The sequence below is a fragment of the Streptomyces sp. NPDC004647 genome (assembly GCF_040609575.1).
Taxonomy (GTDB): Bacteria; Actinomycetota; Actinomycetes; order Streptomycetales; family Streptomycetaceae; genus Streptomyces.
The window spans coordinates 1-57,671 of record NZ_JBEXKU010000007.1 but is presented as its reverse complement, the minus strand read 5'-3'; the positions used below and the strand labels follow the sequence as shown (position 1 = coordinate 57,671).

The 57,671-nt window shown below is 70.6% G+C and carries 46 protein-coding genes, 1 tRNA gene and 2 pseudogenes (1 of these 49 running past the window's edge); 27 read left to right on the top strand and 22 right to left on the bottom strand.

Annotated elements, in window-relative coordinates; genetic code table 11:
• Window positions 1–355 carry the 5' portion of a flavoprotein gene (locus ABZW18_RS04875; RefSeq protein WP_356182166.1) on the bottom strand. It extends 200 nt beyond the left edge of the window, so only the first 355 of its 555 coding nucleotides appear in the window; the start codon lies at window positions 353–355; its stop codon lies beyond the left edge, outside the window.
• 1,435 nt (window positions 356–1,790) lie between these two features.
• Between ABZW18_RS04875 and ABZW18_RS04870 the strand changes: the two genes are divergently transcribed.
• From ABZW18_RS04870 to ABZW18_RS04855, 4 genes are all read left to right on the top strand, one after another.
• Window positions 1,791–2,066 carry an ANTAR domain-containing protein gene (locus ABZW18_RS04870; RefSeq protein ID WP_356182163.1) on the top strand — a complete coding sequence of 92 codons (276 nt, stop codon included), beginning with the start codon at window positions 1,791–1,793 and terminating at the stop codon, window positions 2,064–2,066.
• A 496-nt stretch (window positions 2,067–2,562) separates the two neighbouring features.
• The gene (locus tag ABZW18_RS04865) at window positions 2,563–2,955 is read left to right on the top strand and encodes an STAS domain-containing protein (protein WP_356182160.1); all 393 of its coding nucleotides are present in this window, start codon (window positions 2,563–2,565) and stop codon (window positions 2,953–2,955) included.
• Between the two features lie 64 nt (window positions 2,956–3,019).
• The gene (locus ABZW18_RS04860; RefSeq protein WP_356182158.1) at window positions 3,020–3,757 is read left to right on the top strand and encodes an ANTAR domain-containing protein; all 738 of its coding nucleotides are present in this window, start codon (window positions 3,020–3,022) and stop codon (window positions 3,755–3,757) included.
• Window positions 3,758–3,762: 5 nt separating this feature from the next.
• The gene (locus tag ABZW18_RS04855) at window positions 3,763–4,512 is read left to right on the top strand and encodes a GAF and ANTAR domain-containing protein (RefSeq protein ID WP_356182155.1); all 750 of its coding nucleotides are present in this window, start codon (window positions 3,763–3,765) and stop codon (window positions 4,510–4,512) included.
• Window positions 4,513–4,800: 288 nt separating this feature from the next.
• Here the strand turns inward: ABZW18_RS04855 and ABZW18_RS04850 are convergent, their stop codons facing one another.
• Together ABZW18_RS04850 and ABZW18_RS04845 are read right to left on the bottom strand one after the other, a co-directional pair.
• Complete coding sequence (locus tag ABZW18_RS04850; protein WP_356182153.1) at window positions 4,801–5,634, bottom strand: ribonuclease BN; 834 nt, start codon at window positions 5,632–5,634, stop codon at window positions 4,801–4,803.
• Window positions 5,635–5,672: 38 nt separating this feature from the next.
• A complete protein-coding gene (locus ABZW18_RS04845) occupies window positions 5,673–6,185 on the bottom strand; it encodes a hypothetical protein (RefSeq protein WP_356182151.1) in 513 nt (170 codons plus the stop codon).
• Between the two features lie 553 nt (window positions 6,186–6,738).
• On the opposite strand from ABZW18_RS04845, the pseudogene ABZW18_RS04840 reads away from it, so the two are divergent.
• Window positions 6,739–7,183 (top strand): annotated as a pseudogene (locus ABZW18_RS04840) (transposase); the annotation flags it as partial.
• Here the strand turns inward: ABZW18_RS04840 and ABZW18_RS04835 are convergent.
• From ABZW18_RS04835 to ABZW18_RS04825, 3 genes and pseudogenes are all read right to left on the bottom strand, one after another.
• A pseudogene (locus ABZW18_RS04835) lies at window positions 7,171–7,499 on the bottom strand (EamA family transporter); the annotation flags it as partial. The pseudogenes ABZW18_RS04840 and ABZW18_RS04835 overlap by 13 nt on opposite strands.
• A 183-nt stretch (window positions 7,500–7,682) precedes the next feature.
• Complete coding sequence (locus ABZW18_RS04830) at window positions 7,683–9,350, bottom strand: penicillin-binding transpeptidase domain-containing protein (RefSeq protein ID WP_356182148.1); 1,668 nt, start codon at window positions 9,348–9,350, stop codon at window positions 7,683–7,685.
• Window positions 9,351–9,531: 181 nt separating this feature from the next.
• Window positions 9,532–11,301 carry a phospholipid carrier-dependent glycosyltransferase gene (locus ABZW18_RS04825; protein WP_356182145.1) on the bottom strand — a complete coding sequence of 590 codons (1,770 nt, stop codon included), beginning with the start codon at window positions 11,299–11,301 and terminating at the stop codon, window positions 9,532–9,534.
• 224 nt (window positions 11,302–11,525) lie between these two features.
• Between ABZW18_RS04825 and rsmI the strand changes: the two genes are divergently transcribed.
• The 9 genes from rsmI to ABZW18_RS04780 all read left to right on the top strand — a co-directional run bounded on the left by rsmI (window position 11,526) and on the right by ABZW18_RS04780 (window position 22,629).
• The gene (rsmI, locus tag ABZW18_RS04820) at window positions 11,526–12,404 is read left to right on the top strand and encodes a 16S rRNA (cytidine(1402)-2'-O)-methyltransferase (RefSeq protein WP_356182142.1); all 879 of its coding nucleotides are present in this window, start codon (window positions 11,526–11,528) and stop codon (window positions 12,402–12,404) included.
• A 256-nt stretch (window positions 12,405–12,660) separates the two neighbouring features.
• On the top strand, window positions 12,661–13,074 hold the full coding sequence (locus ABZW18_RS04815; protein ID WP_356182308.1) for a hypothetical protein: 414 nt from the start codon (window positions 12,661–12,663) through the stop codon (window positions 13,072–13,074).
• 77 nt (window positions 13,075–13,151) lie between these two features.
• Window positions 13,152–14,066, top strand: a complete 915-nt coding sequence (locus ABZW18_RS04810; protein ID WP_356182138.1) for a TatD family hydrolase — start codon at window positions 13,152–13,154, stop codon at window positions 14,064–14,066.
• A gap of 110 nt (window positions 14,067–14,176) precedes the next feature.
• Window positions 14,177–15,670, top strand: a complete 1,494-nt coding sequence (locus ABZW18_RS04805; RefSeq protein WP_356182135.1) for a ubiquitin-like domain-containing protein — start codon at window positions 14,177–14,179, stop codon at window positions 15,668–15,670.
• A 72-nt stretch (window positions 15,671–15,742) separates the two neighbouring features.
• Entirely contained in the window at window positions 15,743–16,624 is an 882-nt protein-coding gene (gene rsmA, locus ABZW18_RS04800; RefSeq protein ID WP_356182132.1) for a 16S rRNA (adenine(1518)-N(6)/adenine(1519)-N(6))-dimethyltransferase RsmA, read from the top strand.
• Window positions 16,621–17,643, top strand: a complete 1,023-nt coding sequence (locus ABZW18_RS04795) for a 4-(cytidine 5'-diphospho)-2-C-methyl-D-erythritol kinase (RefSeq protein WP_356182129.1) — start codon at window positions 16,621–16,623, stop codon at window positions 17,641–17,643. The genes rsmA and ABZW18_RS04795 overlap by 4 nt, the downstream gene beginning before the upstream one ends.
• A 227-nt stretch (window positions 17,644–17,870) precedes the next feature.
• Window positions 17,871–19,673 carry an ABC-F family ATP-binding cassette domain-containing protein gene (locus tag ABZW18_RS04790; protein ID WP_356182126.1) on the top strand — a complete coding sequence of 601 codons (1,803 nt, stop codon included), beginning with the start codon at window positions 17,871–17,873 and terminating at the stop codon, window positions 19,671–19,673.
• Window positions 19,674–19,898: 225 nt separating this feature from the next.
• On the top strand, window positions 19,899–21,662 hold the full coding sequence (locus tag ABZW18_RS04785) for a hypothetical protein (RefSeq protein WP_356182124.1): 1,764 nt from the start codon (window positions 19,899–19,901) through the stop codon (window positions 21,660–21,662).
• A 253-nt stretch (window positions 21,663–21,915) separates the two neighbouring features.
• Window positions 21,916–22,629: a LuxR C-terminal-related transcriptional regulator gene (locus ABZW18_RS04780; RefSeq protein WP_356182122.1), complete on the top strand. Its 714-nt coding sequence runs from the start codon at window positions 21,916–21,918 to the stop codon at window positions 22,627–22,629.
• Between the two features lie 34 nt (window positions 22,630–22,663).
• Here ABZW18_RS04780 and ABZW18_RS04775 read toward each other — a convergent pair whose 3' ends face one another.
• Complete coding sequence (locus tag ABZW18_RS04775; protein ID WP_356182119.1) at window positions 22,664–22,969, bottom strand: hypothetical protein; 306 nt, start codon at window positions 22,967–22,969, stop codon at window positions 22,664–22,666.
• Between the two features lie 26 nt (window positions 22,970–22,995).
• Complete coding sequence (locus ABZW18_RS04770) at window positions 22,996–24,666, bottom strand: sodium:solute symporter family protein (protein WP_356182117.1); 1,671 nt, start codon at window positions 24,664–24,666, stop codon at window positions 22,996–22,998.
• Window positions 24,667–24,909: 243 nt separating this feature from the next.
• Between ABZW18_RS04770 and galT the strand changes: the two genes are divergently transcribed.
• Genes galT through galK form a run of 3 tightly spaced genes read left to right on the top strand, consistent with a single transcriptional unit; the run spans window position 24,910 to window position 28,126 of the window.
• On the top strand, window positions 24,910–25,971 hold the full coding sequence (gene galT / locus ABZW18_RS04765; protein ID WP_356182114.1) for a galactose-1-phosphate uridylyltransferase: 1,062 nt from the start codon (window positions 24,910–24,912) through the stop codon (window positions 25,969–25,971).
• Window positions 25,968–26,981, top strand: coding sequence for a UDP-glucose 4-epimerase GalE (gene galE, locus ABZW18_RS04760; protein WP_356182111.1), 1,014 nt, complete (start codon window positions 25,968–25,970; stop codon window positions 26,979–26,981). Before galT ends, galE begins: the two co-directional genes overlap by 4 nt.
• Window positions 26,978–28,126, top strand: coding sequence for a galactokinase (galK, locus tag ABZW18_RS04755; protein WP_356182109.1), 1,149 nt, complete (start codon window positions 26,978–26,980; stop codon window positions 28,124–28,126). Before galE ends, galK begins: the two co-directional genes overlap by 4 nt.
• Before the next feature lie 63 nt (window positions 28,127–28,189).
• Here the strand turns inward: galK and ABZW18_RS04750 are convergent, their stop codons facing one another.
• Window positions 28,190–28,639, bottom strand: coding sequence for a GNAT family N-acetyltransferase (locus tag ABZW18_RS04750; protein ID WP_356182106.1), 450 nt, complete (start codon window positions 28,637–28,639; stop codon window positions 28,190–28,192).
• A 241-nt stretch (window positions 28,640–28,880) separates the two neighbouring features.
• On the opposite strand from ABZW18_RS04750, the gene ABZW18_RS04745 reads away from it, so the two are divergent.
• Window positions 28,881–29,639: a response regulator transcription factor gene (locus ABZW18_RS04745; RefSeq protein WP_356182103.1), complete on the top strand. Its 759-nt coding sequence runs from the start codon at window positions 28,881–28,883 to the stop codon at window positions 29,637–29,639.
• Between the two features lie 100 nt (window positions 29,640–29,739).
• On the opposite strand, the gene ABZW18_RS04740 is transcribed toward ABZW18_RS04745, so the two are convergent.
• Window positions 29,740–30,237 (bottom strand): MarR family transcriptional regulator, encoded by a 498-nt coding sequence (locus ABZW18_RS04740; RefSeq protein ID WP_356182101.1) that lies wholly within the window; start codon window positions 30,235–30,237, stop codon window positions 29,740–29,742.
• A gap of 133 nt (window positions 30,238–30,370) precedes the next feature.
• On the opposite strand from ABZW18_RS04740, the gene ABZW18_RS04735 reads away from it, so the two are divergent.
• Complete coding sequence (locus tag ABZW18_RS04735; protein ID WP_356182098.1) at window positions 30,371–31,186, top strand: trans-aconitate 2-methyltransferase; 816 nt, start codon at window positions 30,371–30,373, stop codon at window positions 31,184–31,186.
• Window positions 31,186–31,545 carry a VOC family protein gene (locus ABZW18_RS04730; protein WP_356182095.1) on the top strand — a complete coding sequence of 120 codons (360 nt, stop codon included), beginning with the start codon at window positions 31,186–31,188 and terminating at the stop codon, window positions 31,543–31,545. The genes ABZW18_RS04735 and ABZW18_RS04730 overlap by 1 nt, the downstream gene beginning before the upstream one ends.
• Before the next feature lie 237 nt (window positions 31,546–31,782).
• On the opposite strand, the gene ABZW18_RS04725 is transcribed toward ABZW18_RS04730, so the two are convergent.
• Together ABZW18_RS04725 and ABZW18_RS04720 are read right to left on the bottom strand one after the other, a co-directional pair.
• Window positions 31,783–32,469, bottom strand: coding sequence for a TetR/AcrR family transcriptional regulator (locus ABZW18_RS04725; protein WP_356182092.1), 687 nt, complete (start codon window positions 32,467–32,469; stop codon window positions 31,783–31,785).
• Window positions 32,466–33,461, bottom strand: coding sequence for an acyl-CoA desaturase (locus ABZW18_RS04720; protein ID WP_356182090.1), 996 nt, complete (start codon window positions 33,459–33,461; stop codon window positions 32,466–32,468). The genes ABZW18_RS04725 and ABZW18_RS04720 overlap by 4 nt, the downstream gene beginning before the upstream one ends.
• Before the next feature lie 192 nt (window positions 33,462–33,653).
• Here ABZW18_RS04720 and ppc point away from each other — a divergent pair, with 192 nt between their 5' ends.
• Complete coding sequence (ppc, locus tag ABZW18_RS04715) at window positions 33,654–36,386, top strand: phosphoenolpyruvate carboxylase (RefSeq protein WP_356182087.1); 2,733 nt, start codon at window positions 33,654–33,656, stop codon at window positions 36,384–36,386.
• A 105-nt stretch (window positions 36,387–36,491) separates the two neighbouring features.
• Here the strand turns inward: ppc and ABZW18_RS04710 are convergent, their stop codons facing one another.
• The 7 genes from ABZW18_RS04710 to ABZW18_RS04680 form a co-directional block, all read right to left on the bottom strand.
• On the bottom strand, window positions 36,492–37,160 hold the full coding sequence (locus tag ABZW18_RS04710) for a PT domain-containing protein (RefSeq protein ID WP_356182084.1): 669 nt from the start codon (window positions 37,158–37,160) through the stop codon (window positions 36,492–36,494).
• 272 nt (window positions 37,161–37,432) lie between these two features.
• Complete coding sequence (locus ABZW18_RS04705; RefSeq protein ID WP_356182081.1) at window positions 37,433–37,942, bottom strand: hypothetical protein; 510 nt, start codon at window positions 37,940–37,942, stop codon at window positions 37,433–37,435.
• A 90-nt stretch (window positions 37,943–38,032) separates the two neighbouring features.
• Complete coding sequence (pth, locus tag ABZW18_RS04700) at window positions 38,033–38,623, bottom strand: aminoacyl-tRNA hydrolase (protein WP_356182078.1); 591 nt, start codon at window positions 38,621–38,623, stop codon at window positions 38,033–38,035.
• A gap of 364 nt (window positions 38,624–38,987) precedes the next feature.
• Window positions 38,988–39,587, bottom strand: coding sequence for a 50S ribosomal protein L25/general stress protein Ctc (locus ABZW18_RS04695; protein WP_356182075.1), 600 nt, complete (start codon window positions 39,585–39,587; stop codon window positions 38,988–38,990).
• 250 nt (window positions 39,588–39,837) lie between these two features.
• Window positions 39,838–40,815 carry a ribose-phosphate diphosphokinase gene (locus ABZW18_RS04690; RefSeq protein WP_356182072.1) on the bottom strand — a complete coding sequence of 326 codons (978 nt, stop codon included), beginning with the start codon at window positions 40,813–40,815 and terminating at the stop codon, window positions 39,838–39,840.
• A 93-nt stretch (window positions 40,816–40,908) separates the two neighbouring features.
• Window positions 40,909–42,399 carry a bifunctional UDP-N-acetylglucosamine diphosphorylase/glucosamine-1-phosphate N-acetyltransferase GlmU gene (gene glmU, locus ABZW18_RS04685; protein WP_356182069.1) on the bottom strand — a complete coding sequence of 497 codons (1,491 nt, stop codon included), beginning with the start codon at window positions 42,397–42,399 and terminating at the stop codon, window positions 40,909–40,911.
• Window positions 42,400–42,517: 118 nt separating this feature from the next.
• Window positions 42,518–42,589: transfer RNA gene (locus tag ABZW18_RS04680), tRNA-Gln, on the bottom strand.
• A gap of 567 nt (window positions 42,590–43,156) precedes the next feature.
• On the opposite strand from ABZW18_RS04680, the gene ABZW18_RS04675 reads away from it, so the two are divergent.
• Window positions 43,157–44,593, top strand: a complete 1,437-nt coding sequence (locus ABZW18_RS04675; RefSeq protein WP_356182066.1) for a histidine kinase — start codon at window positions 43,157–43,159, stop codon at window positions 44,591–44,593.
• 288 nt (window positions 44,594–44,881) lie between these two features.
• Here ABZW18_RS04675 and ABZW18_RS04670 read toward each other — a convergent pair whose 3' ends face one another.
• Window positions 44,882–45,385, bottom strand: coding sequence for an SUKH-3 domain-containing protein (locus ABZW18_RS04670; protein ID WP_356182063.1), 504 nt, complete (start codon window positions 45,383–45,385; stop codon window positions 44,882–44,884).
• Between the two features lies 1 nt (window position 45,386).
• Window positions 45,387–45,914 (bottom strand): YwqJ-related putative deaminase, encoded by a 528-nt coding sequence (locus tag ABZW18_RS04665; protein ID WP_356182061.1) that lies wholly within the window; start codon window positions 45,912–45,914, stop codon window positions 45,387–45,389.
• Window positions 45,915–46,446: 532 nt separating this feature from the next.
• Here ABZW18_RS04665 and ABZW18_RS04660 point away from each other — a divergent pair.
• The 3 genes from ABZW18_RS04660 to ABZW18_RS04650 all read left to right on the top strand — a co-directional run bounded on the left by ABZW18_RS04660 (window position 46,447) and on the right by ABZW18_RS04650 (window position 52,028).
• Window positions 46,447–47,454, top strand: coding sequence for an SMI1/KNR4 family protein (locus ABZW18_RS04660; protein ID WP_356182058.1), 1,008 nt, complete (start codon window positions 46,447–46,449; stop codon window positions 47,452–47,454).
• 6 nt (window positions 47,455–47,460) lie between these two features.
• Window positions 47,461–50,931 (top strand): SUKH-4 family immunity protein, encoded by a 3,471-nt coding sequence (locus tag ABZW18_RS04655; protein WP_356182055.1) that lies wholly within the window; start codon window positions 47,461–47,463, stop codon window positions 50,929–50,931.
• A gap of 173 nt (window positions 50,932–51,104) precedes the next feature.
• Window positions 51,105–52,028 (top strand): cellulose-binding protein, encoded by a 924-nt coding sequence (locus ABZW18_RS04650; RefSeq protein WP_356182052.1) that lies wholly within the window; start codon window positions 51,105–51,107, stop codon window positions 52,026–52,028.
• A 169-nt stretch (window positions 52,029–52,197) separates the two neighbouring features.
• Here the strand turns inward: ABZW18_RS04650 and ABZW18_RS04645 are convergent, their stop codons facing one another.
• A complete protein-coding gene (locus ABZW18_RS04645; protein ID WP_356182305.1) occupies window positions 52,198–53,715 on the bottom strand; it encodes an MDR family MFS transporter in 1,518 nt (505 codons plus the stop codon).
• Window positions 53,716–54,176: 461 nt separating this feature from the next.
• On the opposite strand from ABZW18_RS04645, the gene ABZW18_RS04640 reads away from it, so the two are divergent.
• Together ABZW18_RS04640 and ABZW18_RS04635 are read left to right on the top strand one after the other, a co-directional pair.
• Window positions 54,177–55,001, top strand: coding sequence for an ABC transporter ATP-binding protein (locus ABZW18_RS04640; RefSeq protein ID WP_356182049.1), 825 nt, complete (start codon window positions 54,177–54,179; stop codon window positions 54,999–55,001).
• Window positions 54,998–57,583 (top strand): FtsX-like permease family protein, encoded by a 2,586-nt coding sequence (locus tag ABZW18_RS04635; protein WP_356182046.1) that lies wholly within the window; start codon window positions 54,998–55,000, stop codon window positions 57,581–57,583. The genes ABZW18_RS04640 and ABZW18_RS04635 overlap by 4 nt, the downstream gene beginning before the upstream one ends.
• Window positions 57,584–57,671: the final 88 nt, after the last annotated feature.

Here is a 57,671-nt window from a genome sequence, read left to right as displayed (position 1 = left end):
TCGTCACCAGCGGGATGCCCTTGCCGATGCCCTCGGCCACGAACCCCACGATGAACTTCTCGGTGATCCCGAGCGCCCATTGGTTGAGCGTGTTGAAGGTAGCTGGCGCCACGACGGCAACGTCCGCGCTCGGCCAGGCGTCGGGCTCCCTGGGGAGCTTGTACTCACTGCGTACCGGGTGCCCGGTCAGCCTCTCCAATGCGGGGAGCCGATCGTCCAGCCATCGGGCCGCAGTAGGAGTCAGCCCCAGACAGACATCCCAGCCCGCAGCATGTGCGCGCTCGATGACACCCTCGACGTCGAGCACGGGCGGAGCGGCACTGCCCAGCAGGTAGAGGACACGGTTCGCGGTCATACCCGCAGTCCACCTTGACCGGACCGCCGGCCGCAACCAGCCCCGAGCGCAGACATCAACAATCGTCGTTCTCTGCCTCGGGCGGGCGGGTAGCGTTTCCGTCAGCGAGTCACCGAACGGAGCCTTGCATGCCCTTCCCCGGAGACGAACACGCGGGCGACCGGATCGCGCACCACCGGAAGCGAGCGGGGCTGACTCAACGTGGGCTGGCGCAGAAGATCCCCTACTCATACAGCCCAGGGCCGACGGAATGAGGTGAAGGCGGTTCGGTCGGACCGGTATGCCTCGGGTGGCCCGGCGGTCGTGTTGATCTTCAAGTCGGGTCCCGCGATGCGAGTGCATGCAGCCGACGTATTGGCCGTGGAACGCGGCGGCCGGCGTACGGATCAGGAGGTGCGGTGATGGCGGCCAAGTCGGTAATGCGGTTCGCGGACTGGTCGTTGATCGCGGATACCTCCGGCAGCGGGCCGATCTTTGAGGCGGAGTGCACCACGTGCGGGGAGCAGTCGGGGGCGGCGGAGAGTAAGGACAGGCCGGAGGTGTGGTGTCTGCGGCACGCGGGCCGGACAGACCACACCGGCTTTTGTGCGATCGCAAGGGAGCTTCTTCCGGGCGGCGCTGCGGAGATGGACGTACTGCACCGGGCCGACGCAACATGCTCTTGCGGCACTGGCTCGATTCGGTCGCAGCGATCGACGGACCTGATGGCATCGAGGTCGACATCGGTGAGTCGATTTGTGACGAGGCAGGTCCGGCACCGATGCGCAAGGTGTGTTCCCGATGGGGCGCGGTAGCTTCTCGATGCTGCCGGGGCCGGGGCCGGGGCCGGGGCCGCACCGCGCACGTAGTCGTCGCACTTCCTGAAAAGGCGTCAAGTAGCTATCCAGTCACCATGATGCGGGCTGAAATGCGGAGCTATCCGCAACCTTTTGGCAGGACTATGCTGTTGCGTGAGGCCCCAGTCCCCGGCAGCGATGTCTTGTTGCGCTCCGGGAAGGGTCGCCGTGTTCGTCTTGCTTCTCATCCTCACCGTGGTCCTGCTCGGCCTGGGATTCCTCAGCCCCGTCTGGTGGGTAGCCGCAGCCGTTCTCATCTTCGGTTTCGCGCACTACGGCCGCGGTGGCGCCAGGGGCGGGACCCGTGGCGGCGATTCCGATTACCGGGATTACCGGGATTACCGGGATTACCGGGACCGTCAGGACCGCTGGGACCGCCGGTACAGGCGGCAGCGCCGGGGCGGCTGGAATCGCCGGGACCGTCGGTCCAGCGAACATCACGGGTGACCGATGGGGCTGGGCATCCAGGCGTGCCAACGGCTGTCGCCCAGGCCGGATCCGCTGACTGCGCTGCGAGGTACACCATGCGTCAGTCGATCACGATTCATGAGAGCAGCGGGCTTTGACGACTATGGGCTTGGTAGGCAGACGCCGCTCTGGTGGCGGAAATTCTTGCACTGCGTGCCGAGAACAAGCAGTTGGGTCAGGCGCTGGTCAGCCACGCGGTGATCGACCAGGCGTGCGGGATGGTGATTGCCTCGGCGCCGTGTTCCGGTGAGGGGGCCTGGAATCTGCTGATGGACGTATCGCAGCACTGCAACGTCAAACTCAGGGACGTAGCTGCGGCCCTGGTCGCCACCACGGAGGGCAAGAAGCTCCCGCAGGAGATGCAACGGGAGTGGTGTCGTGCGTTGCGCCGCCTTCGTGCGGCGTAGTGGCGGTGACTGCTCGCGCGTCCACGGGTGGCACCGGTCAGCGTGTGAGCCGGCAGGTGCGTCAGCGAGTTGGGTGGCCACGCCGATGTGAGGAGCCGGAGGTCCTGGCGCTTTCGGGGTACCGCCGGTCCCGGGGGAGGGGCCCTTGGGGCCGTACGCCGAGGAGGTGCCGCAGGGTCGGTGGAAGGCGGTGACCGAGGAACGGCTGTCGGGGGGTGGGCGCGGGGGCTATGCTGCGATGGACGTCCCAGACCCCGGCGTGACTCATGCTGTTGTCGTGTTCGTGCCTGCTGGGAGTGGACGATTCGTCTGGATCGCCGCAGGCCCACCTTCGAGGCGAAGCCGGTCGGGTTCACGGCCCTGGAGACAGGGTTGCCATCCGCCGCTTTTGCCTGACCTGTAAAGGCATCCGACCACGGGGAATACGTGCCAGGCGTAGCCGAAATTCCAGGCCCCGCCCAGTGCTGCACCAGGTGGTCATAAGAACTGAGGCACTATGCCTGTTCAGTCAAGCTTGAACCTCTACCGGCACGACCGAGTAAACCACGCGACGATCTCCCTGGCGGGTGAACTCGACCTGGAGACGGCACCCTCCGTGCGCGTGATGATCGAGGACTGTCTGCGGGACGGAATCCGCACGGTCGACATCGACCTGACCCTCCTCACCTTCTGCGATGTCAGCGGCCTCAATGCCTTCCTGGCCGCCGCTCGGCTCACCGCCACGGCCGGGGGGGCGCTGTGCCTGCGCCGCCCGAGTCCGATGCTGACCCGCCTCCTTGATCTGACCGCCACCGGTTTCCTCCTCTCCGACCGGCCCCTGGTACCCGCGCCGCGTGTCGCCGTCACGGACGACCTGGCCGCCGCGCGTCCCACGTCGCTGGCCTCGTGACCGGGCCGGGAAGCACGACCAAGGGCCCGCCCGACGTCGGCGGTACGGGGCGAGGTGGTGGCGGGTGATCAGTGACCGCATGGTCGGGGTTCTGCGCCTGCTGCAGTTCGACGACCGCTCCGGCCAGGTCGCTGATGTCACCGCGGCCGGCGCCGCCGCGCTGGGCGTGGACGGCCTCGCGGTCTCCCTGGTCACCGAGGGCGACTTCACCGAGCTCCTGTGGTGCTCGGACGCCGCAACGCGCCGCTTCGAGGACCTTCAACTCACCCTTGGGGAGGGCCCTGGGCCCGACGCGGCTCGCACCGGCGCGATGGTGTGGGTTCCCGACCTGGCCGGCGTTCGCCTTGCGCGCTGGCCCGCGCTGGCCATGGAGGCCCCCGGCCTGCCGGCCCGGGCGGTCTTCTGCTTCCCGATGGGGATCGGCGCGATCCGCACCGGTGTCCTGACTGCCGTACGCCGCACCCCGGGCCCGCTGACCGCACAGCAGGCCGACGACGCGCTGATCCTGGCCGACGCCCTCACCGCCCGGTGCCTGGGCAGCGGCGACTCACGCCTGGACGGGCCCTCCCCCGCCGGCTCCCCGCGCACCCTGCAGCACGCCGTGATCCACCAGGCGACGGGCATGGTCAGCGTCCAACTCTCCCTGCCCCTGCCCCAAGCCCTGCTGCGGCTGCGCGCGCATGCTTACAGCAGTGGACGCTCCATCACCGACATCTCCCAGGACGTGGTGGACCGGCGGCTTCGCCTGGACCACAACGGCAACGGCAACGGCACGCCCCCGACCGTCGTAGACAAGGACTGATCGACATGCCCCGCGAACAACGGCTCACCGAGGTCTTCGTGGAAGTCGCCGACTCCCTGACCGACGACTTCGACCTCATCGACTTCCTCCAGCAGCTCTCGGTGCGCTGCATGGAACTGCTGGACGTGGCGGCGGTCGGCATCCTGCTGGCCGACCAGCACGACATCCTGCAGACCATCGCCGCCTCCGACGAACACACCCGACTGCTCGAACTCTTCGCCCTGCAGCACGACCAAGGCCCCTGCGTGGAGTGCTACAAGAGCGGTCGGGCCCGCACCAACATCAACCTCACCGATCCGAAGGTGACAGAGAGCTGGCCGCAGTTCGTCACCCGCGCCCACGCGACCGGTTTCGTGGCCACCAACGCGCTCCCGCTGCGGCTACGCGGCCGCGTGATCGGCGCGCTCGCCCTGTTCCAGACCGACCCCGACCCCCTCAGCGATCAGGACATCACCCTGGCCCAGGCCCTGGCCGACGTCGCGACCATTGCCATCCTGCAGCAGCGCACCCTGGATCACAGCCACATCGAGCGTGCCCAACTCCAGTACGCCCTCACCAGCCGCATCGTCCTGGAACAGGTCAAGGGCATGCTCGCGGAACGCTGGCACATCTCACTCGACGACGCGTTCACCGCCTTCCGCTCCTACGCCCGCGCCCACCAACGTCAGCTCGCACAGCTCGCCCGCGAGATCGCCGACGGCGACTTCGACACCACCCTGATCCCCCACCCGGCCACCCCATCCCCCCGGCGCTGACCGGCACGTCATGTCCCCAGAGAAGCGCGCTCCGGAGCTGGGTCGACCATCCGCGTTCGACTGGTGACGGGCGGTCGCGCGCGACGTAGCTGCCAGTCCACTCCCGCGGTCGATACCGTTGCCGCGCGAGGGCGCGACGTGTCGGGCACATGTCGGGCACGACGGTCGAACTGCCGGCGGGGCGGTTGCGAGGTCTGCTGCGCCGGTCAGCCCCGCTTGGGGCGGCCTCGATGAGGGCGCACGGTTTCTGCGGCCGTGCACGTCCCCAGCGACCTGGAGGCGCGGATCTCACCTTCGCCGCCTCAGTGCCTGCACCACACGTGGGAGCTCTTCGTGCAGCAGACGACCGGCCAGCGCACCGCCGAATACGACGATGCCCACGCCGACCAGCCAGGACTGGAGGACCAGGACGGTTCCGAAGGGACCGTAGGTGACCGTGTTGGAAGCGATCAGCGGCGAGAAGACGAGCCGGGAGAAGACCCGGAGACCGAGCAGCCCGATCACGGTAACCACCGCGCCGGGCAACAGGGCGCGCCAGCCGACCCGCCCGCCGAGCAGCATCCGCTGCGACCACCAGAGGAATAGGACGGCGCTCAGCAATGCGGCAAACGCGCCGACCACGGATCCTCGCCACAGCCCGGTGGTGGCGGACACGAAGAGGTACGCGGTGAGTACGCCGAGCCATACCATGTGTCGCCATCCGGCATGCCAGCGGGCTGGCGGCAAACCCCAGATCTTTTCGTAGCCGGTCTGCACCGCTGACCCGAACGTCAGGCCGAAGACGGCCAGGGTGGCGATGCCGAAAGCAGTCGTGGTGCGCAGAGCCTGGCCGGGCCGGGCGAACAGCTCCGCGACCTCCTGCCTGGAGGCCGTCGACACCCCGAGCCCGTCCCCCAGCCACTGCGCGAACCCCCGTCCGCGCTCTGGATCGGCCGAGGAGACAACGAGCAGTAGCGGCACCAGCGTGAGGAATCCGAGCGCCGCGAAGCCCAGCGAACGGGACCACAGTTCGAGTTCGCTGAACCGCCGCCATCCGCGCCCGGCCGGCGAATCGCGGATCACACGGCGCAGGCGTCCGAACAAAGACGTACCGCCCGCGGCACTGGAAAGCTTCATCGGCATGCCTGTCGACAACCACGGTCGACGATGTCGCCGCGGTCTCACGGGCCGGCGGAACTGAGGCTGCGCACTCGGTCGGCGAAGACCACCGCCGCTGCCGAGAGGCGCAGCGTCTCCAGCGTGTCGATCTGACCCCGTGCCCGGTCCAGCAGCTCCCTCAGCTGGGACTCATCCAGACGGTCGTCCCGCGAGGCCACGACGAGCAGCGTGCGCCAGATCAGGGCCTTCCCCTCGACCCCCAACCGCAGGGTCTCGAGCTCGATGAACGTGCTCAGCCCCGAGCGCCGGTACAGAACACCGTTCGGTTTCAGGTGCCCCAGCCTCTCGGCCGCCCAGCCCCCGTAGATCTTGTAGCGGCGAGCGGGGACGCCGAGTGCGTTCATGAGTTCGAGCAGGGCCTGGCGGTCCTGGTCGATCTCCTCGGCGATGCGCTCCAGGTCGGCGGCGCGCGCCGAGTTGCGGTGCTGGTCGGCGATGCGCCGTGCGAGCCCGACGCCGAAGGTGGCACCGGCCAGGTGGTCGTTCAGATAGATCCCGAGCAGGTCGCGATGCATCCTGGGCCCCTTTCTCGGCTGTCTGTCCTCGGCGATCTCCTCGACGGTGCGGCTGCGTGCACCGGCGTGCCGAGGGGGCCCGACCCGGGTTCCCCGCACCGCAACAGCAAACCGAGAGAGAACGGGGTCGGTGGGGCGAAGTGCCGGGATGGGGGCCGAACGGCTAGGGCAAGCCCGACCGAGTCTGGACGGGTGGGGTGACACCCGCTTTAGAGCGAGGTTGGGCATTGTGCTGGCTGACCTGCGAGATTCTCGCTCGCTGGGCTTCGTCTGTACGCCGGACCCCGCCATGCGGCTCCGGCTGCCAGCTCCGGTGATGGGGCAACATGACGGATCATGATCGAGCCTGGCGCCCGAATCGATCTTGAAAACCGTCGTGGCAGCGATGTCACTGTGGGTTCACATCCCACACCCTCCGCAGATCAGAGCAGCGAAACGGCCCCTGACCAGGGAGATCGGGACGCTGTTGGTGAATAGGCCTGTGGCGTGACGTCGGCCTTCGAGGCCCGGTTGTGGTCTCGAAGGCCGACGTTGCTGTTTGGGGTGGGTTCGCGTGTCGATGAGGCCGCAGGTGCCGGAGGACGTTCCAGTGGAGACCGTGCGGGTGGCACGGGCCGCGTTTCCCGAAGGGCAGCCTGGCGATCAGGGTCCGGGACGAACTGGGAGTGATGTTCCGGGACGAGGAATTCGCCGGTCTGTTCCCAGTGCGGGGTAAGCGTGCCTGGTCACCAGGTCGGCCGGCTCTGGTGCTGGTGTTGCAGTTCATGGAGAACGTGACGGACCGGCAGGCCGCCGAGGCGGTGCGGGCCCGGATCGACTGGAAGTACGCGCTCGGACTGGAACTCACCGACGCGGGTTTCGACTACTCGGTGCTCTCAGAGTTCAGGGACCGACTGATCGGTGCGGACGGTGGCCGGGAGCTCCTGGACGGCATTCTGGCAGCGGCCCGGCATCGGGGACTGGTCACGGCCGCCGGCAGAGCGCGGACAGATTCCACGACCGCCACCACGAGTGGCGCCCACCGCGGGCGATCGGATACATCTGCCCGAAGTGTCCGAGCCGGAACGACCTCATCAGCAGCGCCGTGTAGGCGACATGCACGACCGCCGACGCGGCGAGATACGGCCAGGCTGCGGGGTCCGGCAACGGCGTGAAGACTGCCAGTACGGCGCCGCACAGCGCTCCGCCGCCGCCCACCAGCGTGAACGCGAGGAGCTGGTCCTTGATGTTGTGCGCGATGGCGTTCCAACTGGCGTGCGTGATCGCGGCGATCAGGACCGCCGCGGCGACGAGGGCCTCACGCGGCCCGCTCAACCGAGTCGGGCTGCGCACCTGGGAACTCCGCGACACCTGCGAACTCCGCGACACCCACGGACCTGACGCCACCCACAAACTCGGCGGCGTCAGGTGTGGGCGCAGGGGCAACAGGCGCAGGGGAAACACCGGAAACAGCAGCTGCGGTGTACCAGCGCATGGGGTTCCGCGCCGCCCGGTGCCTCAGCCGCCCGCGCGCAGCATCTGTGCCACCACCGGACCGGCCGATTCCCCGCCGTGGCCCCCGGCCGGGACCACCGCCGCAGCGGCCAGGTCGCCCCGGTACGCCGTGAACCAGCCGTTCGGTTTCTTCTGCCCGTCGACCTCCGCCGACCCCGTCTTTGCGCCGATGTCGCCGCCCAGCCCTGCCATCGCCTCCGCCGCGGTGCCCTGGGTCGCCGTGAGCTGCATCAGCTTGCGCAGCTGCTGCACCGTGTCCGGGGACATCGTGCGGGTGGCTTTGGCCATCTGACGGTTGTCGAGCGTCGGCGAGACGATGTACGGCTGGTGGAAGCCGCCCGAGTGGACGGTGGCCGCGACCGACGCCATGGTGAGCGGGTTCATCCGCACGCCGCCCTGCCCGATCAGCGATGCCGCCTTCGGGGCGTCGGCCTGCACCGGGACGGCCCCGTCGAAGGTCGAGACCCCGGTCCGCCAGTTGAGGCCGATACCGAAGACGTCCCGCGCCTCCTGGGTGAGGGCGTCGTCACCCAGCTTCTTGGCCTGGGTGATGAAGGCGGTGTTGCAGGAGCGGGCGAAGCTCTGCGCGAAGGTGCCGTTCTTGATCTCGAACTTCTTGTCGTTCTGGAACTTCCAGCCGCCGTACTCCGCGTACTTGGGGCAGGGGTGCGGCTTGTCGTAGCCCGCCATGCCCTTGTCCAGCAGCATCGCCGACGAGATGACCTTCATCGTCGAGCCCGGGGCGAGGGAGCCCTGGAGCGCGGCGTTGTATTCGCCGGCAGGGGAGTTGGCGACGGCGAGGATCTCTCCCGTGGTGGGCTTGATGGCCACGGCCGACGCCTTGGGGTGCTTGTTCACCGTCTGCTCGGCCACCGACTGCATCCGGGTGTCGAGAGTCGTGCGGAGCGTGCCGGGCGTGCCCTTGGAGAGCACCTTCAGAGTCTCGGGGGGCTGCTGGGCATCGTCACCGGTGCCGTTGCTCGAGCCGGCCGCGTCCGAGGGCGCGGCCCGGGCGATCCACAGCTCCGCGCCCGCCGTGCCGCCTGCCTTGTCGCCGTACCGCTCGCGCAGCGTCGACAGCACCCCGCTCAGCGACGGGTGGTCCTTCGCGTTCAGCTCCGTGCCGTTCCGGTCCACGGCCTTGATGGGTGGCGGCGTCTCGGCCTCGCCCGTCTTGAGGGTGTCGCCCCGTTCCAGTTCGGGGTGGACCACCGAAGGCTTCCAACCGACCAGCGCGCGCCCGGACGTCTTCTCGCGCACCACCTCGAGCTTGGATTCATACGTCCAGGTGGCCTTCTTGCCACCGTACGAGATCACCGCGTTGACGCTGAACGGCACGGTGGTGCCGCTGCGCGTCCCGGCCGTGAGGGTGACGTCGGAGATGTGGGCGTCCTTGCGGTAGCCGGTCAACGCGGCTGCCGCGGCCGACTTGTTGTCGGTGAAGGACGCGGCCCGGCTCGGGTTGCCCGCCGTCCACGCCGCGAGGAAGTCGCGTGCGGTGGACTTGACCTCGGCCCTACTGGGCGGGCCGGTCTTCACCGGAGCGGGCTTCTCGTCCGAGGCGGAGCTGCCCGTCGGTTCACTCATCAGGGCATACGCCCCGTATCCGCCGGCTCCGACCACCACGGCGAACACCCCACCGATGACAGCAACCTTCGCGCCACTTCGCATTTGGAGAAACCCCCACAGTCCCTCTGATCTCTTAACCACCTGATTAAGAGCGCGATCGCGGCGACTCTACCTGATCATTCGCACCGTTCCGCTCCGAGCGGGACCTCTGTTTCCGGCCTGTGACGGGGAGCGGCCGGCTCTTCCGCCGTGTCCCCGTCCACCAGCGGAAACACGCGGTGAACTACACCCATGAGTCAAGCCACATCCGGTTGCGCCAGTCCTCCATCGGCAACGGCTGACCCGTGTAAATCGGGAAGAAGTAGATGAAGTTCCACACGATCACCAGAACGAGGACGCCCGCGCCCACAGAGCCCAGGGTCCGCCGCCGTTCGCTCGACCCCGGTGGCCCGAGGAGCGCGCCGATCATCATCGCCACCGCGAGACAGAGGAACGGCAGGAAGACGACCGCGTAGAAGAGGAAGATCGTCCGCTCCTGGTACATGAACCAGGGCAGCCAGCCCGCCGCGATCCCGCAGAGGATCGCTCCCGCCCGCCAGTCGCGGCGGAACACCCAGCGGTAGAGCACGTAGAGCAGTGCGAAGCAGGCGGCCCACCACAGCAGCGGGGTGCCGATCGCCAGGACCTCGCGCGCGCATTTGTCCGCCGCGTCCGCGGGGCAGCCGTCCTGGCCCCGGCCGGGCGACTCGTAGAAGTAGGAGACCGGGCGGCCGAGGACGATCCAGCTCCACGGGTTCGACTGGTACGTGTGCGGCGAGGTCAGGCCGACATGGAAGTTGTAGACCTCGGACTGGTAGTGCCACAGGCTGCGCAGGCTGTCGGGCAGCCAGCTCCAGGCGCCGCCCCGGTGCGGGTCGGTGGAGGCCCAGTCGCGGAAGTAACCGCCCTTGGTGGCGAACCAGCCCGCCCAGGACGCGATGTAGGTCAGCACCGCCACCGGCACCAGCGAGAGGAACGCGGGAAGGAGGTCGCGCCGTGCCATCGAGCGCCACGCGCGCGTGGCGCCTGCGGTACGCCGCGCGCCCACGTCCCACAGCACGGTGAGGATGCCGAACGCCGCCAGGATGTACAGGCCGTTCCACTTGGTGGCGAAGCCCAGGCCCAGGCACAGTCCCGCGGCGAGCCGCCACGGCCGCAGGCCGAGTTTGAGCCGGTCCCCGACCGACGCGTCGGGCCGTACGTCCCCGCTCCCGTCCTCCGGGAGGGCCGCCGCGAGCCGGGCTCGCGTCCTGTCCCGGTCCACGAGCAGGCAGCCGAAGGCCGCCAGCACCCAGAACATCAGCACCAGGTCGAGCAGGGCTGTGCGGCTCATCACGAAGTGCAGACCGTCGAAGGCCATCAGGCCGCCCGCCAGACAGCCCAGGGCCGTGGACCGGAACAGCCGCCGCCCGATCCGGCACAGCATCAGCACCGAGAGCGTCCCGAGGAGCGCGACCATGAAGCGCCAGCCGAAGGGGTTCAGCCCGAAGAAGTGCTCACCGAGCGCGATCATCCACTTGCCGACGGGCGGGTGGACGACGTAGGAGTGCTCGGGGCTGAGCGGGATCTGCTGCGGATGGCCGAGGATCAGGTTGTTGGCGTCCTTGGGCCAGCTGCCCTCGTAGCCGTACTGGAGCAGCGACCAGGCGTCCTTCGCGTAGTACGTCTCGTCGAATATCACCGCGTTCGGGCTGTCCACACGCCAGAAGCGCAGCAGGCCCGCGACGAGCGCGACGAGGACCGGACCGCCCCACGCGGACCAGCGGGTCAGCCGGTCGGCGGCCCGCTGGCTCAGGCCGAGCACGGCCCAGGCGCGGGTCCCCTGTGGCGGGAACGGAGGCACCAGCCGGTCCCGTACGGTCGCCCGTGGCCGCTCCAGATGTCCGAAACGGCGCAGCCGCAGCTGCCATGCGGTCGGCCCCGGCCCTGGCCCCGGCGTCGGCTGCGGCGCCGTCGCACCGGCGGGCTGCTCGCCGAGCACCTGGTGGGCTGAAGTCGCGGTGTCACTCGTCACCGCGCCATCGTAGGGAACGCAGCTGTACGAGTTCGCCTCCCGGCCCGGGGAACGGGCACGGACCTGGACGGCACACGCCCGGCGCCGCCTCCCGCGCAACCCGCCGGAACCCCGGGGCCGGATGCCGGGACCTGCCGGGACCGCCGTCCAGGTCCGTGCCCGTTCCCCGGGCCGCGTACCGCCTCCGGCGGATCTGCCCGTGGGTGGCCTGGGAGGATGGCTCCGTGACTGGAACGCTTGTACTCGCAGGGACACCCATCGGCGACTTCACGGACGCCCCGCCCCGCCTCGCCGCCGAGCTGGCCGGGGCGGACGTCGTGGCCGCCGAGGACACCCGTAGGCTGCGCCGGCTCACCCAGGCTCTGGGCGTGCAGCCCGCCGGCCGGGTCGTGTCGTACTTCGAGGGCAACGAGTCGGCGCGTACGCCGGAACTCGTCGAGGCTCTCGCCGGCGGCGCGCGCGTGCTGCTCGTCACCGATGCCGGAATGCCCTCGGTGTCCGACCCCGGCTACCGGCTGGTCGCTGCCGCAGTCGAGCAGGACATCAAGGTCACCGCCGTACCCGGCCCGTCCGCCGTGCTCACCGCGCTCGCGCTCTCCGGTCTCCCGGTCGACCGGTTCTGCTTCGAGGGCTTTCTCCCCCGCAAGGCGGGGGAGCGCCTGGGACGCCTTCGCGAGGTCGCCGGTGAGCGCCGCACTCTGGTCTATTTCGAGGCCCCGCACCGCCTCGACGACACCCTCGCGGCCATGGCCGAGGTCTTCGGCGCCGAACGCCGGGCCGCCGTATGCCGGGAGCTGACCAAGACGTACGAGGAGGTCCGCCGCGGCCCCCTCAAGGATCTGGCCGCCTGGGCCGCCGAGGGCGTACGGGGCGAGATCACCGTCGTCGTCGAAGGCGCCCCGGCGCCCGGGCCGCAGAATCTGGATCCCGCCGAGCTCGCCCGGCGCGTCGCGGTCCGCGAGGAGGCCGGTGAACGGCGCAAGGAGGCCATCGCGGCCGTTGCGACGGAGGCGGGTGTCCCCAAGCGCGAGGTGTTCGATGCGGTGGTGGCGGCAAAGAATGCGCAGCGCCGGGGAGCATCGGAAGGTAAAGGACTAATCTGAAAGCAAAGCCCCAGCCGCGCAGCACCTCCTTTCCGAACTCACCCCAAAATCTGTGCCAATAGGTGGCCGGGGCTGCTGCGTTCGCGCCGGGGCGGGGCATCCACTGGATGTGGGACGTCCCGGTCCCGGGGAGCTTGTCCTGCGGACAAGAGGAGCTGGCATGAGTGAGATCGCAGACACCTCGCGGGGGATCCCGCCGACGCCCCGCAGCACGCAGGCCGAGCCGCCTGTGCACGAGGCGTACTCCTTCGCCTGTATGCGATGCGGGCACGGTTGGGAGCAGGCGTACGAGATTCGCCACCAGGTGGACGCCCAGGGGCGCGCCTCCGTGACCTACTACGCGAACGGGAAACGCGTCCCGTCCCCGCTGACCCGTCCCACCTGCCTCAACTGTGACGGCCACGTGGTGCGCATCATGCGTTCCGGCCAGATCCCCTCGGCGGCGGCGGGCCTGGTGCAGCAGGGGATGGCGGGGCCGCTGCTCCCCGCGGACGCCCCGATGGCACCCCCCGTCACCACTGCGGCGCAGCCGGCCGGAGAGAACGAACCCGCTTCGGCCGCGGCTCCGGAGCCCGCACCGCCCGCAGCGGGTGCGGCCACGGACACCGATGAGGGAACGGCACACCAGCGGCACCTCTCCGACCTGCTGCACGTCTTCCACCGCAGGTGACGGCGCTGGGCCCCGGCCACGGGTGACGGACATGGGTGACCGCGGGCCCGCGAGCCGGTCCCCCTAGGATCGCCGCCATGGCGGCAACAGCATCCACCGGTGACAGCGGCAAGCGGAACGGCGGCGGGGACGGCAAGGCCGCGCCACCGCTCCCCGAGCCCCTGCGGGTGCCCGTCGCCGACTCGCACACCCACCTCGACATGCAGAGCGGCACGGTCGAGGAGGCGATCGCCAAGGCCGCCTCCGTCGGGGTCGGAACCCTGATCCAGGTGGGCTGCGACGTCAGCGGTGCGCGCTGGGCGGCCGCGACGGCCGCCGCCCACGACAGCATCTGGGCGACGGTGGCGCTGCACCCCAACGAGGCGCCCAGGATCGTCCACGGCGACCCCGACGGTTGGTCCCGGCAAGGAGCCAGGGAGCCCGGCGGCGACGCGGCCCTCGACACCGCGCTCGAGGAGATCGACGCTCTCGCCGCGCTTCCCCAGGTCCGCGGGGTCGGCGAGACGGGCCTCGACTACTTCCGCACCGGCCCCGAGGGCATGGCCGCGCAGGAGCGGTCCTTCCGCCGGCACATCGCCATCGCCAAGCGGCACGGCAAGGCGCTCGTCATCCACGACCGCGAGGCGCACGGCGACGTGCTGCGCGTACTGGAGGAGGAGGGCGCCCCCGGCACCGTCGTCTTCCACTGCTACTCCGGCGACGCCGAGATGGCCAAGGTCTGCGCCGAGCACGGCTATCTGATGTCCTTCGCGGGCAACATCACCTTCAAGAACGCCCAGCCGCTGCGCGATGCCCTCGCCGTCGCCCCGCTCGACCTCCTGCTGGTGGAGACCGACGCGCCGTTCTTGACCCCCGCGCCGTACCGCGGACGGCCTAACGCCCCCTATCTCATTCCGGTCACGCTGCGGGCCATGGCGGAAGTGAAGGGCGTCGACGAGGACACGCTGGCCGAGGCCGTGGCCACCAATACGGCGCGCGCCTTCGGCCTCTGAGCGCACCCGCCGCAGCCCCCGATTGCGACACTGCGTAGTCGTTTCGCTTTGGAGAGTGACGGCGGCTCCCGCTACAGTCCCGGCCCGACCACAGGACGAGTGGGAGCGACGTGAGCAATTCCCAGGGCAGCCACCGGGCTGCGCGCAGCGCCCGCCGCAACCGTGCCGACGCACCGCGGACGTACGGCTCCTATCCGTCGTCCACCGCGTACGGCTCGCGCGGCACCGCGTTCGAGGGCCCGCGCGGCGCCGCGCGTGAGGGATACGAGCCGTATCTGCCGTACGTGCCGCATCCCTCGCAGGAGCGGTCCGCGCCGTACGCCCCGACGGCGCCCTACGGAACGGCCGTGCCGTTCGACGACGACGAGGACGACGAGGACCAGCCGTGGGAGCCCTGGGGGCAGCGGACCGACCGGACCCGCCCGTACGCGGCCGGCCCCTACTCGGCCGGTGCCGTCGGCGGCCGGGCCGCCGCCCGCCGCGCCGCCCGGCGGAAGCGGACCGCCGAACGCCCCGAGGCCCTGCGCCGGCTGGTCCCGCAGGCGCTCGTCGTGGTCTTCCTGGCCGGCGGCACCTCCGCCTTCATCGCCAACGACAAGTCCATCAGGCTGAGCGTCGACGGCGTCCCGCGCACGCTGCACACCTTCGCCGATGACGTCGGGGAGCTGCTGGCGGACGAGGGCGTCGCCGTCGGCCCGCACGACATCGTGGCCCCCGGACCCGACGAGGAGATCGCCGCCGGCGACGACGTCATCGTCCGCTACGGCCGGCCCGTCACGCTCACGCTCGACGGCGAGCGCCGCCGCATCTGGACCACGGCCCGTACCGTCGAGGCCGCGCTGCGGCAGCTCGGCGTCCGCGCCGAGGGCGCCTACCTCTCCGCCTCGCGGCACTCCCGGATCTCCCGGGTGGGCCTGGACCTGAACGTGTGGACCGAGCGCACCGTCACCTTCATGGCCGACGGACGCGAGCGCACCATCCGCACCAACGCCGCCACCGTCCAGGAGGCCGTCGAACAGGCGGGCATCGTGCTGCGCGGCCGGGACGCCACCTCCGTGCCGGCGAGCAGCTTCCCCCGCGACGGCCAGACCATCTCGGTCCTGCGGATCACCGGGCGGAAGGAGGTGCGGGAGGAGCCGATCGCCTTCCGGACGGTCCATCACAACGACCCCGCGCTCTTCCAGGGGACCGAGGTGATCACCCAGCAGGGCGAACAAGGCGTGGAGCGGGTCACCTACGAGCTGCGCACGGTCAACGGCGTCAAGCAGAAGCCGAAGCCGCTGCGGTCCGAGGTGGTCCGCCGGCCGCGGGACCAGGTGGTGAAGGTCGGCACCAGACCGATGCCGGCCTCGGTCGCGGGCGCGGAGGGGCTGAACTGGACGGCCATGGCGCAGTGCGAATCGGGCGGGCGGCCGAATGCCGTGGACTCCTCGGGGACCTACGGCGGGCTGTACCAGTTCGACACCCACACCTGGCACGGGCTGGGCGGCACCGGCCGGCCGCAGAACGCGCCGGCCGCCGAGCAGACGTTCCGGGCCAAGAAGCTCTATGTGCAGCGGGGGGCGAGCCCGTGGCCGCACTGCGGCCGCAAGCTCCACCAGTGAAGGACCGGCCGGCCCGCGGGCGGGCAGCGCCCTCGTTCCGGGCACCGCCGCTGTCCGCCGTAAGCTTCACCGGTGAGCACCAGCCCCACGCATGACGAGCCCGGCCCTCTCCTGGGCCCCGCCGACATCCGCGAACTCGCCGCCGCGCTCGGCGTACGCCCCACCAAGCAGCGCGGCCAGAACTTCGTCATCGACGCCAATACGGTCCGCCGGATCGTACGGACGGCCCAGGTGCGCCCCGACGACGTGGTCGTCGAGATCGGGCCCGGCCTCGGATCGCTGACCCTGGCCCTGCTCGAGGCCGCGGACCGGGTGACGGCGGTCGAGATCGACGATGTGCTCGCCGCAGCCCTCACCCCGACCGTCGAGACGCGGCTGCCGCAGCGGGCGGACCGCTTCGCGTTGGTGCACTCCGACGCGATGCAGGTGACCGAGCTGCCCGGGCCGGCGCCGACCGCTCTGGTCGCCAATCTGCCGTACAACGTCGCCGTACCCGTGCTGCTGCACATGCTGGCCGCCTTCCCGACGATCGAGCGGACCCTGGTGATGGTGCAGGCGGAGGTCGCCGACCGGCTCGCGGCGGCACCCGGCTCGAAGGTTTACGGCGTGCCCTCCGTCAAAGCCCGGTGGTACGCGGACGTGAAGCGGGCCGGTTCCATCGGACGCAATGTCTTCTGGCCCGCACCGAACGTCGACTCGGGCCTCGTCTCGCTCGTCCGCCGCACCGAGCCGGTGCGGACCTCGGCCTCCCGGCAGGAGGTGTTCGCCGTGGTGGACGCGGCCTTCGCGCAACGGCGCAAGACACTGCGCGCGGCGCTGGCCGGATGGGCGGGCTCGGCGGCCGCGTCCGAGGCGGCGCTGGTCGCGGCGGGCATCTCCCCGCAGGAGCGCGGAGAAGCCCTCACCGTCGAGGAGTTCGCCCGCATCGCAGAACAGAAGGGGGCGGCCCAGTGACCGGATCCGTCACCGTACGAGTCCCCGCCAAGGTCAACGTCCAGCTCGCGGTCGGCGGGCTGCGCGCCGACGGCTTCCACGACCTGGCGAACGTCTTCCTGGCCGTCGGCCTGTACGACGAGGTCACCGTCACCCCGGCGGACACCCTGCGGATCACCGTGTCCGGGCCGGACGCCGACCAGGTGCCCCAGGACCGTACGAATCTGGCGGCGCGCGCCGCGGAGCTGCTGGCCGCCCGGCACGGCATCGAGCCGGACGTGCACATCCACATCGCCAAGGACATCCCGGTCGCCGGGGGCATGGCGGGCGGCAGCGCGGACGCCGCGGGCGCGCTGGTTGCCTGCGACGCACTGTGGGGAACCGGCGCCTCCCGTTCAGAACTCCTCGCCGTCTGCGCCGAGTTGGGCAGCGATGTGCCCTTCGGCCTGGTCGGCGGGGCGGCGCTGGGACGGGGGCGCGGCGAACAGCTGACCCCGCTCGATGTCGGCGGCACCTTCCACTGGGTCTTCGCGATGGCCGACGGTGGCCTGTCCACCCCGGCCGTCTACCGCGAATGCGACCGGCTGCGGGAGGACGCCTTGGCCCCGGGGACCGCCCCCGGACCCCGAGCCGGGCGCGGCGCCACTACCGAGCACATCCCGGACCCGGAACCTTCCCCGGCCCTGCTCGACGCACTGGCCGAGGGCGACCTCGCCGCCCTGGCGTCGGCCCTGATGGCTGGGGGCACTCCCCCAGCTACCGCTGGGGGTACCCCCACCCGGACGGAGTCTGGGGGAGGCTCCAGCAACGACCTCCAGGCGGCGGCGGTCTCCCTGCGGCCCTCCCTCGCGGACACCCTGGCCGCGGGCGCGAAGGCCGGAGCCCTGGCCTCGCTGGTCTCCGGCTCCGGCCCGACGTGCGCCTTCCTGGTGAGGGACGAAGCGGCGGCGCAGGCGCTGGCCGAAACGCTCCTGGCCTCCGGTACGTGCCGCTCCGCGCGGGTGGCCACCAGCCCCGCCGCCGGAGCGACACTGCCGTAGCCCGTAGCCCGTAGCCCGTAGCCCGTAGCCCGTAGCCCGTAGCCCGTAGCCCGTAGCCCGTAGCCCGTAGCCCGTAGCCCGTAGCCCGTAACCGGCCGGCTGCGGTGCCGGCCGTGCCCCCGCGCCCCGGCCCGTACCGCGGCACGGAATCGGCCGCCCGGACCGGCGACTACCCTGGAAGGTCGGTCGGCATCCAGCGCCGGAATCGGCGCAAGGTCAGGAGTGGAATGGCAGCGAATCTCGTCAATCTGGAAGCCGTCGGCAAGGTGTACGGAACGCGTGCCCTGCTCGACGGCGTCTCCCTCGGCATCAGCGAGGGCGAACGGATCGGCGTCGTCGGACGCAACGGCGACGGCAAGACGACACTCATCCGCATCCTCGCCAAACTGGAGTCCCCGGACGGCGGCCGGGTCACCCACTCCGGGGGACTGCGCCTGGGGGTCCTCACCCAGCACGACTCCCTCGACCCCGCCGCCACCGTCCGGCACGAGGTGATCGGCGACATGGCCGACCACGAGTGGGCGGGCAACGCCAGGATCCGCGACATCCTCATCGGCCTCTTCGGAGGCCTCGACCTGCCGGGCTTCGAGCAGGGGCTGGATACGGTCATCGGCCCGCTGTCCGGCGGTGAGCGGCGGCGGATCGCGCTCGCCAAACTGCTGATCGCCGAACAGGACCTGATCGTCCTCGACGAGCCCACCAACCACCTCGATGTGGAGGGCATCGCCTGGCTGGCCAGGCATCTGCGCGCGCGTCGCTCCGCCCTGGTGGTCGTCACCCACGACCGCTGGTTCCTCGACCAGGTCTGTACCCGCATGTGGGACGTGCAGCGCGGCGCCGTCCACGAGTACGAGGGCGGCTACTCCGACTACGTCTTCGCCCGCGCCGAGCGTGAGCGCATCGCCGCCACGGAGGAGGCCAAGCGGCAGAACCTGATGCGCAAGGAGCTCGCCTGGCTGCGCCGCGGAGCCCCGGCCCGTACCAGCAAGCCGCGCTTCCGGATCGAGGCCGCCAACGAACTGATCGCGGACGTACCCCCGCCCCGGGACACCGCGGAGCTGATGAAGTTCGCCAACTCCCGGCTCGGGAAGACCGTTTTCGAGCTGGAGGACGTGACCGTACAGGCCGGGCCCAAGGTGCTGCTGAAGCATCTCACCTGGCAGCTCGGGCCGGGGGACCGGATCGGCCTGGTCGGCGTGAACGGGGCGGGCAAGACCTCGCTGCTGCGGGTGATGACGGAGGCGGCCCGTACGGACGGCGAGGCCACGCCCGCCGCGGGCCGGGTCGTCGTCGGCAGGACCGTCAAGCTCGCCTATCTCTCGCAGGAGGTCGCCGAACTGAACCCCGGCTGGCGGGTCCTGGAGGCCGTCGAGCAGGTGCGGCAGCGGGTCGACCTCGGCAAGGGCCGGGAGATGACCGCCTCGCAGCTGTGCGAGAAGTTCGGCTTCACCAAGGAGAAGCAGTGGACGCCGGTCGGTGACCTCTCCGGCGGTGAGCGCCGCCGGCTCCAGATCCTCCGGCTGCTGATGGACGAGCCGAACGTCCTCTTCCTCGACGAGCCGACCAACGACCTCGACATCGAGACGCTGACCCAGCTGGAGGACGTCCTCGACGGCTGGCCGGGCTCGCTGGTCGTCATCAGCCACGACCGCTACTTCATCGAGCGGACGACGGACCGGGTCCTGGCCCTGATGGGTGACGCGAGTCTGCGGATGCTGCCGCGCGGCGTGGACGAGTACCTGGAGCGCCGGGCCCGCGTGCTGGAGACAGCCGCCGCGCCCGCCGCCGCGCCGGCCGCCGCGGAGAAGCAGAAGCCGACCGTGGACGCGCGCGCCGTGAAGAAGGAACTCCAGCGCATCGAACGGCGCCTGGACCGCATCGGCGACCAGGAGTCCCAGCTGCACGCACGGATCGCGGAGGACGCGACCGACTTCGAGCGGGTGGCGAAGCTGGACACGGAGCTGCGCGAGCTCGCGGCGGAGCGGGACGATCTGGAGCAGCGCTGGCTGGAGCTGGCCGAGGACGTCTGACGGCCCATCGCATGGCAACGGCCGCGTCACGGCCCGGTCTCAGCTGCACGAGGCCGCTGCCACCGGGCCGTGCGACCGAGGTACCGGGTGATACAAAGAAGTCCCGCTCGGTTGCCGTTGTTTGGCGGGATCTCCATCCGATCCGCTCCTTCCCGGGGGGTTTTGAGTCACCGGGATCGCGGGGGAGAACGGTCGGACCAGGGACCCGCGTGAAGAGGAAAGCCGATGTCACAGCCGCCCCAGCCGCCCGATCAGCCTGCCCCCGGATCCGCCGGAGGCACCCCTCAGGGCGGCTTCGGCGCGCCGCAGGACCCGTCGTACGGATACCCGCCGCAGCAGCCCCCGGGCCCGCCCGCGTACGGCTATCCGCAGGCCCCTCCGCCCAGCCGGCCGCCGCAGGCCCCGCCGCCGCCCCGCTACGGCTACCCCGGTGCGCCCCAGCCGTCGCCCGGTGACCAGCAGCAGTACGGGCAACAGCCGTACGGGCAGCAGGCCTACGGGCAGCAGCAGTACGGCATGTACCCGCCGCCCGGGCAGTTCCCCGGCGGCATGCCGCCCCAGGGCGGTGGCAACCAGTCCCAGCGGCGCATGCTGGTCGTCGTCAGCGCGGTCGTCGCCGTACTGCTGGTGGTCGGCGGCGGCATCTGGTTCGCCACGAGCGGCGACGACAAGGACGGGAAGCCCGGGGCCGCGAACTCCGGCGGCACCGGCGAGGGAAGCGGCAACGGCGGTTCCACCGGCGGCACCGACGCCAAGCCCGGGTCCGTCGACGCCGAACTGCTCACCAAGCTCCCCCTCCCGAAGGTCACCGACATCGCGGTCGCCGAGGGACTGTGGGTGACGGACAAGGTCTTCGCCAAGGGGGGCGTCGACAAGATCGTCGGCTACGACCCGACCGGCGCCGACAAGAAGTGGGAGATCCCGCTCGCCGGGTCGATCTGCTGGGCATCACGCCATGTCAGCGAGGACGGCAGGACGGCCGTCCTCTTCCAGGGGGCCAAGGCCACCAAGGAGAAGTCGTTCCACGGCTGCACCGAGGTCGGCGCGATCGACCTCGACGAGGGCCGGATGCTGTGGCGGCATTCGGTCGCCGAGCAAGGCGACAAGGTCCGCTTCGACGAGGTGACCGTCGGCGGCGGCACCGTCGCGGCGGGCGGCATCCGGGGCGGCGCCGCCTGGAAGCTCGACGGCGGCAAGGAGCTGTGGAAGCCCAAGGGTGACGGGCGTTGCAGGGACCTCGGCTACGGCGGCGGCCGCAAACTGGTCGCCGTGCGGGACTGCGGCGACATCGGCAAGCCGGAGATGGAGAGCCGTACGCTGAATCCGGCCACGGGCGAACCGACATCGGTCTTCAAGGTGCCGGGCGGTATCAAGACCGTCAGCGTGGCCTCCACCGACCCGCTCGTCATCGGCCTCGACGCCGGGGACGACACCGGCGCCGGTGTCTCGGACTTCATGGCCATCGACGACAGCGGGAAGTCCGGCACCCTGCGCGGCAAGATCGCGACTCAGCAGGGGCAGTACGCGCCGGACTGCAACACCGATGTCGAGGGCTGCCGCATGCTGGCCGTCAGCGAGGACACCCTGTACCTGCCGACCAAGGAGCACAAGGCGCAGGCCGAGTACCGGAACACGAACGAGATCTTCGCCTTCGACCTGGACGGCGGCAAGGCGAAGGGGAAGGCCGACGCGGGTGAGGGGCAGACGATGATCCCGCTGCGGATGGACAAGAGCGGCAAGGTCATCGCCTATCGGAAGCCCACCTGGGACAGGGGCGGCGCCGTCGTGAGCATCGACCCCACGTCGTACAAGCAGACCGAGCTTCTGCGGAACCCCAACGGCAGCGCGAGGGCGGAGAGCGAGCTCGCCCCGCAGTACAACGACATCGTCTACGCGGGGGGCCGGCTCTACCTCGGGGACCAGAACGTCTCGACGCCGACGCGCTACACGAAGGACAAATACTTCGCCCTGGTATTCGGCTCCCGGTAGCGGCGCCGAGCCCCCGACGCACCCTCCGCCGGCCCCGTCCGTACGCACCGTACGAGCGGGGCCGGAGTCCTTCCGGCAGCGGCCGACACCCGCCGGAACCTGCCATGAACGGCATGAACGGGCCCTGAACGGCAGGGATTTCGGCATTCGGTGAGCTTCTGCCCGGTAACCGGCGCGCAATATCCATCGAACGTGTAGCTTCCGGGGACAAGAGGCCGGGGGGCTTCGGGTCTTGGGGGATTGGGGGGAGCTCATGGGCGTGCGGCTCATGGTGGTCGACGATCATCGATTGCTCGCCGAGGCGCTCGCCTCGGCGTTGAAGCTGCGCGGACACCGGGTGCTCGCCGCGGCGGCTCCGGCCGCGGGGGCGGCCGAACTCGTGGTGAGCAGGGCGCCGGAGGTGTGCCTGCTGGGCACCGCGGCCCCCGCCGAGCCCGGGGCCTTCGAGCCGATCGTGACGATCAAGCGGGAACGGCCGCAGGTCACCGTCGTGGTGCTCGGTCCCGTCCCCAGCCCACGCGGCATCGCCGCCGCCTTCGCCGCCGGAGCGAGCGGCTACGTACGGCACGACGAGCGCATCGACGGCGTCGAACGCGCCATAGCCAAGGCCAGGGCGGGGGAGGCGGCAGTCGCGCCGCAGCTGTTGCAGGGAGCGTTCGCGGAGCTGCTCAACCCGGCCGCCCAGCCGGACGACGAGGCAGCCAGACTGCTCCAGATGCTCACCCCGCGCGAGGTCGAGGTCCTCGTACGGGTCGCCGAGGGCGAGGACACCCGGCTCATTGCGGCCGGGATGGCAATAGCGCCGAGCACGGCCCGTACCCATGTCCAGCGCGTACTGATGAAACTGGGCGTCGGGTCCCGCCTGGAGGCCGCGGCCCTCGCCGCGCGCACCGGGCTGCTGGACCGGGCGCACACGGCGGGGGGACCGGCGGTGCCGCGGGGATGTACGGGGCCGCAGCGGACGTGAGGGGTCCGTACATCCCCGCGGCACCGCCGGGGCCTCAGGGCTGCTGCTCGGTGTCGGATGCCGGCAGTGGCGGCGGCGGCGGTGTCGGCCGCAGCTTCAGCCACACCAGGAAGAGAATGCCGAGGGCGAGCATGGCCAGGCCTGTCCACAGATTGATGTTGATGTCCTCGGCCTTCTTCAGATCCGCGTCCGAGACGGTGATCCCGGCGATCGTGACGATGACGCCGTAGACCACGAACAGGCCGCCGATGATGCGCCGTACGTCGAAGAGCCGGGCCGCCGTCGCGGACTTCTCCTCCAGTTCCTCGACCTCGTGCTGGTACTCGTACTCGTCGCTCATGTGCGGGCTTCTTTCCGGTCAGGGGATCAGAAGGAGAACGGGATGTAGCAGAGGGTCGCGAGGATGATCGCGGACCAGCCCAGCAGGGCCGGGCGCCGGTACCAGGCCTCGTCGCCCGGCGCCGCGGGCTCGGCCAGACCGGGGGAGACCGTGCCGTACACGAGCCCGGCGAGGGATTCGACCGGCTTGGGCTTGGTGAACAGCGAGACCGCGAGCATCACCACGCCACCGACCACGAACGCCACGATCGCGGAGACGAAGTTGGCCCCCTGGTCGCTCGGGATCGAGATGACGTCCTCCTTGTAGAACCAGAAGTAGTTGATCATCGCGGCGACGGTGCCGCTGAGCAGACCCCAGAACCCGGCCGCCGCAGTGGCCCGTTTCCAGAACATGCCGATGATGAAGACGCAGAACAGCGGCACGTTGAAGAACGAGAACAGCGTCTGCAGATAGTTCATGATGTTGCTGAACGACGAGGCGATGAAGGCCGTCCCCATGCCGCCCAGCACCCCGACCGCCGTCACCACGCGCCCGGTCGCAAGGTAGTACGCGTCTTCGCGGCCCCTCCTGATGTAGGCGCCCCAGATGTCGTTGGTGAAGACCGTGTTGAAGGACGACACATTCGCCGCCATGCCTGCCATGAAGGCGGCCAGGAGGCCGGTCACGGCCAGGCCCAGCACGCCGTTCGGCAGCAGATCGCGCATCAGCACCGGGATCGCGTCGTTGTACTCCAGTCCGCTGCCCTCCTTGCCCAGGTCCGGCTCCATCACCAGCGCGATCAGGCCGGGCACGACCACGATCAGCGGGATGAAGATCTTCGGGAACGCGGCGATCAGCGGGGTGCGCTTGGCGGCGGAGAGGTTCCTGGCCGACAGGGCGCGCTGCACCTCGGCGAAGTTGGTCGTCCAGTAGCCGAAGCTCAGGCAGAAGCCGAGACCGAGCACGATGGTGAGCCAGTTGGCCCCCAGCGGGTTGTCGGTACCGATACCCGTACCGCCCCACGCTGACGTGAAGTTGTCGCCGTGACTGCCGGTCAGCGAGTCGGCGAGTCCGCTCCAGCCCCCGACCCGCTCGAGGCCGACGACGGTGAGCGGGATGAGCGCGGCGAGGATGACGAAGAACTGCAGCACCTCGTTGTAGATCGCCGAGGAGAGCCCGCCCAGCGTGATGTAGGCGAGGACGAAGAAGCCGGCGACGACGATGGCCACCCACTGCGGCCAGCCGAGCAGCGCCTCGATCACGATCGCCATCGCGTAGAGGTTGACGCCCGCGATCAGCACGGACGCCACGGAGAAGATGATCGAGCTGAGCAGATGCGAGGACGGCCCGTAGCGGTGCAGCAGGAACTCGGGAACGGACCGCACCTTCGAGCCGTAGTAGAAGGGCATCATCACCAGGCCGAGGAAGACCATGGCCGGGATGGCGCCGACCCAGTACCAGTGCACGGTGTACGCGCCGTACTGGGCGCCGTTCGCCGCCATGCCCAGGATCTCGAGGGCGCCGAGGTTGGCGGCGACGAAGGCGAGACCGGTGACCCAGGCGGGGAGCGACCGCCCGGAGAGGAAGAAGTCGAGGCTCGTCTTCACGCTCCGCTTGGCGGCGAACCCGACGCCGAGGACCACGGCGAAGTAGAGGAACAGGATCGTGTAGTCGAGCGCGTTGGTGGGGAGTCGGAGTCCGTCTGCCAGGTAGTGCATGCATCACTCTCTTCGGGGGTCTGGGGTGCGGTCCCCAGAAGGCGCGGCCTTGAGCGATCGGAACGAACGGAAACGTACGCTGCTGTGGTGAGAAATTGAACGGATCTGTTGGATTTCTTTGACTGATCGTGATGATGTCCTGCGCTCGGGGCGATGCGTAGGCGCACGCACTCTTGGCCCGACTGTTGAGTTGTGCTTCACTATGTTCGATTGCGTTTGGGTGGGAGTGGCGAGGAGTCCGGAGTGAAGAGGACGACGACCCGGCTCGCGGACGGCCGCGAGCTGATCTACTACGACGCCCGTGACGACGTGGTGCGCGACGCCTTCGACCAGCGGCCCCTCGACCGCGTCTCCACCGCCTCCGAGATCCGCCACGACCCGCTCCTCGGCGACGCCGTCGTCATCGCTTCCCACCGCCAGGCCCGCACCTACCACCCGCCGGCCGACGAGTGCCCGCTCTGCCCCTCCCGCAACGGCCGGCACACCGAGATCCCCGCCGCCGACTACGACGTCGCCGTCTTCGAGAACCGCTTTCCCTCCCTGGCGGGCGACTCCGGCCGGTCCGAGGTCGTCTGCTTCACCTCCGACCACGACGCCTCCTTCGCCGATCTCAGCCACTCGCAGGCCGGTCTGGTGCTCGACGCGTGGACCGATCGCACCTCCGAACTGTCCCGGCTGGCCTCCGTCGAGCAGGTCTTCTGCTTTGAGAACCGCGGAGAGGAGATCGGGGTCACCCTCGGCCACCCGCATGGCCAGATCTACGCCTATCCCTTCACCACGCCCCGTACGGAGCTGATGCTGCGATCCCTGGCCGGACACCGCGAGCGCACCGCGGGGCGGAACCTCTTCGACGACGTCCTGGCGGATGAACGCGCCGACGGCCGCCGCGTCGTGCTGGCGGGCGAGCACTGGACCGCCTTTGTCCCGTACGCCGCCCACTGGCCGTACGAGGTGCACCTCTACCCCAACGTGCGGGTGCCGGACCTGCTCGCGCTCGACGACGGCGCGCGCACAGAGTTTCCACAGATCTATCTGGAACTGTTGCAGCGCTTCGACCGGATCTTCGGGGCGGACGAACCTCCCACCCCGTACATTTCGGCCTGGCACCAGGCGCCGTTCGGCGGCTGGGACGAGCGTGGCGTCGAGCGGGGTGACTTCGCTCTCCACCTCGAGCTTTTCACCATTCGACGCACTTCCGGCAAGCTGAAGTTTCTCGCGGGTTCCGAATCCGGCATGAATGTGTTCATCAACGATGTGCCGCCGGAGACCGCGGCGACGCGACTGCGAGAGGTAGCGAGCAAGTGAGCAACGGGCAGCAGGGGCAGCAGGCCCAGCAGAAGAAGTACCTGGTCACCGGCGGCGCCGGATATGTCGGCAGCGTGGTCGCCGCGCATCTGCTGGAAGCCGGTCACCGGGTGACCGTGCTCGACGACCTGTCCACCGGCCATCGCGCGGCGGTTCCGGCGGACGCGGAGTTCATCGAGGGCCGCGTCCAGGACCTCTCCTCCGGGAGCGGAGCCGAGTGGTTCGACGCCTCCTACGACGGCGTGCTGCATTTCGCCGCCTTCTCCCAGGTGGGCGAGTCCGTCACCAACCCGGAGAAGTACTGGCGCAACAACGTCGGCGGCAGCACCGAGCTCATCGCCGCCATGCGCGACGCCGGCGTCCGCACCCTCGTCTTCTCCTCCACCGCCGCCACCTACGGCGAGCCGGTTCACACCCCCATCCGCGAGGACGCCGGCACCGCGCCGACCAACCCCTACGGCGCCTCCAAGCTCGCCGTCGACCACATGATCAGCGGCGAGTGCGCCGCCCACGGCCTGGCCGCCGTCTCGCTGCGCTACTTCAACGTCGCCGGGGCGTACGGGGCGTACGGCGAGCGGCACGACCCCGAGTCGCACCTCATCCCGCTCGTCCTCCAGGTCGCCCAGGGCAGGCGGGAGGCGATCTCCGTCTTCGGTGACGACTACCCGACCCCCGACGGCACCTGCATCCGCGACTACATCCATGTCGCCGACCTCGCCGAGGCCCACCTCCTCGCCCTCGATGCCGCCCGTCCCGGCGAGCATCTGATCTGCAACCTCGGCAACGGCAACGGCTTCTCCGTCCGCGAGGTCATCGAGACCGTCCGCAAGGTCACCGGCCATCCGATCCCCGAGATCACGGCGGCACGCCGGGGCGGCGACCCGGCCGTCCTCGTCGCCTCCGCGGAGCAGGCCCGTGACCGCCTGGGCTGGCGGCCGCGCCGCGCCGACCTCGCCGCCATCGTCGCCGACGCCTGGACCTTCGCCCAGAAGAGGGAGAACGAAGCGTGACCGACCGGCTCACCTCCACGTTCCGGGAGCTGTACGGCTCCGCGCCCGACGGCGTGTGGTCCGCACCGGGACGGGTGAACCTGATCGGCGAGTACACCGACTTCAACGACGGGTTCGTGCTCCCGCTCGCCCTTCCGCACACCGCGGTCGCCGCCGTCTCCCGGCGCCAGGACGGGCTGCTGCGACTGCACTCCTCGGATGTCGAGGGGCGCGTCGTCGAGCTCCGCGTGGACGGTCTGGAGCCGGGCGGGTCAGGAGGCTGGGCCGGGTACCCCGCCGGGGTGGTGTGGGCCCTGCGGGACGCCGGGCATCCGGTCACGGGCGCGGACATCCACCTGGAGTCCACCGTCCCGGTCGGCGCGGGGCTCTCCTCCTCGGCGGCTCTTGAGGTCGTCACCGCCCTCGCCCTGGGCGACCTTTTCGGACTCGGCCTGGACCGCCGGCAGTTGGCCCTGATGAGCCAGCGCGCGGAGAACGTCTTCGTCGGCGTCCCCTGCGGGATCATGGACCAGACCGCCGCGGCCTGCTGTACCGAGGGCCACGCGCTGCACCTCGACACCAGGGATCTCTCCCAGCGCCAGGTCCCCTTCGACCTCGCGGCCCAGGGGCTGCGGTTGCTCGTCGTCGACACCCGGGTCAAGCACGAGCTCGGCGACGGGGCGTACGCGAGGAGGCGCGCGGGCTGTGAGGAGGGGGCACGTGCGCTGGGCGTTCGCGCCTTGCGGGACGTTGCGTTGGCGCATCTGGACGATGCGCTGGCCGAGCTCGACGACCCGGTCGTACGCCGCTACGTACGCCACGTGGTGACCGAGAACGCGCGCGTGGAGGAGGTCGTCTCCCTCCTCGGCGCGGGGGAGACCCGGGCCACCGGCCCCGTCCTCACCGCCGGACACGCCTCGCTGCGCGACGACTTCGAGGTCTCGTGCGCGGAACTGGACCTGGTGGTGGAGTCGGCGAACGCGGCCGGCGCGCTCGGAGCGCGGATGACCGGCGGCGGCTTCGGTGGCTCGGCGGTCGTCCTGGTCGAGGAGGCGGTCGCGGACGCCGTGACCAAGGAGGTCATGGAGGCTTTCGCCGCGGCCGGGCACCGCGCCCCGCGCATCTTCCCGGCAGTGCCGTCCGCCGGCGCGCGGCGCTTGGCGTGACCTGACTCCGAGCGCCGGTGTGCGGAACGGGGTCTGGGCCGGGCCCGTGGCCCGAAGGGTGAACTACCCGCCGGTCAGCGGCTTGACCAGCAGATAGTCGGTTGCGCCCGGCGGATATTCCTCCACCGTGCCCACGATCGTGTACCCCAACTTCTGGTAGAAGCCGGGCGCTTGGAAATCCCAGGTCTCCACGCGCGCGTGCACGCAGTGCCGTTCGTCGCGGGCGATCTTCTCCGCACGCGACATCAGGGCACTGCCGAGCCCCGAGCCGCGCTGCCGCTCGTCGATCCACAGCAGGTCGACATGGAGCCAGTGGGCCCAGGTGTAGCCGATGAGTCCGCCGACGACCTCACCGGAGTCGTCCAACGCGAAGACATGCAGGGGGACTTCTTCATCGGCGGGGGTACCGCGCAGCGCACGCATGACGGGAGAGCGCGCCGCGTTGGAGCCGTGCAGCCGCTCGGAGATCAAAGCACGGCGTTCTTTGTCGACTTCTGCCTCAAGACGAAACATAGGGATCACCCTACGCAGCCAGGGCAAACACTTTTCCCAATCCGCTTCCGTCGTCCGAGCGCAGCCGTACGCTGATGCACAGCACCGGTGGGGGCCGGTGCTGATCAGGGGGCGAGACAGTCGGGTACGGCGCCCGGGGTGGGGTGGCAGTCAGGGCACGGCGGCGGCCGTGCGGCTGCGTGTTCCTCCGCCTCGTTCGCCGTACCCCACTCTGCAGGTTCCCCGGGACAGGGGGTCGCTGATGACACGTATTCGGGTCCTGGTGGTGGACGATCACCGGATCTTCGCCGAGTCGCTCGCCGCGGCCCTCGCCGCCGAGACGGATGTGGACGTGGCGGCCGCCGGAAGCGGGCCCGCCGCACTGCGCTGCATGGAGCGCGCGGCCTCCGAAGGGCGCCGTTTCGACGTCCTGCTGGTCGACGCGGACCTGGGTGCGAACGACCCCCGGAGGGCCGCGGCGATCGGTTCCACGGAGGCGGCGCCGGACGGCTCGGTCGACGGGTTGTCCCTGGTGGCCGGCGTCCGTTCGGGCCAGCCGGAGGTGCGCACCGTAGTACTCGCCGAGTGCGACGACTCCGGCCGCGCCGCCGCGGCCCTGCAGGCAGGAGCCTCCGGCTGGGTTGCCAAGGACTGCTCCCTCTCCCGGCTGCTCGCGGTCATCCGCGGGGTGCTGCGCGATGAGACGCACCTCCCTCCCGCCCTGCTCACGGGTGTGCTGCGGGAGCTGACCGCGGCCCGTAAGCACCGCACCGAGAGTGAGCGCCTGGTGGAGTCGCTGACCCCGCGGGAGCGCGAGGTGCTGCGCTGCATGGTGGCAGGCCTCGGGCGGAAGGCCGTCGCGGAGCGGCTCTTCCTCTCCCCGCATACGGTCCGCACACATATGCAGAACGTGCTGGGGAAGCTCGACGTCCACTCGACCCTGGCCGCGGTGGCCCTGGCACGCAGAGCGGGTGTGGGGCCGGTGGACCTGGACCTTCCTGCGGTGGGCAGTGTGGGATGAGGAACGGCCGCCGGGCCGACGGCTGTTGAGACATCCGGAGCCGCCCGCCCGGCATTCCGTACGGGCTCGTGCGACGGAGCCGCGTTCCCGCCCGGCGTTGTCAGCCGGGGACGTTGTCGAAGGGAGCGGTCAACTGGCGTAGGAGATCGGCGAGTTCACCGCGCTGCCGGTGGGACAGCTCGGCGAGGATCGCCCGCTCCTGGGCGAGCAGCCTGGCGAGCGCCTGGTCGGCGCGTTCCTGTCCCTCGCCGGTGAGCCGTACCAGCACACCGCGCCGGTCGCTGGGGTCGGGCAGTCGCTCGACCAGGCCCTTCTTCGCGAGCCGGTCGATGCGATTGGTCATCGTCCCGGAGGTGACCAGGGTCTGGGTCAGCAGCTGACCCGGTGACAGCTGATACGGGGCTCCCGCCCGGCGCAGCGAGGTCAGTACGTCGAACTCCCATGGCTCCAGGCCGTGCTCGGAGAAGGCGAGCCGCCTGGCGCGGTCGAGATGCCGCGCGAGCCGGCTGACCCGGCTCAGGACCTCGAGTGGTTCCACGTCGAGGTCGGGGCGCTCCCGGCGCCATGCTGCGACCAGCCGATCGACCTCGTCCTCCATGGCGATCAGTGTAGTAGATCTGTCGACATGAAGTCTCTTGACGTCAAGAGATATTCTGGTCAACGTATGGGCATCGTCGGCGCTAGGAGCGATTCCGCTTCTGTTCGTCCGTACCTTCAAGGGGGCCTCACAGATGCCAGCACCCACCTGGGATCCACAACAGTATCTTCGCCACTCGAGCCACCGGACCCGCCCCTTCCTCGACCTCCTCGCCCGGATCCCCACGCTGCCGACCGGCGGCCGTCCGGCCCGGATCGCCGACCTCGGCTGCGGCCCGGGCAACGTCACCGCGCTTCTCGCCGACCGCTGGCCCCAGGCCCGCGTCACCGGCTTCGACAACTCGCCCGAGATGCTCGCCAGGGCCGCCGAGTACGCGGGCTCGACCCCGGGCGGCGGCAGCCTGGACTTCCGGATAGCCGACGCGGCCCGTTGGATACCCGACGAGCCGTACGACCTGATCGTCTCCAACGCCGCACTCCAGTGGGTGCGGGGTCACGCCGCGTCCTTCGCGGCCTGGACCGACGCCTTGGCCCCCGGCGGGATCCTCGCCTTCCAGGTCCCCGGGAATTTCGTCTCACCCAGCCACGCGCTGCTGGGCGAGCTGTGCGACGCCCAGCAGTGGCGGGAGCGGCTCGGCAGCCACGGCCGGAGCTTCGTCCACGTCCTCGAACCGTGGGAGTACCTGACCCGGCTGGTGGACCTCGGCTGCGAGGCCGACGCCTGGGAGACCACCTACATACAGCTTCTCCAGGGGGAGGACCCGGTCCTCGACTGGGTGAAGGGCACGGCGCTGCGGCCCGTACTCACTGCGCTCGCGGACGACGAGCCGGCCCGCGAGGAGTTCCTCGCCCAGTACCGCGACCTGCTCCGCAAGGCCTACCCGCCGGGCCCGCACGGTACGGTCTTCCCCTTCCGGCGGATCTTCGCCGTGGCCCGGAGGATCTCCTGATGCTCAGCGCCATCGATCACGTACAGCTGGCCGCTCCGCCAGGCAGTGAAGCCGCGCTCCGCGCCTACTACTGCGGAGTCCTCGGTATGACGGAGGTCACGAAACCGCCGGTGCTCGCCGCCCGCGGCGGTTGTTGGTTCACCTCCGGCGCGGTGCGGCTGCACTTAGGGACGGAAGCGGCCTTCCGGCCCGCGCGGAAGGCCCATCCCGGCCTGCGGGTCGTGGACATCGAAGCTTTCGGAGCCCGCCTCGCCGCAGCGGGCGCGCCCGTCGTCTGGGACGACGACCTCCCCGGCCACCGCCGCTTCTTCTCCGAGGACCCGGTCGGCAACCGTCTGGAGTTCCTGGAGCCGCTGTAGCCGGTCAGGCCGGCAGGAGGGGGCGGGGCGCCCGGGCACACCGCGAAGCGCCCCGCTCCTGCCGGTACCCCACGGCTCGACCGGTGTCCGGCCCGTTCGGCGGGTGTTCGCTCAGTTCCGCCATCCCGGACGCGTGTGCAGCGGCGGCCACGCTCAGTCCGTACGCTCAGTTCCGTACGCTCAGCTCCGCACGCCCGGTCCGCTCGGCCGGTCTCCGCGCGCTCGGCCGGGGCCCGCTCAGTTCCGCCGGTGCCCGATCAGCCTCGGCTTCGGCTCCAGCCCGTCCAGCCCGTGCCAGGCCAGATTCACCAGATGCGCCGCCACCTCGGCCTTCTTCGGCTTGCGCACATCCAGCCACCACTGCCCCGTCAGTGCCACCATCCCCACCAGTGCCTGCGCATACAGCGGCGCCAGCTTGGGATCAAAGCCCCGGGCCTTGAACTCCAGGCCCAGGATGTCCTCCACCTGGGTGGCGATATCGCTGATCAGCGAGGCGAAGGTGCCCGTGGACTGGGCCACCGGAGAATCCCGCACCAGGATGCGGAACCCGTCCGTATACCTCTCGATGTAGTCCAGCAGGGCGAAGGCGGCCTGCTCGAGCAGCTCCCGTGGGTGCCCGGCTGTCAACGCCCCGGTCACCATGTCGAGGAGCTGCCGCATCTCCCGGTCCACCACGACCGCGTACAGCCCCTCCTTGCCGCCGAAGTGCTCGTACACCACCGGCTTCGAGACCCCGGCCTTCGCCGCGATCTCCTCCACCGACGTGCCCTCGAAACCCTTCTCGGCAAAGAGCGCGCGGCCGATGTCCAGCAGCTGCTCCCGGCGCTCCTTGCCGGTCATCCGCACCCGGCGCGCCCGTCGGCCCGCTGAAGCGGAAGTCCGGCTCTTTTCACTGCTGCTGTCAATCGCCACGCCGTCAATCATGCAGCCTTCGCGTCCCCGGCTTCATCTGAGATATCGCCTTTACGCCGGGCATCGATCCGCTCCGCGCTCGGCCAGCGCACGTCGTACGCCCAGCCCAACTGCTCGCACCAGCGGATGATGCGGGCGCTCGAGTCGATCTGTCCCCTCATCACGCCGTGGCGCGCCGACGTCGGGTCGGCATGGTGCAGGTTGTGCCAGGACTCACCGCACGACAGCGCCGCCAGCCACCAGACATTTCCGGACTTGTCGCGTGACTTGAACGGGCGCTTGCCGACCGCGTGGCAGATGGAGTTGATCGACCAGGTGACGTGGTGCAGCAGCGCGACCCGCACCAGCGAGCCCCAGAAGAACGCCGTCACAGCACCCTGCCAGGACCAGGTCACCAGACCGCCGACCAGTGGCGGGATGGCCAGTGACACCGTTGTCCACCAGACGAACTGCCGCGAGATCCGGCGGATCGTCGGGTCCTTGATCAGGTCGGGCGCGTACTTGTGCTGCGACGTCTGCTCCTCGTCGAACATCCAGGCGATGTGCGCCCACCACAGGCCCTTCATCAGGGCGGGGAGCGTCTCACCGAACCGCCACGGCGAGTGCGGGTCGCCCTCGTCGTCCGAGAACTTGTGGTGCTTGCGGTGGTCGGCGACCCAGCGCACCAGCGGACCCTCGACGGCCATCGAGCCGGCGACCGCCAGCGCGATCCGCAGGGGCCGCTTCGCCTTGAAGGACCCGTGCGTGAAGTAGCGGTGGAAGCCGATGGTGATGCCGTGGCAGCCCAGGTAGTACATGAACACCATCAGTCCCAGGTCCAGCCAGCTCACCCCCCACCCCCACGCCAGCGGTACCGCTGCGACCAGGGCAAGGAATGGCACGGTGATGAACAGCAGCAGAGCGATCTGTTCGATCGATCTCTTGCTGTCACCGCCCAGGGTGGCGACGGATTGGGTGTCGGCCCCGTTCGGGGCGTCCTCGATCACATCGGGGCTTGTGGTCATGTGGAGTTCCCTCATTGAACTGGGCATGGCTACGGGACCGTAACCTACGGCATCGTAAGTATGGCAGGGCTGGATGAACGGGCAAATGGGCTGAGGACAACGGCGCGGCAACAGACATCTATCCTGGTGAACGTCGGACAGCGCGGTCCGCACCCCGCCCAATGTGCTCATCCACTGCAAGGAGCCGCACCTGTGAGCAGTGCCGACATCACCCCCGAGACCAGCGACAACGCCGCGCTGCGTGCCGACATCCGCCGCCTCGGCGAGCTGCTGGGCGAGACCCTGGTACGCCAGGAAGGCCCCGATCTTCTCGATCTTGTCGAACGTGTCCGCGCGCTCACCCGGACGGATGGCGAAGCCGCCGCCGCCCTCCTCGGTGAGACCGACCTGGAGACCGCCGCCCAGCTCGTCAGGGCGTTTTCCACCTATTTCCACCTGGCGAACGTCACCGAACAGGTCCACCGCGGCAAGGAGCTGCGCGCGCGCCGCGCCGCCGAGGGCGGTCTGCTGGCCCGTACGGCCGACCGGCTGAAGGACGCCGACCCCGAGCATCTGCGGGACACCGTCCGGCACCTCAACGTACGGCCCGTCTTCACCGCGCACCCCACCGAAGCTGCCCGGCGCAGCGTCCTCACCAAGCTCCGCCGCATCGCCGCCCTCCTGGAGACCGACGACTCCGGCGACACCCGCCGCACCGACCTCCGGCTCGCCGAGAACATCGACCTCGTCTGGCAGACCGACGAGCTCCGCGTCGCCCGCCCCGAGCCCGCCGACGAGGCCCGCAACGCCATCTACTACCTCGACGAGCTCCACCAGGGCGCCGTCGGCGACGTCCTCGAGGACCTCAGCGCCGAGCTCGAACGCGTAGGTGTGGAATTCCCCACGGGCACCCGCCCCCTCACCTTCGGCACCTGGATCGGCGGAGACCGCGACGGCAACCCCAACGTGACCCCCGAGGTCACCTGGGAGGTGCTGATCCTCCAGCACGAGCACGGCATCACCGACGCCCTCGAACTCATCGACTTCCTGCGCGGCCTGCTCTCCCACTCCATCCGCTACACCGGCGCCACCGAGGAACTCCTCTCCTCCCTCCAGACCGACCTGGAGCGGCTGCCCGAGATCAGCCCCCGCTACAAGCGCCTCAACGCCGAAGAGCCCTACCGTCTCAAGGCCACCTGCATCCGCCAGAAGCTGGTCAACACCCGCGAGCGGCTGGCCAGGGGCACCGCCCACGAGCCGGGCCGCGACTACCTCGGCACCGGCGAGCTGCTGCACGACCTCACGCTCGTCCAGGAGTCGCTGCGCGCCCACCGGGGCGGCCTCTTCGCCGACGGCCGCATGGACCGTACGATCCGCACCCTCGCCGCCTTCGGCCTCCAGCTGGCCACCATGGACGTACGCGAGCACGCCGACGTCCACCACCACGCCCTCGGCCAGCTCTTCGACCGGCTCGGCGAGGAGTCCTGGCGGTACGCCGACATGCCGCGCGACTACCGCGGCAGGCTCCTGGCCAAGGAGCTGCGCTCCCGCCGCCCGCTCGCCCCCAGCCCGGCACCGCTCGACGCCGCCGGCCAGAAGACCCTCGGCGTCTTCCAGACCATCGGCGAGGCCCTGCGCCGCTTCGGCCCCGAGGTCATCGAGTCCTACATCATCTCCATGTGCCAGGGCGCCGACGACGTCTTCGCCGCCGCCGTCCTCGCCCGCGAGGCCGGGCTCATCGACCTGCACAGCGGCTGGGCGAAGATCGGCATCGTCCCGCTGCTGGAGACCACGGACGAGCTCAAGCAGGCGGACCGCATCCTCGACGACATGCTCGCCGACCCCTCCTACCGGCGCCTGGTCGCCCTGCGCGGCGACGTCCAGGAGGTCATGCTCGGCTACTCCGACTCCTCCAAGTTCGGCGGCATCACCACTTCGCAGTGGGAGATCCACCGCGCCCAGCGGCGACTGCGCGACGTCGCACACCGCTACGGCGTACGGCTGCGGCTCTTCCACGGCCGAGGCGGCACGGTCGGCCGCGGCGGCGGCCCCTCCCACGACGCGATCCTCGCCCAGCCCTGGGGCACCCTCGAGGGCGAGATCAAGGTGACCGAGCAGGGCGAGGTCATTTCCGACAAGTACCTCGTCCCCTCCCTCGCCCGCGAAAACCTGGAGCTGACGGTCGCCGCCACCCTCCAGGCCTCGGCCCTGCACACCGCACCGCGCCAGTCCGACGAGGCCCTGGCCCGCTGGGACGCGACCATGGACACCGTCTCCGACGCGGCCCACGGCGCCTACCGCCGCCTCGTCGAGGACCCGGACCTGCCCGCGTACTTCTTCGCCTCGACCCCCGTCGACCAGCTCGCCGAGCTGCACCTGGGCTCCCGCCCCTCCCGGCGGCCGGACTCCGGTGCCGGGCTCGACGGGCTGCGAGCCATCCCGTGGGTGTTCGGCTGGACCCAGTCCCGGCAGATCGTGCCCGGCTGGTTCGGCGTCGGCTCCGGGCTGAAGGCAGCACGCGAAGCCGGACTCGAGGTCGTCATCGGCGAAATGCACGGCCAGTGGCACTTCTTCCGCAACTTCCTGTCCAACGTCGAGATGACGCTGGCCAAGACCGATCTGCGGATCGCCCGCCACTACGTCGACACCCTGGTCCCGGACGACCTCAAGCACGTCTTCGACACCATCCGGGCCGAACACGAGCTCACCGTCCAGGAAGTCCTCCGCATCACCGGGGAGAGCGAACTCCTCGGCTCCAGCCCCGTGCTCCGGCAGACCTTGCGGGTCCGGGACGCCTACCTCGACCCGATCTCCTACCTCCAGGTCGCCCTGCTGGACCGGCAGCGCAGCGCCGCAGAACGCGGCGAGGAGCCCGACCCGCTGCTCGCACGCGCCCTGCTGCTCACCGTCAATGGCGTGGCGGCGGGCCTGCGCAACACGGGTTGACACCCGGTGCCGCTGCGCGCAGCGGCAGTACGCACGACGGCGGCGCCGTACCCGAACGAGGTGGGTACGGCGCCGCCGTCTTACGTGGCTGTGCGCGGTTGCGCGCTAGCCCTGACCGCGTGACCTGCGACGCATCACCATGACGCCGCCCGCGCCGAGCAGCAGCGCTGCCGCGACGGAGACGCCGCCCACCGAAGCGCCGGTCTCGGCGAGGTCGCCGCCACCACTGTCACCGCCGTTCGGAGACGGTGCCGGGGCCGCGGAGGAGGCGGGTCCGGAGGCGGTGGGCTCGGCCGTCGGCTGCTGGGACGGTTTGCTGCTGGGCTTCGCAGACGGCTTCCCGCCGGGCTTCTCGCCCGGCTTCCCGTCATCCTCGCAAGCGCTCCAGAAGACCTTGTGCTTCGCTCGGCCGTGCTCGCCGTCGAAGTTCCAGATCAGCTTGTAGTGGCCGTCCGGCAACGACAGGTCATCGCTGCGGCCGTGCCCCTCCGCGTCGAGCGTCAGGGCACCGCTTTCGGCGACGACGCCCTTGGTGCCGGTCGGCGGCATCCCGACGATCTTCCAGTCGACCTGCTGGCCACCGTCGAAGCCGAACGCGTCGAGGTAAAAGGTGCAGACGTGCGGTTCATTCCGGCGGAGTTCCTCGCCGGTCCCTGCGTCGTGGATCTTCACGGTCCCGTTGTCACCGGGAGGGGTCGCATATGCGGCAGGGCCGAGCAGCAGCGAAGCCGCAGCGGCTGCAGTCACCGCGCATGCCGAGGAGAGGGTGCGCATGGCATACCAACTTCTTGAGGCAGAAGGAGGTGGGGGGTGGCGGCTCAGCTTCCAGGTGGCCGTGGGAGCGGTCAAGTCACCGGGCGACCCATCTGCACCTTTGAACCCCGGATGCTCCATTGATCACGCATAACAATTCGGCCCCGGTGGCCTGTTCGAGCGCCGAGAGCCGGTCCGAGCATCATGCCGGGGCGCCGTAGAAGCACGCCCGTACGAGCACGCCGTACCAGGACCTCGCGTCAGAACCTCGCGCCTCGGGTCAGAACCTCGCGTCAGAGCGTCGCGAACGACGCGCCCAGCAGAGCCGCGCCCAGCAGGCCCAGCCCCCAAGCCGTACGCCGCATCCGCAGCCCTCCGGCCACCACGAGCGCCGCCAGGAACAGCGCACCCCCGAGCGGCAGCCAGGCGTGCAGAACCCCGGCCCACCCGGTACGTATGACCTGATCCGTCCCCGGCTTCACCGCCACCAGCAGCCGCTCGCCCTGCTTGTGGGTGACGGCCTTCTCGATTTTCACCTTCGGACGCTCGGGCGCCGCCGCGTCGGCCGGAACGAACGGCCCCGTGCACATCTCCTCGCCGCATTTGGCGACGGTGACCGTGCCCCGCTCACGGCCCTTGCTCAGCATCGCGTGCTGCGCGGTGCCCCACGACGTCCACACGCCCGCGACCAACAGCAGCAGCGCAACCCCAGCCATCACCGTGTTCTTGCCGACCAGCAGCAACCCGTAGGCGCTCTCGCCCGCACGTCGTACGCCGCTGCGTCTGGTAGTGCTCTTGGCCATGGCGGCGATCCTTGGGCATCCGGAAGCTCCGGGTCAACCTTCTGTCATCGCCTTGGGAGGAGCTGTCCACCCCTGCCCCATTGAGCCCGGCTAGCAGTTGTACGTCCCCTGTGCCCGCTCCAGCCCGTCCGCCATCAGCGTCTCCACCGCGTCCGCCGCACGGTCCACGAAGTAGTCCAACTCCTTGCGCTCCGTGGACGAGAAGTCCTTCAGCACGAAGGCCGCCACATCCATCCGCCCCGGCGGCCGGCCGATCCCGAACCGGACGCGCAAGTAGTCCGGCCCCATGGACTTCCTGATCGACTTCAGACCGTTGTGCCCGTTGTCGCCGCCGCCCTTCTTCAGGCGCAACGCACCGTAGTCGATATCCAGTTCGTCATGGATCACCGCGATGTTCTCGAGCGGCACCTTGTAGAAATCCCGCAGCGCGGCCACCGGCCCACCCGACAGGTTCATGTACGACATCGGTTTGGCGATCACCACCCGCCGGCTCGACGGACCAGGAGTGCCGAGACGCCCCTCGACCACCTGGGCACGGGACTTGTGCGCCTTGAACCGGCCGCCGACGCGCTGCGCGAGCAGATCGGCCACCATGAATCCCACGTTGTGGCGGTTGGCCGCGTAGTCGGGCCCGGGATTGCCCAACCCCACGATGAGCCAGGGGCCCGCTTCGTCCGTCATGTACGTCTCCTCGGCAGGACAACCGCCGCCCCGCGCCTACAGCGCGGAACGGCGGCTGGGAAACAGTTTCTTCGGGAGCAGGCCCCTTGAGGGGCCGACGCCCACGCGCCGTGACCCCGCCTGGACGCTGTGACGCCTGGACACCTGGATGCCGACGCGCCGACCGGCACAGTGTCTCGTCCCGTACGGCCGCAGCCACGACAGCACCGGGCGGTTACCCGGCTGCCCTGCGAGCCCGACCGGGCCGGATGCCGCTCGCCGTCCTGGCCCGGTCCTGCCGTCACGACGCTCGACCCGGCCGAGTGCCGCACACCGTCCGGCGTGCGGCAGGCACCCGGGCCGCCGGCGTGATCCGCGGAGCGGATCAGGCCTCGGCGCCCTCGGCGCCCTCTTCCCCGGCCTCTGCCTCGGCGGTGGGCTCCTCGGCCTGCGCGGCCAGAACCTGCAGCACGGTGGCGTCCCCCTCGACGGCCAGCGTGGTGCCCTTCGGCAGGGTGATGTCCTGCGCCAGGACGGAGGCACCGGCCTCCAGGCCCTCGATGGAGATGGTGACCGACTCCGGAATGTGCGTGGCCTCGGCCTCGACCGGCAGAGCGTTGAGCACGTGCTCGAGCAGGTTGCCGCCCGGGGCCAGCTCGCCCTCGGTGTGGATCGGAATCTCGACGACGACCTTCTCGCCGCTCTTCACGACGAGCAGGTCGACGTGCTTCAGGAAGCCCTTGATCGGGTCGCGCTGCACAGCCTTGGGAATGACGAGCTCCTTGCGGCCCTCGATGTCGAGGCCGATGAGCACGTTCGAGGTCTTGAGCGCCAGCATCAGGTCGTGACCCGGCAGCGCAACGTGGACGGGCTCGCCGCCGTGACCGTAAACAACGCCGGGAACCTTGGTCTCGCGGCGGGTGCGGCGGGCAGCGCCCTTGCCGAACTCGGTACGGATCTCAGCGGAGATCTTGACCTCAGCCATGATGCACTCCTCGTATCTGGTGGTACCCCGGGCCCGAAGGACCCCGGGGGATGATCGGTGACCGTTACCCGGCCCACGACAGACCTGCTACGAAGAGCGCGTCGATAACGGACCGCCGCACCGATCAGTGCGGCCTCCCTCGCCGAGCAACCCGATGAGTCTACCCGGCGGGGAGGCTGCCCCGGAAATCGATCGAAACGGCGCCGGTTATCCCTGCGCCCCGGCGGCGGTCACGCCTGCGCCCCGGCGGTCATGCTTGTTCGTCGAAGAGGCTCGTCACCGAGCCGTCCTCGAACACCTCACGCACCGCACGCGCGATCGTCGGCGCCATCGACAGCACCGTGATCTTGTCCAGCTCCAGCTCACCCGGCGTCGGCAGAGTGTTCGTAAAGATGAACTCGCTCACCTGGGAGTTCTTCAGCCGGTCGGCAGCCGGACCCGACAGCACGCCGTGCGTCGCCGTCACGATCACATCCTCCGCACCATTGGCGAACAGCGCGTCCGCCGCGGCGCAGATCGTGCCACCCGTGTCGATCATGTCGTCGACCAGGACACACACCCGGCCCTTCACATCACCGACGACCTCGTGCACCGTCACCTGATTGGCGACGTCCTTGTCGCGGCGTTTGTGCACGATCGCCAGCGGGGCACCCAGCCGGTCGCACCAGCGGTCCGCCACCCGTACGCGCCCGGCGTCCGGCGAGACGACCGTCAGCTTCTCGCGGTCCACCTTCGCGCCCACGTAGTCCGCCAGCACCGGCAGCGCGAACAGATGGTCCACCGGACCGTCGAAGAAGCCCTGGATCTGGTCGGTGTGGAGGTCGACTGTCAGGATGCGGTCGGCGCCCGAGGACTTCAGCAGGTCCGCTATCAGCCGCGCCGAGATCGGCTCGCGGCCGCGGTGCTTCTTGTCCTGACGGGCATAGCCATAGAACGGAACGATCACCGTGATGCTGCGGGCCGAAGCCCGCTTCAGAGCATCGATCATGATCAGCTGTTCCATGATCCACTTATTGATGGGAGCCGTGTGGCTCTGCATCAGGAAACAGTCCGCACCCCGCGCGGACTCCTGGAAGCGGACGTAGATCTCACCGTTGGCGAAGTCGAATACCTTGGTCGGGACCAGGCCGACGCCAAGCTGATAGGCGACCTCCTCCGCCAGCTCGGGGTGGGCGCGGCCGGAGAAGAGCATGAGCTTCTTCTCGCCGGTCGTCTTGATCCCGGTCACAACACAGTCTCCTTGCCAGCTGAATCTTCGAGGGTCTTTGTGCGTGCTTGCGTGCTTCTCACGGTACGCCCCGCACGGTGTACCGGTGCTCCGTCAGTGCCCGCCCCCGGCCTCCCCCTCCTCGCCGGGCTTCGGCGAGGAGGAGCCGGGACGAGCCGCGGCAGCGGCCTGCGCGGCAGCGCTTCCCGGGCGCTTACGAGCCACCCAGCCCTCGATGTTCCGCTGCTGGCCGCGCGCGACCGCCAGCGAACCCGGGGGCACATCCTTGGTGATGACCGAACCGGCGGCGGTGTACGCCCCGTCCCCGATCGTGACCGGGGCCACAAACATGTTGTCCGAACCGGTCCGGCAGTGAGAGCCGATCGTCGTGTGGTGCTTGCTCACGCCGTCGTAGTTCACGAACACGCTCGCGGCACCGATATTGCTGTACTCACCGATCGTCGCATCGCCCACATAGGACAGGTGCGGCACCTTCGTGCCATCCCCGATCTTGGCGTTCTTCATCTCCACATACGTCCCGGCCTTCGCCTTCGTGCCGAGCCTCGTACCCGGGCGCAGATACGCGTACGGACCGACGCTCGCCTCCGCGCCGATCTCCGCACCGTCCGCGACCGTATTGACCACCCGCGCACCCGCGCCGACGACCGTGTCGGTGAGCGTGCAACCCGGCCCCACCTCGGAGTTCGCCGCCAGGTGCGTGGAGCCGTGCAGCTGCGTACCCGGATGGACGACAGCGTCCGGCTCGAACGTCACCGCCACATCCACCCACGTCGACGCCGGGTCCATCACCGTCACGCCGCTCAGCATCGCCTCGCGCAGCAGCCGCTCATTGAGCAGCCCGCGCGCATCGGCCAGCTGGACACGGTTGTTGATCCCGAGAATCTCCCGGTGATCGGCCGCCACCGCGGCCCCCACCCGGTGCCCCGCCTCACGCAGAATGCCAAGAACATCGGTGAGGTACTCCTCACCCTGGCTGTTGTCCGTCCGCACCTTGCCCAGAGCGTCCGTGAGCAGCCGCCCGTCGAACGCGAACACCCCGGAATTGATCTCGGTGATCGCCCGCTGCGCCTCGGTGGCGTCCTTGTGCTCCACGATCGCGGTGACAGCACCGTCGGCCGGGTCGCGCACGATCCGGCCGTAGCCGGTGGAGTCGGGGACCTCGGCGGTGAGAACGGTGACCGCGTTGCTGTCGGAGGTGTGGGCGTCGGCCAGCCGCTGGAGGGTTCCGCCGGTGAGGAGGGGGGTGTCGCCGCAGACGACGACCACGGTGCCCTCGAGAGCCGCACCACTCCGGGCGAGCTCCTCGAGCCCCATCCGGACGGCGTGACCTGTGCCGTTCTGCTCGTGCTGTACGGCGGTGCGGGTGCCGGGGTCGATCTCGGCGAGATGCTCGGTGACCTGCTCACGGGCGTGGCCGACGACCACGACGAGATGCTCGGGCTCCAGCTCGCGGGCGGCGGCGACGACGTGGCCGACGAGGGAACGACCGCAGAGAGAGTGCAGGACCTTGGGGGTCGCCGACTTCATGCGGGTGCCCTCACCCGCTGCGAGGACGACGACGGCTGCCGGGCGGTTGGCGCTCACGGGGGGCCCTTCGGCTTCGGGTGGTGGACACCCGCAGGATACCGGGGCGTTTCAGACCTGAAACGCGGCGGGTCCTGACCATGTGGTCAGGACCCGGATCAATCATTCGAAGGCTGAGCTCCGCCGGCTGGATTCGAACCAGCATTTCAAGGCTCCAAAGGCCTGCGGGTTGCCGTTACCCCACGGCGGATCACCGCCTCAGACCTTACCGGAGACGAGACCCGCGGATGTCGGCCGGGATCCGGATCATCGCGGGGTCGCTGTTGATGAACTGGACGTTGTCGCTCGGTCGGTACGGCGTGCTCTTCGCCCCCTCCGCCCAGTAGAGCCCGACGCCGACCAGGAACGCTCCCGGTCCGTCATGTCGGCCGCCGACTTCGTCTGCCGGCGCTCGGTGTCGCGCTCACGTCGGTGCGGAGCCCAGCGGGCCTCCCGCATGCGGTGCAAGCGTCCCGGTGGACTCGGTGGCTTCGGCAGATCCCTCACCCACAGCGACACCGAGCTCTTCGACACCCCCAGCTCCGCCACGATCCCGTCGTACGTCCTGGCGCTGTGCCGCGGCTCGCGGGCGCGCTCCTTCCGCTCTGTCTTGGCTTGAACCATGTACGGCAGCCTCGTCGTCCGCGTGCGAATGTGTCGAAAGCCTGGACGATTCAGTAGTTCGGGTGGAAGTTGTGGATATCGAGCACGTTCGAATTTGTCGTATGTCGGAGCAGGGGCCGGAAAATAGGTGGCACCCGCCCTTAGTCTGGTGCGTATGACCACAACGGGGGCAGTTGCGGAAGCGGGCGCGCGGGGCGCGCCCAGAGGGAACTGGTGGTGGGCTCGCCGGCGGAGCATGGTGCTCGACATCGTGCTGGCCGTCGCGTCCGCGGTGGAGTGCACGTTCGAAGGTGTGTCCTTCGCAGGGCAGGCGCGGATCCCGGTGCTGGCCGGGGTGCTGCTGGGTGTGGTCGCCGGGGCGACGCTGGTGCTGAGGCGGCGGTGGCCGATAGCCGTCGTGCTGGTCTCGATCGCGGTCACGCCTGCCGAGATGGGTTTTCTGCTGGGCGTCGTCGGGCTCTACACGCTCGCCGCCTCCGAAGTGCCGCGCCGTATCACTGTCGTGCTGGCCGGCATGTCGATGGCGGGCACGCTGCTGATCGCGTTCATCCGCTTCCACCAGGACATGCGGCAGGACGGCTACACACCGCCCATCTGGGTCGCGATTCTGGTCTCCGTCCTGATGGCGGTGGGGCTGACCGCCCCGTCCCTGTTGCTGGGCCTGTACGTCGGGGCGCGGCGGCGGCTGGTGGAGAGCCTGCGTGAGCGGGCGGACGGCTTGGAGCGGGAGCTGTCGCTGCTGGCGGACCGTGCCGAGGAGCGTGCCGAGTGGGCGCGTAACGAGGAGCGGACGCGGATCGCTCGGGAGATGCACGATGTGGTGGCGCACCGGGTGTCCCTGATGGTGGTGCACGCAGCGGCGTTGCAGGCGGTGGCGTTGAAGGATCCGGAGCGCGCGTCGAAGAACGCGGCTCTGGTGGGGGACATGGGGCGGCAGGCGCTGACGGAGCTGCGGGAGATGCTGGGCGTGCTGCGGGCGGATTCCGAGGGCGAGGTGCTGGGCTCCGGTTCGGGTAGTTCGGGAGGTGCCGCGGGTAGTGACTCCGGTGCCGGTGCCGGTGCCGGTGCCGGCGTCGGCGCTGGTGCGGGCAGTGGGGCCGGTGCGCGGCCGTTGGCGCTGGCGCAGGTCCGGAACGCGGATGGCGCGCCGGGTGCGGTGGCCGTGGCGGAGCCGCTGGCTCATGAGGCCGGGGACGGTCCGTGTCTGAGCGAGTTGGAGACGCTGGTCGGGGAGTCGCGGGCGGCGGGGATGGTCGTCGAGCTGTCGGTGGAGGGCGAGGGGCGGCCGTACGCGGCGCAGGTGGAGCAGACCGCCTACCGCGTCGTCCAGGAGGCGCTGACCAATGTCCACAAGCATGCGGCGGGTGCGAAGGCGCAGGTGAGGCTGGCGCATCGGGAGGCCGAGGTGGCGGTGCTGGTGGAGAACGGGCCCGCGGCCGAGGGTGGTTCCGATGCGCGGCTGCCGAGTGGGGGCAACGGTCTGCTGGGGATGCGGGAGCGGGTGACCGCGCTGGGCGGGGGGTTTGTGTCGGGGCCGACGGAGGCCGGTGGTTTCCGGGTGTCGGCGGTGCTTCCGGACCGTACGGCCTGATCGTTTCTCCAGGGGGTCGCGGGCCGGCCGTCTGATCGTGCAGAGGTCGGGCTGCACTACCGGCCGTCCGTCCGAGCGGCCGTCCGTCCGAGCGGCCGCCCGTCCGTCCGACCGGCCGGCTGCCTAGGCACAGGGCGTCCCGGGATCCGCCCGTACCGGTCGCTTGATCACTGCGCCCTGCGGCCGTCCCGAGGTCCGCCGCTTGCCCGCGCTCCGATCGCCTGTCCGCGCCTGCCTGAGCGGCTGTGCCGTCTGTCGGTCCGGCCCGTCCGACCCGGCTCCCGGCTGTCAGCCGTTTACGCTGAGGCGTGCGGGGCGGGTGCCGGTGATGAGGGTGGTGAGGGCCTGGTCGATGTCCGGGCCGAGAAACCAGTCGCCCGTGTGGTCGACGCTGTAGACGCGTCCTTCGCCGTCGATGGCGAGGGTGGCGCCCGTGCCGCCCGTCTCCGCGCCGAGCGGGCAGATCTCCGTGTCCAGGGCGCGTCCGAGGTCGGCGAGGGTGCGGGCGAGGTGCAGGCCGCGTACGGGGTCGATGAGGAGCGGTGTCGGGGCGATGTGGCGTCCCGGGCCGGGGGCGCTGATGCGCAGGCCGCCGAATTCGGCCCAGGCCTCGACAGCGGCGGGGGAGACGGTGTGCCGGTGTCCGGCGGGGGAGACGTGGGCTCGGAGGGTGTCGGCCCAGATCTCGGCCTGCTGGATGTCCCAACGGCCTTGCTGCCAGCCGGCCTTGCGCAGGGCGGAGTCCACGGCGACGGGGAAGCGGGTGGACCCGGTGCGTTCGAAGGCGGGCACGTCAGCTCCGTTCCGTCGGATCGATGGGTCGTACGCCGAAGTGTGCGAGCAGCGCTTCGCAGGAACGGCAGGGTGGAGCGTATGCGCCGTGCTGCGGGTCTCCGTCCTCGCGGATGTGCCGGGCGGTGAGTTTGGACTGCTTGAGTGCCCGGCGGGCCTCGCCGTGGGTGAGTGGCTTGCGGGAGGCGCGTTTGCTGCGGCCGCCTTCGGAGGCGCCGAGGTAGCGGGAGAGCAGGACGGCTTCGGGACATCGGCCGGTGAAGCGTTCGCGCCGGTCGCTGCTCAGCGTGTCGAGGAAGTCCTGGACGAGCGGGTGGAGGGCGGGTGGTTGGTCGCCCTTGAGCGCGGTGGCGGTGAGGGTTTCGCCGCGTACGGAGAGGGCTGCGGCGACGGCGGGCAGGATGCCGTCGCGGCGGTGCCGGAGCACGGGTGGGCCGGCGGTGTAGTCGGTGGCGCTCCAGCTGAGCCGGGGGTCGCCCGGCGGCGGTGGTGCTGAGCCGGCTGGGCCGGTGTCCTGCAGTGCGCTCATGGTTGTGCCCTCCCGTGCAATCCCCCGAGTTGCGGAGCACAGCCTGCCAAATGTGCAGGCAGATGGGGAAGTCGCCTGCGTGCTGGCGGCGCGTCGTGAGACGGAAGGTCACCGTCGGGTGACGGGTCGTCACCGGTGTGGCGACAGCCGGTGCGTACGGGGGCACCAAGGCGTAAGGACGCTCGGGGGAGCGTACGCGACGGCGCCGAAGGGCGGGTACGTGCCTCTGCCGCCGCGTTCGACGTGCCGTCGGTGGCGGGAGGACCGGGATCGGCCGGGCAGCTCTCCCTCCTGCCGTCCGCTGTCGCGGAGGCTACAGCGGACGCCGCCGCGGACACGTCGCGGCGCCACCGCGCGCGTAGCCGCGAACACTGGCTCGGTCGGTGAACGGCGTGTCGTTCGGGAGAGTTCGAAATGCCCCTCGCCGCCTCGAAGAGCTGTGCTCATCGTCCGCCGGGCCGGGGAGCGACCCCCTGTCACGACTGCGCATAGGCTGTGCGGCAATAGCCGGACGCACCAGGGGGCAACCGCCATGACGACAGGTCGGCAAGGGCTGGGTGCACTTTCCAGCCCCCGGGCTGGGGGAAAAGCCGCGCCACCGAATACGGCGTACGCCGGGCAGGTCGTGCACTTCCCGGACCCGGTCCGGGCCGCCCGCCACCCCAAGGGCGTACGGGTGGACGAAAGAGGGTTTCCGGACTTCTCGCCCTATGCGCGGGCGGCGGCGGAGATCGCGGATCCGCCCGAGGGGTTCGGTGTAGGCGAACTGCGGCTGACCGACTACGTGTCGGCGAACGCCGCGTTGCACGCCACCGGGCACGAGTTGTGGGGCAGCCTGTCGCCGGTCGCCACTCCGCACGGCTGGACCTGGCACCACGTTGCGGACAGCCGCCGGATGGAACTGGTCCCGGTCGAGGTGAAGGCGCTGCTGCGGCACCACGGCGGGCTGGCGACGGCCGCTGTTGACCAGGAGAAGCGCGGTACACGGCAGTTGCAGGAGACCCGGCCGGTGCATGTCGGGCTGCCCAGCCGGTCCCTGTCGGTCGGTGAGGAGCAGATCCTCGGGGCCGAGGAGGACCTCGGTTACCGGCTGCCCGGTGCGTACCGCTCCTTCCTGAAGGCGGCGGGCGGCTGCGCCCCGGTGGGCGTCGCGCTCGACGCGGGGCTGGGGCTCCTGGTCGACCAGCCGTTCTTCACGGTGCGGGACGACGCGGCGGTCAATGACCTCGTCTATGTCAACAAGTGTCTGCGCGACCACTTCACCAAGGACTACCTGGGCGTGGCCTTCGTACAGGGCGGGCTGCTCGCGGTGAAGGTGAAGGGGCAGGCGATCGGCTCGGTGTGGTTCTGCCCGTACGACGACGCGCGGGACTCGGACGGCCTCTCCGCACAGGAGCGGGTCGAGCGGCTGCTGATGCCGTGCGGTGAGGACTTCGACGACTTCCTGCAGCGTCTGGCGGGCAACCCGCCGGAGTTGGAGACGGTGGCGAACCTGATGGTGGACGGCGGCTTCGCACGCGCCGTCCCGGTGGAGGGGTGAGGCGCGATGGTGACATTCGCGCAGGCGCAGGAGCGCGCGGAGCGCTGGGTCAACGGTGATATGCCCTCGTACCAGCACCGGGAGGTACGGGTACGGGAGTTCGATCTCGGGTTCGTGGCCTGGGCCGAGGACCGGGAGGACGGGCCGACGTCGGACGGCGGCCGCGCGCGGCTGGTGATCGCCCGGGACAGCGGGGAGGCCACCCTCTGGCCCGGGCTGCCGGTGGGCGAGGTCATCCGGCGGTACGAGGAGGAGTACGGGGCCGTCGACGGTGGGGCGGCGGTGGCCGATGTGCCGCCGCAGCGGATAGATCTCGAGGCGACGTCGTTCCTGCTGACGCCGCCGCAGTGGTTGCAGGAAGCGGCGGATCAGATCGGGATCCCGGATCGGCGGTCGGGCGGTTCCGGGCGGGATTCGACTGCGGGTTCCCGTTCCGATGCGGGTTCCGATTCGGGTTCTGGATCCGGCTCGGCTTCCGGTTCTGGCTCGGTATCCAGTTCCGGATCAACTGCTGGAGGCGGCGCGTCCGCGTCCGCATCCGCGCCGTCGGCGGCCTGGCCGGAGGCGGGCTCGGGGGGCAGCCGGCTGTACGAGCCGACGGCGTCGGACGGGGTGCCCGCGTCTCAGCCGGGTGACTCCACCGGCGGCGGTCCGGGCGTTCCCTCCGGGGGCACACCATGGACCGACGCGAATACGCGTTCCGGTGACGGCGACCGTTCTGTCGATCTGCCGGCGACGGTCTTCTCGCCGCCGCTGGTGGGGTCGGACGACGATGACACTCCGCTGCCCGGTGTGACAGCCGAGGCCAGGACGGAGCTGTTGTCCGGCGGCGGGCCGCCGCGGGCGGCGGACGCTCGGGCGATCGACGGGCCGGAGGTTCCGGGGGGCGCCTCCGGCGCGGCTGCCGGAGCTCCGGGCACAGCGGCCCCTGGTGTGCCCGGTGCCGCACACCAGGGGGCGGGCCCGGCTGGTTCGCAGCCGCCCAACGCTCCCGGTACCGGTGGTGGTCCGGACGTGGCAGGCTCGCCCGGTTCCGGTTCCGGATCGAGTTCTGGTTCCGGTTCGGGTGCAGGGTTGCGGCCCGGTGCGGGCGACATCGCGGATGCCGCGACCGCGCGCGCCGTACGTCCTGGCCGCCCGGGCGCGTCCGGTACGCCTGGAGCCCGCGGCAGTGGTCCGAGTGTCCCGCCGCCGCCCGGCGCTCCGGGAACTCCGGGCGCGGGGGCGCCTCCTGTTTCGGGCCCCGGTGCCCCGGGCGCGCCTGCCGGTGGCTACATCCCGACTCAGCTCGTCCCGGCGCTCTCCCCGGACGGCCCGCCGCCGGGCGAGCCCGGCAACCCGCAGCCCTCTGGTGCGCCGGGTGCCCCCGGTACGCCTCAGCCTCCGGGCCCGCCCGGGGCCGCACAGCCCCCTGGTGCTCCGGGTCAGCCGGGTGCGCCTGTTGGGCCCGCCGTTCCTGGTCCGCACGGAGCTCCGGGTCAGCCGGGTGCGCCTGGTGGGCCCGGTGGTGTGCATGCCGCGGCGACGATGCTTGCCGGTCCTTCGGGTGGTGGCTCGGGTGGTTTCCCGGGTGGCGCCGGTCCCGGTGGTCCGGGTGGTCCGCAGCCCCCGGGTCCGCCCGGCGCTCCGAATGCGCCCGGGCAGCCGGGTGTTGGGGGCGGTCATCTGCCCGGCCAACCAGGCCGGCCCGGCGCTCAGGGTCCCGGGGGCCCGTCCGGTCCACAGCCCCCTGGTCCGCCTGGTGCTCCGGGTCAGCCGGGTGCGCCTGTTGGGCCCGCCGTTCCTGGGCCGCACGGAGCTCCCGGTCAGCCGGGTGCGCCCGGCGGGCCTGGCGGTGTGCACGCTGCGGCGACGATGCTTGCCGGTCCTTCGGGTGGTGGCTCGGGTGGTTTCCCGGGTGGCGCCGGTCCCGGTGGTCCGGGAGCCCCGCAGCCGCCCGGCGCGCCTGGTGTTCCCGGCCCGGGAGGGCCTCCCGGCCAGCAGCCGCCCGGCGTGCCCGGTCAGCCGGGTATGGGTGGCTCTCCGGGCTACCACCCTCCTGGTCAGTCCGATCAACCTCAGGGCCATGGCGGGCCGTTCGGGCAGCAGCCTCCGGGCCCGCCTGGTTCTCCGAGTGCGGTGGGGCAGCCGGGTGTTGGCGGTGCTCATCTGCCTGGTCCTGCCGGTCAGTCCGGTCAACCTCAGGGCCCTGGCGGGCCCTTCGGGCAGCAGCCTCCCGGCCCGCCCGGCGCTCCAGGCATGCACGGAGCCGCCGGCCCGCAGCCTCCCGGCCAGCCCGCTCAGCCCGCTCAGCCCGCTCAGCCCGGCGTCCCGGGCGCGCACGGCGCTCCCGGTGCCCCGGGAGCCGGAGGGCCCGTTGGCGGACACGCCGCCACCGCGCTCGCCGGCGATCCCGGCGCCCCGCAGCAGCCGGGCGCGCCCGGTGCTCCCGGTGCGCCGCACGGTGCGCAGCCGCCCGGTGCGTACGGCTACCCACAGGCCCCGTCGGGCCTGCCCATGGTCGGGCCCGGCTACATGGCCGTACTCCGCTACCGCGCGCAGGACGGTTCCGAGCAGCAGCTCATCCGCCGTTCCGCGCCGGGCACCCCGCACCCGGAGTGGCAGATCCTGCATGAGCTGCGTGCGATGAACGTGCCGCCGCAGCAGGTGCTGGAGCTGCACACCGAGCTGGAGTCCTGCGAACTGCCCGGCGGTTACTGCGCCCGGATGATCCGTGAGACCTGGCCGCAGGTGCGGATCAGCCACACCGCCCCGTACGGCCGTGACCACGCCACGCGCCGGGAGGGCGTACGGCATCTGATAGAGCATCAGGGCGAGCTGCACCAGGTCGCGGACGCCCCGGCCCGTCCGGCGCCGAACCGGGTGCCGCTGCCGCACCCCAGCCAGGTGCAGCGGATGCCGCCGATCCCGGCGGAGGGGATCGCGCACGAGCTGTTGCAGGCGTTCGGCCCGCAGGGCGTGTTCCGCTTCGACCAGCGTGCGGTATCGCGGCAGGGCGTGCCGGAGGTGGTGGCGCAGACTCTGGTCTGGGCAGGGCTGCCGGTCGACTTCGGACCGTTCTTCTGGGCGCAGGCGGCTCCGGGCCGTCCGGTGCCGACGCTGGCCGAGCTGGCCGCCGAGCGGGGTGTGCAGCCGGCGTCGGACGCCGGTTCATATCTCGTCATGGGCAGCGACTTCGGCCGGCAGCTGTGTGTGCAGTACGGCACGGCGGCCATCGTGGCCGTGCCGGTCGAGGCCGGACCCGACGGGCAGCCGGTGCCGCCGCAGTTCGTCAACTCGGGGCTGCCGGAGTTCGTACGCTGTATGGCGCTGCTGGGCCGGATGTGGCGGCTGCGGTTCGGGCTGACGCCGGAGCAGGCGGGCCGCTGGACCGTCGATTTCCAGGCGCAGTTGGCCGCGCTGGACCCGGCGGCGCTGTCGTCGCCGGAGAACTGGTGGTCGGTGCTTCTGGAGCAGATGTGGGACGGGCTGTTGTGACCGTCCGTCGTTGACGGCGCTCGCCGCCGCGTCGGAATGACCGGGGCGCTCGACCTCTGAGGGGGTCGGGCGCCCCGGTCTTTCGTTGGGGGGAGTGTCGCGTTATGGGTGCTTGGCTCTGATCCAGAAAGATGTGCGCCTGAGTGCGTTATGCCGAATAAAGGGGCTTCTGGATGAGTGCGTCTGTTTCACCTCATGGCTTTGCCGTCGTACGGGGCCGGGACCGCGGCTACCGGACCGACCAGGCCGACCGCATGGTCGGCGGGCTGTCCGCCGCCCGTGACGAGGCGTGGGAGCGGGCCGCGCGGCTGACTGTTCTCGCCAAGAGGATGGAAGACGAGGGGCAGCGGCTCCACGAGCAGGCGGCGACGCTTCCTCCGCAGCGGTACGAGGCGCTGGGGCCGCGGGCGCAGGAGATGCTGATCACGGCTGAGGCGGAGGCGGCGGCTCTGCGTGAGCGGGCGGAGGCCGCGGCGCAGGAGCTGCGCGAGGACGCGGAGGAGGAGGCCCGCGCCGTACGGGAGGCGGCCCGGGCCTTCGCGGTCGAGGTGCGCGGAGAGGCGGAGGCGTGGGCCGAGCGGTGTGCGGCGGGGGCCCAGGAGGTGGCCGACGACGTACGGGCGAACGCCCGCCGGGAGGCGAAGGCCTGGCGTGGTGAGGCTGCCGCGGCACTGGCGGAGACGCGGCAGCGCACTTCGGCGCTGCTCGAGGCCCAGCAGAAGGAGCACAAGGAGCGGTCGGAAGCGGCGGAGCGTGCGATGGCCGAGTCGCAGGCCGCGACGTACGCGCTCGTCGCGGACCTGTCCGAGCGGGCGGAGTCGGCCTTGGGGGATGCACAGCGCTCGTGCGCGGAGGCGGAGGAGCTCGGGCGGCAGTGGCAGGCGGAGGCGGAGGCGCGGGGGGCGGAGCTGTTGGAGCAGGCCAGGGCGCGGGCGGACCAGGTCGAACAGGAGACGGCGCGGGTGCTGCGCGAGCACGAGGAGAAAGGGGAGGAGCTGCGGGTTCAGATGGCGCATGTGCGGAACAGCCTCGCGGCCCTGTCGATCGGCCGGGACAGTGGCGGGGTGCCGGGGCCGGCGGCGAATACGGACACCTGAGACGGCGGAGCGGGCTGAGCGGGCCGGCACCGAGGACAGAAGGACTGAGGGGACGTCATGTCTCCCCGTTGTGTCCGGCGGCTTCTTGGGGCGGGTCGGTGTGCCTTGTTCCGGCCCGGCCCACACCCGTCCCCCATACCTCCCGTCCCACCTTGTCCCGCTCTTCGTCTCAGCTCCGGTCCACCCCCGCCTCCGTCCCCGTCCCTGTCCGCGTGCCGTCCCGGTCCTCGTCGCCGTCCTGGAGGACGGGGAAGTGGCGTGGAGCGAGGAGCAGGAGAGCGAGCAGGGCCGCGCCTGCCGCGCAGGCAGCCCCGAGATAGATGTGGTCGACGGCCGTGTCGACCGCGCGCCGCAGGTAGTCCGCCGCTGCGTCCGTCAGCGCTCCGGGGCGTGTCAGCGCGTGCGAGACCCCGTCGAGGTCGTCCGGCAGGCCGGGCCGGATCGCGGGGGGCGCGTCCGCGAGCCGGGCCGACAGGGTCGCGTTGGCGACGGCCCCGAAGAGCGCCGCGCCCAGGCTCTGCCCGACCTGCCGGCAGAAGAGGACGGACGCGGTCGCCGTACCGCGTTCCGCCCAGGGCACGGTGGCCTGGACGCCGACGATCAGGGGCAGTTGGAAAATGCCCAGCGCCGCCCCGAGGAGCAGCATGATCAACGCGGGCTGCCAGGGCGCGCCGGGGAAGGGCAGGAGGGGGAAGGCGAGGAGGACGAGCGCGGCCAGCCCGATGCCGATGAGCGCGCTCTGCCGGAAGCCGATCCGGTCGTAGACGCGGCTGCTGAGGGCCGCGGACAGCGGCCAGCTGAGGGTCATGACGGAGAGGACGAATCCGGCGGCGATGGGGCCGAGTCCGAGCACCGACTGCGCGTACGTCGGCAGGAAGACGGTCGGGGCGACCATGAGCAGTCCGAGTGCGCCGAGGGACAGATTGACCGCGGCGATCGGACGGCGCTTCCAGACCCAGCCGGGGATGATCGGTTCTGCGGCTCGCCGTTCGATCCATACGGTTGCCGCGGCGCACACCGCGCCGGCGCCGAAGAGGGTGAGCGAGGGCGCGGACAGCCACGGCCAGGCGACCCCGCCCTGGACGAGGGCGGTGAGCAGCAGCCCGCCGCAGCCGAAGACGCCCAGCGCTCCGGCCCAGTCGACGTGGGGCCTGCGGTCGCGCGGCCGTACGGGCTCGCGCAGGTGCCGGGCGATCAGCCACAGCGCGACTGCTCCCACCGGCAGGTTGATGAGGAAGATCCAGCGCCAGTGGGCATTCGCGGCGAGCAGCCCCCCGATGGCGGGTCCGGCCACTGCCGACACGGCCCAGACGGTGGACAGTTTGGCCTGGATCTTCGGGCGTTCCTTCAGCGGGTAGAGGTCGGCGGCGATCGTCTGGACGGTGCCTTGTATGGCTCCGCCGCCGAGTCCCTGCACCACGCGGAAGGCGATCAGGGCGGACATGTTCCAGGCGCCGGCGCACAGCAGTGATCCGAGGAGGAAGAGCACGATCCCGGAGATCAGCGCCGGCTTGCGGCCGAAGGTGTCGGAGAGTTTGCCGTACACCGGCAGCGTCACGGTCACGGCCAGCAGATAGCCGGAGAAGAGCCAGGAGAAGACGGAGAAACCGCCGAGGTCACCGACGATCTGGGGGACGGCGGTCGAGACGATGGTGCCGTCGAGGGCGGCGAGGGCCATGCCGAGCATGAGAGCGGCGACGACCGGGCCCCGGCGGGCGGCGGGTGCGTGTTCCGCCGCGGGTGCCGAACCCCGGCCCGTACGTCTCGCGGTGCCGCCCACCGTGCCCCCTCCGCCATTCCGTGTAGGGCGCACCCTTCCATGTCCGGGGCGGCGGCGGAACAACCACCCGGCTGGTGGGACGGTGCCGCCCGGCCTACTCACCGGCGGTCGGTGCACCGTTCGCCCGACGGACACCTCGGCCTCAGGGCGCACTCCCCTAGGGGAAGTTCCTCGTATCTCCTACCGCTGGTTCGTCCCGGCGGAGGAGGAGTGCGAGGCGCGCTGCTCCCTAGCCTGAGGGGGCGGGCCCGACCCGGGGGGGTGGGGGAAGCCCCAGGGCGAATACGGTGCCGCGCACCATCGCGGCGCATACGCCATTTCCAGCACGCTGATGAACGCAGCGACGACTTCGACATAGGAGAAATACCGTGACAACGGCTGTATCGATTCCCAGGACCGGGGGCAGTGGAGGACGTACGGCCGTCGCGGCGCGAGCGCGGCAGGTCGTCAAGGCGTACGGGTCGGGCGAGACCCGCGTCGTGGCCCTCGACTCGGTGGATGTGGACATCGCCCGGGGGCAGTTCACCGCGATCATGGGGCCCTCGGGGTCCGGCAAGTCGACGCTGATGCACTGCCTCGCCGGTCTCGACACCGTGAGTTCCGGCCAGATCTTCGTCGACGAGACCGACATCACGCGGCTCAGGGACCGAAAGCTCACACGGCTCCGCCGGGACCGGATCGGCTTCATCTTCCAGGCGTTCAACCTGCTGCCGACGCTGAACGCCCTGGAGAACATCACGCTGCCGATGGACATCGCGGGCCGCAAGCCGGACAAGGCGTGGCTGGACCGGGTGGTGGAGACCGTGGGACTCGCCGACCGGCTGAAGCACCGTCCCACCGAGCTCTCCGGCGGGCAGCAGCAGCGTGTCGCCGTGGCCCGTGCGCTGGCTGCCCGCCCCGAGATCATTTTCGGTGACGAGCCGACCGGAAACCTCGACTCGCGCGCCGGCGCGGAGGTTCTCGGCTTCCTGCGGCGCTCGGTCGACGAGCTGGGACAGACCATCGTGATGGTCACGCACGATCCGGTCGCCGCCTCGTACGCGGACCGCGTTCTGTACCTCGCGGACGGCAGGATCGTCGACGAGACGTACAACCCGACCGCGGAGCTGGTCCTGGAGCGCATGCTGCGTCTGTCGCCGACGGACGCCCCCGGCGTCTCCGGAGCTCTTGGTGCCCGGGGGAGGGCGTCGTGACCGTCCTCAGGACCTCGATGCGCAACTTCTTGGCACACAAGGGACGTATGGCGCTCTCCGCCGTCGCCGTCCTGCTGTCGGTGGCGTTCGTGTGCGGCACGCTCGTCTTCACCGACACGATGAACGCCACCTTCGACAAACTCTTCGCCGCCTCCTCGCCCGATGTCACCGTCAGCCCGAAGAGCGCCGAGCGGGCACAGGACGGGTCGCCGCAGAGCGGCAAGCCCGCGTCGCTGCCCGCGTCGCTGGTCGCCGAGGTGGCGAAGGCCGAGGGTGTGCGGTCCGCCGAGGGCGCCGTCAGCAGCATGAGCGTCACCGTCGTCAACAGCGCCAATAAGGACATGGGTTCCGACAGCGGCGCTCCGACGATCGCCGGCAACTGGACCCGTAACGAGCTGAAGTCGATGGAGATCACCTCCGGCCACGCGCCGCGCGGTCCCACCGAGGTGATGCTCGACGCCGACACCGCCGAGAAGCACCGTCTGCGGCTCGGTGACGAACTGCGCACCGTCGCCGTGACCGGTGACGTCAAGGCGAGGATCGTCGGCATCGCGTCCTTCAAGGCCACCAACCCGGGTGCCACCGTCGTCTTCTTCGACACCGCGACCTCGCAGCGGATGCTGCTGGGCGCCACGGATGTGTTCACCCAGATCTCGGTGACCGCCGACGAGGGCGTCAGCGACGAGCAGTTGAAGAGGAACGTCGCCGCCTTGCTCGACAGCGGTAGCGGCAGCTACACGCTCCTGACGGAGAAGGAGGCCGTCGACTCCAACCGCGAGGACGTCGGCTCCTTCCTCGACATCATGAAGTACGCGATGCTCGGCTTCGCCGGGATCGCCTTCCTGGTCGGCATCTTCCTGATCATCAACACTTTCTCGATGCTGGTCGCCCAGCGGACGAGGGAGATCGGGCTGATGCGGGCCATCGGCTCCAGCCGCAAGCAGGTCAACCGCTCCGTGCTGGCCGAGGCGCTGCTGCTCGGCGCCACCGGCTCCGTGCTCGGGGTCGCCGCCGGTGTCGGTCTCGCCGTCGGCCTGATGAAGCTCATGGGCCGGATGGGCATGGAGCTCAGCACCGACGATCTGACGGTCAACTGGACCACCCCGGTCGTCGGTCTGGCGCTCGGCATCATCGTCACCGTCCTCGCCGCCTATCTGCCCGCGCGGCGGGCGGGCCGGGTCTCCCCGATGGCCGCGTTGCGCGACGCCGGTACGCCCGCGGACGGCAGGGCGGGCCGGCTGCGGGCCGTTGTCGGTCTGGTGCTCACCGGGGCGGGCGCCGCGGGTCTCCTCGCCGCGGCGAACGCGGGCAAGGCGTCCGAGGGTTCGGTGTTCCTGGGCCTCGGCGTGGTCCTCACCCTCATCGGCTTCATCGTCGTCGGACCGCTGCTGGCCGGTTTGGTCGTGCGGATCATCAGCGCGGTCGTGCTCCGCTTCTTCGGCCCGGTCGGACGGATGGCGGAGCGCAACGCCCTGCGCAACCCGCGCCGTACGGGTGCCACCGGCGCCGCCCTGATGATCGGCCTCGCGCTCGTCGCCTGCCTGTCCGTCGTCGGCTCCTCCATGGTCGCCTCGGCAACGGACGAGCTGGACAAGTCGGTCGGCGCGGACTTCATCATCCAGCCCAAGGAGGGGCAGAGGATCGTGCCGCAGGCGGCGAAGGCCGTCGCATCGGTCCCGGACATCGCCCATGTCACCGACTACAGGATCGTCGACGCCAGGATCACCGCACCGGACGGCAGGTCCGAGGAGAACTCTCTCTCCGCCGCGGACCCCAGCTACGCCCAGGACGTGCGGCGGGAGACCGTCTCCGGCGAGCTGTCCGCGGCGTACCGGAAGAACGCGATGTCCGTCGGCGACACCTACGCCAAGGACCACGGCATCGAGGTCGGCGACCGGCTGAAGGTCGCCTTCAAGGACGGCAGGACAGCCGGGCTCGAAGTCGCGGCCATCACGTCGGACGACACCTCCGTGGACAAGGGCGCCATGTACGTCGGCATCCCGACGGTGGAGAGTTACGTGCCGGCCGGCCTGATGCCCAAGAACGCGATCATGTTCGCGAAGGCGGAGGACGGCCGGGAGAAGGCCGCGTACACCGCGCTCAAGGACTCCGTGGCCGCGTACCCGGGCCTCAAGGTGCAGGACCAGACCGACTTCAAGCAGGACCTCAAGGACCAGGTCGGCCAGATGCTCAACCTGGTCTACGGCCTGTTGGCGCTGGCGATCATCGTCGCCGTGCTGGGCGTGGTGAACACCCTCGCCCTGTCGGTCGTCGAGCGGACGCGGGAGATCGGCCTGATGCGGGCGATCGGCCTCTCACGCCGCCAGCTGCGCCGCATGATCCGCCTGGAGTCGGTCGTCATCGCGCTCTTCGGCGCCCTGCTCGGCCTCGGCCTGGGCATGGGCTGGGGCACGACCGCCCAGAAGCTGCTGGCACTGGAGGGTCTGGGCGTCCTGGAGATCCCCTGGCCGACGATCATCACGGTCTTCATCGGCTCGGCCTTCGTGGGCCTGTTCGCGGCCCTGGTCCCGGCCTTCCGGGCGGGCCGGATGAACGTCCTGAACGCGATCGCGACGGAGTAGGCGCGATCGGCAGCCAGGGGCAGCAGCCCGGGGGACTGCTGCCCCTGGACACGACGCGGGCCCCACCCGCCCGCAGCCGGGGGGGGGC

Bases quoted from the DNA above. Each gene is read 5' to 3' on its own strand.
- ABZW18_RS04790 (WP_356182126.1), top strand. From the start codon at position 17,871: ATGGCAGCGAATCTCGTCAATCTGGAAGCCGTCGGCAAGGTGTACGGA.
- ABZW18_RS04740 (WP_356182101.1), bottom strand. From the start codon at position 30,237: ATGGAGGACGAGGTCGATCGGCTGGTCGCAGCATGGCGCCGGGAGCGC.
- ABZW18_RS04720 (WP_356182090.1), bottom strand. From the start codon at position 33,461: ATGACCACAAGCCCCGATGTGATCGAGGACGCCCCGAACGGGGCCGAC.
- ABZW18_RS04745 (WP_356182103.1), top strand. From the start codon at position 28,881: ATGACACGTATTCGGGTCCTGGTGGTGGACGATCACCGGATCTTCGCC.
- ABZW18_RS04665 (WP_356182061.1), bottom strand. From the start codon at position 45,914: ATGAGCGCACTGCAGGACACCGGCCCAGCCGGCTCAGCACCACCGCCG.
- pth (WP_356182078.1), bottom strand. From the start codon at position 38,623: ATGACGGACGAAGCGGGCCCCTGGCTCATCGTGGGGTTGGGCAATCCC.
- ABZW18_RS04775 (WP_356182119.1), bottom strand. From the start codon at position 22,969: ATGAGCGACGAGTACGAGTACCAGCACGAGGTCGAGGAACTGGAGGAG.
- ABZW18_RS04660 (WP_356182058.1), top strand. From the start codon at position 46,447: ATGACGACAGGTCGGCAAGGGCTGGGTGCACTTTCCAGCCCCCGGGCT.
- ABZW18_RS04705 (WP_356182081.1), bottom strand. From the start codon at position 37,942: ATGGCCAAGAGCACTACCAGACGCAGCGGCGTACGACGTGCGGGCGAG.
- ABZW18_RS04830 (WP_356182148.1), bottom strand. From the start codon at position 9,350: ATGCGAAGTGGCGCGAAGGTTGCTGTCATCGGTGGGGTGTTCGCCGTG.
- ABZW18_RS04695 (WP_356182075.1), bottom strand. From the start codon at position 39,587: ATGGCTGAGGTCAAGATCTCCGCTGAGATCCGTACCGAGTTCGGCAAG.
- ABZW18_RS04810 (WP_356182138.1), top strand. From the start codon at position 13,152: ATGGCGGCAACAGCATCCACCGGTGACAGCGGCAAGCGGAACGGCGGC.
- ABZW18_RS04675 (WP_356182066.1), top strand. From the start codon at position 43,157: ATGACCACAACGGGGGCAGTTGCGGAAGCGGGCGCGCGGGGCGCGCCC.
- ABZW18_RS04815 (WP_356182308.1), top strand. From the start codon at position 12,661: ATGCGATGCGGGCACGGTTGGGAGCAGGCGTACGAGATTCGCCACCAG.
- ABZW18_RS04655 (WP_356182055.1), top strand. From the start codon at position 47,461: ATGGTGACATTCGCGCAGGCGCAGGAGCGCGCGGAGCGCTGGGTCAAC.
- ABZW18_RS04770 (WP_356182117.1), bottom strand. From the start codon at position 24,666: ATGCACTACCTGGCAGACGGACTCCGACTCCCCACCAACGCGCTCGAC.
- ABZW18_RS04850 (WP_356182153.1), bottom strand. From the start codon at position 5,634: ATGCCGATGAAGCTTTCCAGTGCCGCGGGCGGTACGTCTTTGTTCGGA.
- ABZW18_RS04845 (WP_356182151.1), bottom strand. From the start codon at position 6,185: ATGCATCGCGACCTGCTCGGGATCTATCTGAACGACCACCTGGCCGGT.
- ABZW18_RS04725 (WP_356182092.1), bottom strand. From the start codon at position 32,469: ATGATTGACGGCGTGGCGATTGACAGCAGCAGTGAAAAGAGCCGGACT.
- ABZW18_RS04785 (WP_356182124.1), top strand. From the start codon at position 19,899: ATGTCACAGCCGCCCCAGCCGCCCGATCAGCCTGCCCCCGGATCCGCC.
- ABZW18_RS04730 (WP_356182095.1), top strand. From the start codon at position 31,186: ATGCTCAGCGCCATCGATCACGTACAGCTGGCCGCTCCGCCAGGCAGT.
- ABZW18_RS04735 (WP_356182098.1), top strand. From the start codon at position 30,371: ATGCCAGCACCCACCTGGGATCCACAACAGTATCTTCGCCACTCGAGC.
- ABZW18_RS04865 (WP_356182160.1), top strand. From the start codon at position 2,563: ATGCCTGTTCAGTCAAGCTTGAACCTCTACCGGCACGACCGAGTAAAC.
- ABZW18_RS04650 (WP_356182052.1), top strand. From the start codon at position 51,105: ATGAGTGCGTCTGTTTCACCTCATGGCTTTGCCGTCGTACGGGGCCGG.
- ABZW18_RS04645 (WP_356182305.1), bottom strand. From the start codon at position 53,715: ATGCTCGGCATGGCCCTCGCCGCCCTCGACGGCACCATCGTCTCGACC.
- ABZW18_RS04780 (WP_356182122.1), top strand. From the start codon at position 21,916: ATGGGCGTGCGGCTCATGGTGGTCGACGATCATCGATTGCTCGCCGAG.
- ABZW18_RS04710 (WP_356182084.1), bottom strand. From the start codon at position 37,160: ATGCGCACCCTCTCCTCGGCATGCGCGGTGACTGCAGCCGCTGCGGCT.
- ABZW18_RS04750 (WP_356182106.1), bottom strand. From the start codon at position 28,639: ATGTTTCGTCTTGAGGCAGAAGTCGACAAAGAACGCCGTGCTTTGATC.
- ABZW18_RS04855 (WP_356182155.1), top strand. From the start codon at position 3,763: ATGCCCCGCGAACAACGGCTCACCGAGGTCTTCGTGGAAGTCGCCGAC.